This window comes from Leisingera sp. MMG026 (assembly GCF_021654205.1).
Lineage (GTDB): Bacteria > Pseudomonadota > Alphaproteobacteria > Rhodobacterales > Rhodobacteraceae > Leisingera.
In genome coordinates, this window is record NZ_JAKFZM010000003.1 from 110666 (window position 1) to 160304 (window position 49639).

Sequence of the window (49639 nt, forward strand, 5' to 3'; positions counted from 1 at the left end):
ATAATCTAAAAGTAATGCAGGCCGCTCTAACCCGATTCCCCTCCCCCCAGAAGAAGACCGGGATGTCCGGGATGTAGGGCTGCAAAAGACTGTGTCCAGCAGAGGAACCCCAAATGCCCCAGCTCAAAGCCACCTGCCACTGCGGCGCCGTTGAGATTGAAGCAGACTTTCCCGAGGGCCTCGCCTCGGCTGCGCGCTGCGACTGTTCGTTCTGCCGCCGCCGCGGGGCGGCTGCAGTCACCGCCATTGCCGCCAGCCTGAAGGTGCTGAAAGGGGCAGAAAACCTCACCCTCTACACCTGGGGCAGCCATACGGCGAAACACTATTTCTGCAAGACCTGCGGCATCTACACCCATCACCAGCGCCGCTCAGATCCCAAGGAATGCGGTGTCAATCTGGGCTGTATCAAGGGTGCCAATCCGCGGACGCATCCCGAGACCTATGGCGAGATCCCGTGGAACGACGGGATAAATCACCCGTCTGATCAGCGATAACTTTTGCCCGGCCGATAAGCAGGCGCAGTCCTCATCCAATCACATAAAACAAAAAACGCGGCGCAATGGCCGCGTTTCATATTCTCAGTCTTGCGGGCAATTCAGCCGCGGATCACCTTGGCGAAGCTATCAAAGATCGGCTCGTTCGAGCACACCACAGAACCAGAATCGATAATGCCCGCTTCGGGGTCGATTGCCTCGGCAAACCCGCCGGCTTCTTTCACGATGATGATGCCTGCGGCCAGATCCCAGGCGTTCAGGCGGCGTTCCCAGAAGCCCTCGTAACGGCCTGCGGCCACATAGGCCATGTCCAGCGCGGCAGAACCCCAGCGGCGCACACCGGCGCAGGCGGGCATCAAGCGGGCCAGATCCTGCAGCGTCAGCGGCAGATCGGCACGGCCGCCGAACGGCACGCCGGTGGCAAAAATCGATTCAATCATCCGGTGACGGCCCGAAACTCGGATACGGGTGTCATTCATCCAAGCACCGGCGCCCTTTTCGGCAAAGAACATCTCGTCCTTGGCAGCGTCATAAACGACGCCTGCAACGATCTTGCCCTTATGCTCCAGCGCGATCGAGATCGCCCAATGCGGCAGCCCGTGCAGGAAGTTGGTGGTGCCGTCCAGCGGATCGACGATCCAGCGGCGGGTCGGATCCTCGCCGTCTTCCTCACCGCCCTCTTCGGCCAGCCAGCCATAGGTCGGGCGCGCATTGCGCAGATCGTCCTTGATGATCTTTTCAGCGGCGATGTCGGCCTTGGAAACAAAATCGCCGGCACCTTTCATCGACACCTGCAGGTTCTCCACCTCGCGGAAGTCTTTCACCAGGGAACGGCCGGCCTTGCGGGCGGCCTTGATCATCACATTGAGGTTTGCGCTGCCAATCATGTCTGCAGAATCCTGTCACGTCGGGGAGATGCCGGTCAAACCGTGCCTATACGCCCCCTGCCCGCAGTTGCCAAGGGGCTTTGCCGCATTGAGGGTTACGGGCCTGACGCCCGGTTACAGCTGTCAGGGCGGTTGAATTCCTGTGTTGCGGCGCCCAAACTCCAACGCAATCAGATCAAGGAACATTCCCATGCCCGACCAGATGCAGCGCATCGTGCTGGCCAGCCGCCCCGAAGCCCAGGCCAGCGAAGACAATTTCCGCCTTGAGGCGGTGGACCTGCCCCAACCCGGCGAAGGTGAAGTGGTTGTAAAAGTTCATTATATGTCGCTGGACCCCTATATGCGCGGCCGCATGAACGCGGGCAAATCCTATGCTCCGCCGGTCGAAATCGGGGAAACCATGACCGCGGGCGGTGTTGGCGAAGTGATTGCCTCAAACAGTCCGGAGTTTGCTCCCGGCGACTTTGCCCTGGGTATGTTCGGCTGGGCCAGCCATGCCTGCGCCCGCGCCTCAGAGCTCCGCAAGTTGGACCCGCAGATGGCGCCGCTCACCACCGCGCTCGGCGCTCTCGGCATGCCGGGGTTTACCGCTTGGCATGGCTTGGACGCTTATGGCCGCCCGCAGGCAGGTGAAACCCTGGTGGTCGCGGCTGCAACCGGCCCGGTGGGGTCAATGGTCGGGCAGCTGGCGAAACAGGCAGGCCTGCGCGTGGTCGGTGTCGCGGGCGGCGCAGACAAATGCAATCTGGCGGTTGAGACCTTCGGCTTTGATGCCTGCCTGGACCACCGTGCCTATGCGGATGCCGGAGCGCTGAACGCGGCGCTGGCCGCTGAATGCCCCGATGGCATCGACATCTACTATGAGAACGTCGGCGGCAAAGTGCTGGAAGCGGTGCTGCCCTTGATGAACCCCCATGGCCGGATCCCGGTCTGCGGCATGATTGCCTGGTACAACAGCGCAGAAACCGATCTGACCGCCCCCGCCGTCTGGCGCACGGTCCTGACCCAGTTCCTGTCGGTGAACGGTTTCATCATCTTCAACCACTACGACCGCTATCCGGAGTTCCTGAAGCAGGTCGCGCCAAAGATCGCCAGCGGCGATATCAAATACCTGGAAGACATCGCCGAAGGGCTGGAAAACGCCCCCAAGACCTTTCTGTCGATGATGCAGGGCGGCAATACCGGCAAACAGATCGTCAAACTGGTCTAAGGCCGGGCGCAGCGCTGACGGTATCACGCAACCGCGCGGAGCGGGCACGGAAGCCGGAACGGCGCCCGGCCGCTCCGCGCCTTGTCAAACATGCTGCAGCTTGCGCGCCTCGACCTTGGCCAGCCGGATCAGCTCCTGCATGAAGGGTTTCCCGCGGTCCTCCGCCCGGATCGCCGCATACAGCCTGCGGGTGATCCCCGATTTGGTCAGCGGCCGGGTCACATAATCCGACGAGTACTTCACCTCCCGCACCACCCAGTCCGGCAGCACCGACACACCGCGGTTTGACGCCACCAGCAGCAGGATCACCGCTGTCAGCTCAACCTGGCGGATCGACGCAGGTTCCACTCCTGCAGGGATCAGCAGCTGGCTGAACACGTCCAGCCGGGTCTTGTCCACCGGGTAGGTGATCAGGTTCTGACCAATAAAATCCGCAGCCTCGACAAACGGTTTCTCCGCCAGGGGATGCTGGGCCGATGCAACAAACACAGCATTGTAATCAAACAGCTCAATAAACTCGACGCCGGCGATGTCCTCGGGATCGGAAGAGACCACCAGATCCACCTCCTCTTTCTGGAGCGCGGGCAAGGCATCAAAGGCCAGGCCGGGGCGGATATCCACATCCACATCGCCCCAGTTCTTGCGGAACCCCTCAAGCACCGGAAACAGCCATTCAAAACAGGCGTGGCATTCAATGGCGATGTGCATCCGCCCGGTATTGCCATCCCGCAAAGAGGAAAATTCCGCTTGTGCTGCCGCAAGTTGCGGCAAAACCTGCTCGGCCAGCCGCAACAGGCGCAGGCCCGCCGGTGACAGTTTCATCGGCTTGGACCGGCGGATAAACAGCTCCACCCCGGCCTGTTCCTCCAGCCCCTTCACCTGATGGCTCAATGCGCTTTGGGTGATGTTCAACTGATCCGCGGCGCGGGCCAGCCCGCCGGCCTCGTGGATGGCCTTGATGGTGCGGAGGTGACGGAACTCAATATGCATTCTTTAGTCGTGCTCATGTTGTTCTTGAGGATTATGAAATTGTCTCACAATGCTGCACATGCAACAAGAGCTGAAATCAACCTAGCGAGAGACCTGAGATGACGACGCCCAAGATTTCCTTTGAATTCTTCCCGCCGCAAAATCTCGAAGCCTCCTTCCGGCTTTGGGACACCGTGCAAGTCCTCGCCCCGATGGACCCGCGGTTTGTGTCCGTGACCTATGGCGCAGGCGGCACCACCCGCACCCTGACCCGCGACGCAGTGGCGACACTGCACAAATCCTCCGGTCTGAACGTGGCTGCGCATCTCACTTGCGTGAATGCTTCCAAGGCCGAAACGCTGGAGATCGCTGACCAGTTTGCAGAGGCCGGCGTGACCGAGATCGTCGCCCTGCGCGGCGATGCGCCCAAGGGCGAAGGCAAATTCACCCCGCATCCCGACGGTTTTGCCAATTCGGTGGAGCTGATCAAAGGGCTGGCGTTGCGCGGCAATTTCAACATCAAGGTCGGCGCCTACCCGGACCGCCACCCGGAAGCTGCGGATCAGGCAGCGGACGTGGAGTGGCTGAAGCGCAAGCTGGACGCCGGCGCGGATGAGGCGCTGACCCAGTTTTTCTTCGAGGCCGAGACCTTCTTCCGCTTCCGCGATGCCTGCGAAAAGGCCGGGATTGATGGCAGCAAACTGACCCCCGGCATCCTGCCGATCGAAAACTGGAAAGGCGCGCGCAACTTTGCCAAGCGCTGCGGCACCATCATCCCGGATTGGGTTGAGAACGCTTTTGAAAAGGCACTGCGCGATGACCGCGAGGAATTGCTGGCCACGGCGATTTGCACCGAACTGTGTTCGGACCTGCTGGAGGGCGGCGTCGACAAGCTGCATTTCTACACGCTGAACCGCCCTGAACTGACCCGGGATGTCTGCTTTGCCCTGGGCGTCATCCCCAAGGTCTCGCTTCAGAACGTGGCGTAAGCCTTGCGGGCTCCGGCGCGCGGTTTCAAATGGAGGGCACATCCCCCGCCAAGGACCCGCGCGCTATGTATTACGCTGAAAAACCCGCCGACCTGCTGACAGGGGAACAGATCACCCGGATATCCGGTCTGGACTTCATGCAAGGCATCCTGGACGGCCGCCTGCCCGGCCCGCCGATTGCCGAAACGCTGGGGTATCATTTGCACAGCGTCGAAGACGGCCGGATTGTGTTCCGCGGCACGCCGGAATTTCCCGTCTGCAACCCGATGGGCACCGTGCATGGCGGCTGGTACGGCACACTTTTGGACAGCGCCATGGCCTGTGCGGTGATGACCAAGGTGCCTGCCGGGTCGGTCTACACAACGCTGGAATACAAGATCAACATCCTGCGGGCGATCCCGCTGGGCACCGCCATCGACTGCAGCGGCAGTATCGACCACGTGGGGCGGTCCACCGGTGTGGCGCATGGCGAAATCCGGGGAATTGAAGACGGACGCCTCTATGCCACCGGCTCCACCACCTGCATTGTGATGAAGATCGCCACGTGATGAAGGTCGCCGCGGGCTGACCTTTTGGTGCAAACGCCTTCCGGGCTTGCCCGCCGCCTTCATCTGTCTATGCTCCAGCAGGACACACGCAGGACCGGAAAGAGGGCTGATCATGCCGCCAAACAGTCTCGGCCGGGCCGCCACAGCCCGCATTCAAATCCTTGCCCCTGCCAAGGAGCTGGATTTTCTGGATACCCAATCTGTTGTTCTGCCGACGCCTGTCACCCCGCTGGAGGCCTGGAACATCATGCACGCAAAGCCATTGCCGGGCATCAAGCTGGCCTTCCGGCTGCGCGACGCCATTTCCGCATGTTTCGGGGTTAAACGCATCGGCGGCATTTCCCGGACACCTAAAGAGGCAGTGCAAACGGGCGACAAGCTGGATTTCTTTCTGGTAGAGTCCCTGTCGGATGAAGTGATGACTCTCACGGTCCGGGATCGGCATTTGGATGTCATGACCTGCGTTTGCTCCAGCAGCGGTGTTCTGTCAGTGACGTCCTCCGTCAAAACACATAATCTGTTTGGCCGGGTTTACATGATCCCGGTCCGGCCGGCCCACAAACTGATTGTGTGGCTGTCACTGAAACGGCTGCGCCGGGAGTTTGACCGGCGGGCAGCTGCCGATTGACATCGCCGCCTGCGCCCGGTTTCATCCGCTAACGGTTTACGGGAGAACGTCAGGCCCGCCCTTCAGGTCTTGGAGAACCTGGTCAGCCAGCCGCCAGCCGACCCATCGGGGGTTTTGCCGGTGCTGACGCTGCTGTGCAACCGCTCACTGCCGTCCAGTCCAACCCGGCGGCGGCTGCGCAGCAGGAAAATCTTACCCCAGCCGCGCCAGGTGCCAACAGACGGCGCCTTGGGATCGACCGGAAACCGCATCCGCCAATCCAGCGGCAGCGGCAAGCCGCGGTCTTCGGCCTTTTCCAGCATCCACACCAAAGAGACGTTGGCCTTGGGCCGGGCTTCCTCATAGCCGCCAAGCTGGCCGCCGACGTCACCATGGGCGCCGCGGAACCAGACCTGCTCCACATGTCCGCCCCAGTCCTTGGGGCAATCCCACAACACTGGTTTGAAAACATCGCGTGTCTCGTCCAGCGCCAGCGCGTGGTAACCGCTTTTGACATGGTGGCCCAGGTGGTGGTTGTGGAAGTTGTGCCGGTTCTCCGCCCAGCGCCACAGCAGCGGCAGGCGCAGCCCCAAAGCCTTGACCGTGTCCCAGGCGCCGACCATTTCAATCTCGACTTCTTCGTGGCAATGCGCTGCCGTAAATGCACTCGACGTCTTGGACCGCCCGTTCAGACGGTAATGCCGGTAAGCGGTGCGGATATTGCGCACGGTCGCATGTTCTGCCTGCAGCAGGCCGATCCGGTCGATCACCCCCGCCAGCGAACGCACCGCATAGGCGCCGCGGGAATAGCCGAACAGATAAATCCGGTCGCCGGGCCGGTAGCGCGAAGCGAGATAGCCATAGGCCCGGCGGATCTGGCGGTTGATGCCGCGCCCCATCATCACATCGGGGGCGCTGCCCCAGCCTTTCCACTGAACGCCGGATTCATAAAAAACCGATACCTGCCCGCCCATTTCGCGGCACAGACGGAACAGCTGGCCGGCATGGGTTTCATGCCCCTCTTCCAGCGTCGACATGGTGCCGTCCAGGATGATCACATGGGCATGCGGCCCGCGCAGCTTGGTTTCGCCGGAGTGTTCCGAGCGCAGCGGCCGTCCAAGCCACCCTAGAACCTTCTTACTCAGCTGCCTCAGAAACATCCCTAAGCACTTCCCAAACTCTCAGCGGGGTGAACGGCATGTCCACTTGCCGCACGCCGCAGTCCCAGACCGCGTCCTGCACCGCATTTGCAACAGCGGCCAGCGCGCCAACGGTGCCTGCCTCGCCGCAGCCTTTCATCCCCATCGGGTTCTGTGTCGACGGCACAGGCTCGGAGGTAAAACCAATCATGGGGACGCCATTGGCCCGCGGCAAGGCATAGTCCATGAACGAAGCTGTGAGCAGTTGTCCGTCAGAATCATAGACAACATGTTCCAGCATGGCCTGTCCCAGCCCCTGCGCCACCCCGCCATGCACCTGCCCTTCGGCCAGCATCGGGTTGATCAAATTACCAAAATCGTCAACTACAGTGTAGCGCACGACGTCGGATTGCCCAGTCTCCGGATCAATAACAATTTCGGCAATATGTGCGCCGTTCGGAAACGAGCGCCCCGGCAGCCGGGCCCGCGCCGCGTGACGCTGCAGATCGAGCCGGCCTTGCGCGCGGGCCATCTCTGCCGCTTCCAGCATCGTGGGGGTCAGGTTCGATCCAGGCGCCCGGAAGGTTTCGCCGTCAAACCCGACCGCCTCTTCGTCCACACCCATCTCCTCCGCCAGGAAGGGAATGAAGGCGGCAATCATCGTATCCACTGCGGCCAGTGTGGCGTTCGCCTGTGTTGTCACAGACCGCGACCCGCCGGTGCCGCCGCCCGTGGCAATGCGGTCACTGTCGCCTTGGATGACATGGATGTTTTCCGCCGGGATACCGCTTTGGTCGGCCAGGAACTGGGCATAGACGGTTTCATGCCCCTGCCCGTTGCTTTGCGTGCCGACATAGATATTCACCCGGCCACCCTCCAGAAACTCCACTTCCGCGCCTTCTGAAGGATCGCCCAAAATGCTTTCGATATAGTAACAGACCCCAACGCCCCGGTACTTGCCGCGTTTACCATCTGCGGCGCGGCGGGTGGCGAATCCCTTCAGGTCCGCCTCTTCCGCAGCCCGGCTCAGAACTCTGTCGAAGTCGCCGACGTCATAGGTCTCTCCTGTCACGGTGCCATAGGGGAAGGCCGCCGGTTTGATAAAGTTGCGCCGCCGCAGCTCCAGCGGGTCCACACCCAGCTCGCGCGCGGCGCGGTCCATCGCCCGCTCCAGCACATAGATCGCCTCGGGCCGCCCGGCGCCGCGATAGGCATCCACTTGCGTCGTGTTGGTATAGATCCCCTCCACCTGCAGCCAGGCGGTCTGGATGTCATAGACGCCCGCCAGCACCCGGCTGAACAACTGGGTCTGGATCGGCTGACCGAAATGCGAATTGTAAGCGCCAAGATTGCAACGGGTGCTGACCCTGTAGGCGGTGATTTTCAGATCCGCGTCAAAGGCCAGTTCCGCCAGCGAGGTCAGATCGCGGCCGCCGTTGTCGCTCAGCATCGACTCGGTCCGGTCGGCGATCCAGAACACCGGGCGGTCCAGCGCGCGGGCGGCCTGGGCGACAACGAAATATTCCGGGTAGGGAAAAGCCTTCATGCCAAAGCCGCCGCCCACATCCGGGATCGTGACTTTGACGTCGGCCTCATCCAGACGCATCTTGGCCGCCAGCTGGGATTTGATCGCCCAGACCCCCTGCCCGCCAAAGGTGAAATGCAGCCGCCCGCCATGCCATTCGGCAAAGCAGCCGCGCGGCTCCATCGAGTTGACTATGATCCGGTTGTCATCGACCTGCAGCGCAACGGTATGCGCCGCGGTGCGGAAAGCCTCGGCCGTTGCGGCCTCATCCCCCAGGCCCCAGTCAAAGGCCGTGTTGTCCGGCACCTCCGAATGCAGCGTCTGACCGCCCGGCAAGACGTCCATCTTCGCAGGCAGATCGTCGATATCAAGCTCAATCAGCTCACCGGCATCACGGGCCTGGTCCAGCGTCCCGGCAATGACCACCGCCACCGGTTCCCCCACATAGCGCACCCGGTCCCGTGCCAGCATCGGCCGTTCCGGCGCGGCGCCGGCGGTGCCATCCCGGTTCTTCACTGTGGTGCCATCCATCGACACATCAAGGCCGGCGGCTTCAAGATCCGCCAGGGTGATCACCGCGTGAACGCCTTCACCTGCGCGGGCGTCCTCAACGTTCAGCGCCGTGATCACGCCATGCGCCACCGGGCTGCGCAATACCCAGGCGCGCAGGGCACCCGCTGGGGCCGCATCCTCGATGTACTGCCCCTGACCGGTCAGAAAACGCAGGTCCTCGACCCGTTTCACCGGTTGGCTTTTACCGAATTTGTCCATGCTTGCCCCCTTGTTCGCGCTGGCTGGCGTTCCGGGGGCGAGACTAACCTCAGCGGGCGGCTTGTCCAGACAGCTCGATCACCGTCGCCACGTCAGACAGGCCATAGCCGTTGAATTGCGTGCTCATGGCGGAAGAATAGGCGCCCAGCCCCGGGAACAGCACATAGTCGCCGGTTGCGGCATCACAGGGCAGCGGCAGCCCGTCCGGCAAACGGTCCAGACTGTCACAGGTGGGCCCGAACACCACACGCGGCTTGCGCGCGCCCGTGCGATGGGCGCCATCCCCCCCGACAACTTCCACCCGGCCCGGCAGCCCCATGTCGCGGATATCCACCAACCCGCCATAGATGCCGTCATTCAGGAACACTACCTCACCGCCTTTGCGCATCCCCTTTATACGGGCCGCCAGGGTGAAGCTTTCGGAGACCATCGCCCGGCCCGGCTCGCAGATCAGCGTGGGCTTGTCTGTGCCAAATGCCGTGTCCGCGGCTTTGGAAATGGCGGCAAAGACCTTCTCCAGATCCGGCGCCACACCATCCCGGTTGGCCGCAAAGCCGCCGCCCGCATTGAGACGGGCGATCTTCACCCCTGCCGCGTCCACAATCCGCTTGGCAGCGTGAACATATTCCACCCATGCGCTTTCATCCTCGCACTGGGTGCCCGGATGGAAACACAGCGCAGGTGTCCACCCCTCCGCCGCCACCTGTTTCAGCAGTTCTATCGCTTCTTCCGGGGCTGCGCCGAACTTGCTGCCAAAATCATAGGCCGCACCGGCCACCGGCAAGGCAAAGCGCACCGCAATCTCGCAAGAGCGCGGCACTGCGGCCAGTTTCTCCAACTCGCTCAGCTCATCCACCGACCAGCTGGCGACACCATGTTCGATGCCCGCCGCGACTTCGGCAGTGGAGCGCATCGGGTTGTTGTAATGCATCACCGCATCTGGGCTGGCAGCACGCACTGCAGCCATTTCCGCAGGCGAAGCGACATCAAATGCAGTGATCCCCGCCGCCACCAGATTGGACAGCACGGCAGGGTGCGGGTTGGCCTTCACCGCATAGGTCACCAGCCCTGGAAACCCTTCACGGAACCGCCGTGCCACCTCGTGCAATACCCGCGGCGAGAAATACAGGATCGGGTGATCCGGTGCGCTGCGCGCCAGGTGGGATTCAGGGGAAAGCCAAAGCGGTGGAATTTGCTGCATCAGGAAAAGCCTCGTTTATTTTGCATATTTTCCGACAAATTCCCGTCGATTCCGCTCGTCACTTTTTCTATAGTGACGAGAATTGACGTCATATCGTAGGAACAACATGCAAACCGACGATACCGATCAGCGTCTTGTCACCCTGTTGCGGGAAAACGCCCGCCGTCCAGTGGCGGAACTTGCCCGGCATCTGGGGCTGGCCCGCACCACGGTACAGGCGCGGATAGAACGGCTGGAAACAACCGGTGTGATCACGGGCTATACGCTTAAATCCTCCGCCGCCTCCCGCCCGCCGCTGCAAGCCACGGTGCTGATGTCGATTGAGCCGCGCTCGGGCCCGGAAGTTCTTGCCCGCCTGCGCAGCCTGCCTGGGGTTGAGGTTGTACACACAACCTCAGGACGGTTTGATCTGCTGGCTCAGGTGGTGGCGCAAAGCACGACCGAGCTTGACAACACTATCGACCACATCGCCGAGGCCCGTGGTGTGCGCTCCTCTGAGAGCCTGATCCATCTGGCAACAAAACTGGACCGGACCGGGCAGTAAAGGTCAGCCGGTCCTCACATACTCCAGCAGCCAGTCCCGGAACAGCCGTGCTGCCGGGCGCAGGGCGCCGCGGTCGGGATAGATCAGGTGATAAGCCTCCTGCCCCGGCACCGCGACCTCCGGCAGGCAGCGCACCAGCCCGCTTGCGCTGACCGCCGCGTCCGACGCAGGTGCGCGCGCCAGCGCAATCCCCATACCCTGCGCTGAGAGTTCTGCCGCCATCAGGGAGTTGTCGGCAAAGAAAAAACGCGCCTGCCCGTGCGAGAGCCGCAAGGCCTCAAACAGCTGCACCCAGCTGGCCCGATGGGTCGAGACTTCAATCAGCGGAAAGCGGAACAGATCCTGCGGTGTCCGGATCTGGGCCGCAATCTCTGGCGGAGCCACCGGATACAGCACCTCCCGCAGCAGCTCGTCCCCTTCGGTGCCAAACAGTGACGGGTTGCCGAATACGATCTGCAAATCGGTGAACCGGTTGGCAAAATCCGCCGCCATATTGCCGGTGCTGAGCGCCAGGTTGATTTGGCTGTGCACCGCCTGGAACTGCGGCAGCCCCCGCGCCAGCACCCCATGGGCAAACAGCAGCACCGACTGCACAAACAGCCGCTGTTCCCGGCTTTCGCCGAACAGCCCAGTGGTTGCGGTCTCCAGCATCAGCAGCGACTGCTGCACCGAGGGCAGATAGGCCCGCCCGGCCTCAGTCAATGTCACCGCATGGGCATGGCGGTGAAACAGCGGCGTGCCCAGCTGTGTCTCCAGAGCTTTCACTTGCTGGCTCACGGCGGCTGCCGACATGTTAAGCTGCGCCGCTGCGCGGGCAAAGCTTTCAGTGCGCGCCGCCGCCTCAAACACGCGCAGCCAGTTGAGGGAAGGAATCCGGGTCGTCATACGCCAAGGCTAAGCAGAACTTAGCCTGACCGGCAAGACATACCGTGCTGGGATTGCCTCGGCCCGGACTAGGGTTCTCAGCAGCGAACAACCGCGGCTACGGCCGCTCCTCCAAAAACCACATGAAAGACGAGACATGACACGTCCCGCCAGCACACCGCGCCCCAAACGCAAGATATGGAATTTCACCCCCCAGCTGCCGATCCAGACCTCCCCCTATTGGGACTGGCCACTACGGCCGATGGCCTCGATCAGATATCTGCTGCAAAGCTGGAACCCGCTGGCACTGCGGGCATTTCTTCTTGTCCTTGCCATTGTCACCTGGAATTTCTTCACCCCGTCACTGGACCGGATTGCCACGCTCAGCTGGGACTGGGTGTTTGAGATCTGGCTGCGCAACTTCTGCATTCTGATGGTTGTGGCCGGCGGGCTGCACTTGGCGTTGTGGAGGTTCCGCACGCAAAACGACGACTACCGCTATGACATGCGCCCGATGATGAAAGGCGCCAAGGTGTTCACCTTCAAGAACCAGGTCTGGGACAACATGTTCTGGACCCTTGGCCCGGCGCTTGCCTTCTGGACCTTCTGGGAGAGCTTCATCCTTTATGCCTATGCAAACGGCTGGATCACGATGATCACACTGGAAAGCAACCCCGTCACCATGATCTTGATGACCATCTTCATCCCGGTCTGGGCAGGCTTCCACTTTTACTGGCTGCACCGGCTGCTGCACGTGGGCGTGCTTTATACCAAGGTGCACGCATGGCATCACCGAAACATCAATACCGGCCCGTGGTCCGGCCTGGCAATGCACCCGGTGGAAAGCTTCTTTCTGATGTTCGATACCATGATTTTCTTCCTGCTGCCCTCGCACCCGGTTCTGGCGGTCTTCCTGCTGTTCCACCATGGCATCGGCGCGCCAACCTCGCACGCCGGGTTTGAGCATGTGAAATTCGGCAACAAGGCCAAGTTCCTGGTTGGCGATTTCTTCCACCAGCTGCACCACCGGTTCTTCGACTGCAACTACGGCACCTGGGAGACGCCCTGGGACGAGTGGTTCAACACTTTCCACGATGGCACCGATGCAGGCAACGAAATGGTCAAGGAACGCCGCCGCAAGATCTGGGCGTCAGAGTAACTGCGCACCACAGCACGCACAGTCGGGCACCCGGAATTCAAAACGGGCGGCCCGGCTTCCCTATTTGAAGACCGGGAAAAACGAGGAAGGGTATCTACACCTTCGGCCGCCGCCCGGCGCACCGCAAAGACATCGTCAAGGGTCTGATCGGCCTGAGGAAAACCGGTGTACGTTTGACCATGTGCAACCCGGCCAACGAGACCGGAAACCAGGCCTGCGTAAATGCGCGCATCGCTCTCCAGACTCTGTGGGACGTGCATCCGGATATGGCGCGCGCAACCGCACCGGGCCGCTTTGCCGGCACCGCGATGAATTAGAGGCAATTCATCACCAAGAATAAGATTATGCGCCACGCCATCACTTGCATGGAAATCGGCTCCGGCATGTATTTCACCAACCGCTCATAGGGCGTGGTCGAAATGGTCGCCAAGAGAGGCATCCCGGTGCAGGTGATATGGGTCTGATGCCGTCGCTCAGCCATTGGTGCGGCGGCCTGGGCCGGCCGCATAAGCAGATGTACCGGGAGAGGGTAGAAGCGTTGCAGGAATTCCAATCGGAAGTCCGCGCCAGAAAGTTCCCTTATAAGGCGCAGGCGATCTTCATGCACGAAGGCGAGCTCGAGAAACTGCTCGAAGCACTGGACAAGCTGTAAATTGGATAAGCTGTAACCGGAGCAAAGCTGAGCGCGCCCAAGGCGCGCGCGCTGGCTTTAGCGCCTCCGGCGCGGAATTTGGGTATTTGAGACCAGAAAGAAGCAGCAAGCGAAGCGCCCTTGCCCGCTGGCCGTCCGTCCGCCAAGGGATAATCCTGCCAGGAGCGAGGGCAGCTTCTTCCTGGTGCGGTCATCGGCTCCCCAGCCTGTACCGCATAAGAAGAGTGCCGTGATTCCAGTTAACGAAATCTTACCGCTTCTTTCTGGTCTTAAATACCCAATGGCGCTCTGCCAGCCGCAGACGGGACACTTGCGGGAAAATCCGCCTTCCCCTTCCTGCCTCCATTGGGTAATTGATCGGCCACTTGCATGAGGGATCACAGCGATGGCGATGGAAAAGACGTTCAACGCGGCGGAAGCCGAAAGCCGCCTTTACAAGGCCTGGGAAGAAGCGGGCTGTTTCAAGGCCGGCGCCAATGCCAAGCCGGAGGCCTCCGCCTATTGCATCATGATCCCGCCGCCGAATGTGACCGGTGTTCTGCATATGGGCCATGCCTTCAACAACACCCTGCAGGATATCCTGATCCGCTGGAAGCGTATGCAGGGGTTCGACACTCTCTGGCAGCCCGGCACCGACCATGCGGGTATCGCCACCCAAATGGTTGTTGAGCGGGAACTGGCCAAGACCCAGCAGCCCTCCCGCCGCGAACTGGGCCGCGAGAAATTCCTGGAGAAAGTCTGGGAGTGGAAAGAGAAATCCGGCGGCACCATTGTTGAGCAGCTGAAACGCCTCGGCGCGTCCTGCGATTTCTCCCGCACCGCCTTCACCATGGCGGGGGCGCATGGCGACACCCGCACCGGCCACGAGAACTCCCCCAACTTCCACGACGCCGTGATCAAGGTCTTTGTGGAGATGTACAACAAGGGGCTGATCTACCGCGGCAAGCGGCTGGTCAACTGGGACCCGCATTTCGAGACTGCAATCTCTGACCTTGAAGTCGAGAACCTGGAAGTCGCGGGCCATATGTGGCACTTCAAATACCTGCTCGCAAATGGTGCGACATATGAGTATTTGGAGAAAGATGAAGACGGCAATGTGACCTTCCGCGAGGAACGCAATTACATCTCCATCGCCACCACCCGGCCCGAGACCATGCTGGGCGACGGCGCGGTGGCCGTGCATCCCTCAGACGAACGTTACGCGCCAATCGTTGGCATGCTGTGTGAAATCCCGGTCGGCCCCAAGGGACAGCGCCGCCTGATCCCGATCATTACGGACGAATACCCGGACAAGGACTTTGGCTCGGGTGCGGTGAAGATCACCGGCGCGCATGACTTTAACGACTATCAGGTTGCCAAGCGCGCACGGATTCCGATGTACCGCCTGATGGATATGCGCGGCCAGATGCGGGCTGACGGCGAAAGCTATGACGCTGCCGCCACCCTCGCCATGGCCGTGGCCAAGGGTGAGAAGACACTGTCCGAAAATGAAGCCGACGCCATCAACCTGGTGCCGGACGACCTGCGCGGTCTGGACCGGTTCGAAGCCCGCAAACTAGTGGTGGAGCAAATCACCAGCGAAGGCTTGGCGGTGACGCAGACCATCACCAAGACCGATCCCGAGACCGGCGAAGACGTTCAGGCGCAGGAACCCTACGTCGAGAGCAAACCGATCATGCAACCCTTCGGCGACCGCTCCAAGGTTGTGATTGAGCCGATGCTGACCGATCAGTGGTTCGTGGACGCGGAAAAGGTTGTCGGCCCAGCACTGGATGCGGTGCGCAATGGTGACGTAAAGATCCTGCCGGAAAGCGGCGAGAAGACCTATTACCACTGGCTGGAGAACATCGAGCCCTGGTGCATCTCGCGCCAGCTGTGGTGGGGCCATCAAATCCCGGTTTGGTACGGGCCTAGCGTTGAAATCTTGGACGAACCCTACCTCGTCAAAAAGTATCCTGAGCCTTCGCTGGAGACCGACGAAGGGCCAATCCATTGGCCAGGTAGGAAAGACTTCGACGAAGAAGAGTACGAGACCCGCTGGCGGTACAACTTCGACAACCCGGTCGCGTTTTGTGCAGCAAGCGAAGAAGAGCTTTTTGAGCGTGCCTACGCATACTATGGGGAGCAACATGCCAAGTTGGCCGAAATCGGGGACAAGCTGTACTTGCACGGCTTCGTTTTGGACACCGATAGCGCCTCCACCGCACGCCCGATGCCTATGGTCCCACTAAAACGCGACCCCGATGTGCTTGACACCTGGTTCTCCTCCGGTCTCTGGCCGATTGGCACTCTGGGCTGGCCGGAAGACACCGCCGAGATGCAGAAATACTTCCCGACCTCGACGCTGGTCACCGGTCAGGACATTCTGTTCTTCTGGGTTGCCCGGATGATGATGATGCAACTGGCGGTCGTCGACCAGATCCCTTTCGACACTGTCTACCTGCACGGGCTGGTGCGCGACGCCAAGGGCAAGAAGATGTCGAAATCCACTGGCAACGTGGTCGATCCACTGGAGATCATTGACGAGTTCGGCGCCGACGCGCTGCGCTTCTCCTCTGCCGCGATGGCGGCGCTTGGCGGCGTGCTGAAGCTGGATATGGAACGCCTCAAGGGCTACCGGAACTTTGGCACCAAGCTGTGGAATGCGGTGAACTTTGCCCATTTCAACAACGTCTATGATGAAAACACCCCGGCCTATGACTGCCCGGATGCCAAGGCAGCCGTAAACCAGTGGATCATTGGTGAGACCGCCAAGGTGCGGGTCGAAGTGGACGCAGCGCTGGAGGCCTACCGTTTCAACGACGCGGCCAATGCGCTTTATGCCTTTACCTGGGGCAAGGTCTGCGACTGGTACATTGAGCTGTCGAAACCGCTATTCACCTCCGAGGATGAGGCGGTGATCACTGAGACCCGTCAGACGCTGGGCTGGGTGCTGGATCAGTGCATGATCCTGCTGCACCCGATCATGCCCTTCATCACCGAGGAGCTGTGGGGCAACACCGCCAAGCGCGAAAACATGCTGGTGCATGAAGACTGGCCAACCTATGGCACCGAGCTGGTCAATGCCGATGCGGATGCCGAAATGAACTGGGTGATCACCGCGATTGAGAACATCCGCTCCACCCGCGCGCAAATGCATGTGCCCGCTGGCGCCAAGATTCCGATGGTGGTGACCGAATTCTCCGATCAGGCGCGTTCCGCCTGGGAGAAGAACGAGGCGATGATCCAGAAACTGGCCCGCATCACATCGTTGGAGCAGGTGGAGAGCTTCCCCAAGGGCTGCGCGTCTGTTGCTGCCCCCGGCGCCGCCTTTGGCCTGCCGCTGGCGGATGTGATCGACGTCGATGCCGAAAAGGCGCGGCTGGAGAAAACCCTGGGCAAGCTCGCCAAGGAATTGGGAGGGCTGCGCGGGCGGCTGAACAACCCGAAGTTCGCGGCCTCGGCCCCGGAAGATGTGGTTGCCGAAGCCCGCGAGAACCTCCGCCTGCGCGAGGAAGAGGAAGCCAAGATCAAAGAAGCCCTGGCGCGCCTGGCGGAGATCGGCTGAACCGGCTGTTAAGCATGTTTCAAACGCCCGCCCTCTCCGGCGGGCGTTTTGCATTCCGCGGCAAGCCCTTGAACCAGGCGCACTTTCGGCGGAACGGGGAAATTCTTAACAACCGCCCCATTGTCATTGCCGCGCTTTTGTATCAGCCTGCACTCAACCATAAAAAGAAGGGAGGCTGCAGCCCATGCCCAAAGGATACTGGGTGGCCCATGTGGATGTGCAGGACATGGAGCGCTATGAGAACTATAAGACTGCAGCCAGGCCGGTGCTGGCCGAGTTCGGTGCAAAGTTCCTGATACGCGGCGGCGAGCGCGAGGTGCGCGAAGGCGCGTTCCGATCGCGCACTGTTGTCCTTGAATTCAAGGATTTCGAAACTGCAAAAGCCTGCTATGATTCCATGGCTTATCAGGACGCCAAGGCCTTTCGCGATCTGGTCTCGTCGGGTGATATGCAAATCATAGAAGGGTACGGCGATTAACCCGCCCGCCCAGCCGCTTTGACCGAGGTCTGCTGATGCCCCTGCTTAAGAAATTCTTCCAAGCGTTCCGCCCGACTGAGCGCCCGGGATTGCCGGACCCGGATGCCGAATTGGCACTGGGTGCCCTGCTGGTGCGGGTGGCGCAGTCCGACCGCGATTATCAGCTGGAGGAAATCAGCCTGATCGACCGGATCCTTGCCCGGCTCTACCAGCACAACGCAATCGAGGCCGCCAAGGTGCGCGCCACCTGCGAAAAGCTGCATGCCGCGGCGCCGGAAACCGACACCTTCGGGCGGCTGATCCGCGAGACCACCGGGCTGGAGGAACGGCTCGCCGCGATGGACGCGCTGTGGGAAGTGGTGCTGGCCGACGGCAACGAGCACGCGGGCGAAGTCACCATCGTCGAAGAAGCCCGCAAAGCGATGGGGCTGTCTTATGCCGACAGCCAGAAAGCCCGCGCCCGCGCGGTCGGGAAATTCAGCGGCAAAGTGGAGGAAACCTGATGTTCAAGGAACTCCTGCAGCGATTGCTGGACCCTGCGCCCGCGCCGCTGGATGATGAGGGCGCGCGGCTTGCCCTGACCGCCTTGCTGGTTCGGATTGCCCGCTCGGACCACAATTATTCCGAGGTGGAAAAGGACCGGATCGACCGGATCCTGTGCACCCGCTACCGCCTGGACACCGGCGGGGCTCTGATACTGCGCGAACAGGCTGAAGCGATGGAGGCCGAGGCGCCTGACACTGTGCGCTTCACCCGCGCGATCAAGGACGCCGTGGCTTATGAGGACCGCACGGGTGTGATTGAAGCGCTGTGGCAGGTGGCCCTGGCCGATGGCCACCGCGATGCAAATGAAGATGCTCTGCTGCGGCTGTCCGCCAGTCTGCTGGGAGTTTCGGATGTAGACAGCGCAATGGCGCGCAAACGGGCAGAGGCTGGTTTATGATTGCTCATCTTGGAATGTACGACCGTCCGGAAACGGCTGCGGCCAACGACCGGTTCTGGGCATTGATCCGCGCGCAACTGGGCCACGGGCCGGAACAGCTGACCCGTGGCGCCGATTTCTGGGAGGTCTGGAAATCGCCGGAGCTGCTGCTGTCACAGACCTGCGGCTGCCCGTACCGCACCCGGCTATATGGCGAGGTGGAGCTGGCGGGCACCCCGGACTACGGCCTGCCGGGCTGTCGGCCAGGCTATTACAACAGCGTCTTTATTGCCCGCAGCACGGACGCGGGTCGGCCGCTGTCTGCCTTTTCCGGGCGCCGCTTTGCTTTTAATGAAGGGCTGTCGCAATCCGGCTGGGCCGCACCGATGGTTCATCTGCACGACCGCAGCATCCTGCCAGGTGCGCTGCTGGAGACCGGCGGCCACAGCCTGTCGGCGCAAGCCGTTGCCGAGGGCCGGGCCGATTTTGCGGCCCTGGACGCGCTGACCTGGGAATTGGTCAAGACGCACGACGTGTTCGCCGAAGGGCTGACCGAAATTGAACGCACTGAGCCAACCCCGACCCTGCCCTACATCACCGCCCTGAACCAGGACCCGCAGGCGCTGTTTACTGCCATCGAAGCTGCAATCCGCGCGCTGGACGAAGACACCAAGACACTGTTGCATCTGAAAGGGCTGGTGCAGTTTGCTCCCAGCGACTACCTGGCGGTGCCGACACCGCCCGGCCCCGTGCTGACCGAACAGCGCATCCGTGCTGCGTAACTGACGCAGCGCCCGCTTCCGAAATGGCGGCTCATCCGGTCATTTCGGCGCCTGCGGCGTCGGCTTGTGCGGTTTGAACGTTGCATTCGGTCTTTTTTTCGGTCCAATAAGAACGAATTTCCACTTACAGGGACAAAGACACCTTGACCGATACTTCGCCCGTTCTGCAAATCCGCGGCCTGCATAAATCCTATGGCGAGCTGGAAGTGATCAAAGGCGTTGATATCACCGCCCACAAAGGCGACGTGGTCTCGCTGATCGGGTCTTCGGGATCAGGCAAGTCTACCCTGCTGCGCTGCTGCAACCTGCTGGAAGACAGCCAGCAAGGCGAAATCCGGTTCAAAGATGAGCCGATCACCTGGTCCGGCCAGGGATTGAACCGCCGCCCGGCGGACGCCAAACAGGTCCTGCGCATCCGAACCAATCTGTCGATGGTGTTCCAGCAATTCAACCTTTGGGCCCATATGACCATCCTGCAGAATGTGATGGAGGCACCGGTCACAGTGCTGGGCCGCGACCGTTCTGAGGTCGAAGAAAAAGCCCGCCACTATCTGGCCAAGGTCGGCATCGGCGACAAATGCGATGTCTACCCGGCGCAGCTGTCGGGCGGCCAGCAGCAGCGCGCTGCCATCGCCCGGGGCCTGTGCATGGAACCCGAAGCACTGCTGTTCGACGAGCCCACCTCTGCGCTCGATCCCGAGCTGGAGCAGGAAGTCGTCAAGGTGATCAAGGACCTCGCCGCCGAGGGCCGCACCATGCTGATCGTGACCCATGACATGAACATGGCGGCGGATGTTTCCAGCCACATCGTGTTCCTGCACCAGGGGCTGATCGAAGAAGAAGGTTCGCCGGACGAATTGTTCGGCAACACCCGCTCACCGCGGCTGAGGGCGTTCCTGTCCTCGACCCGGCACGGCCAATAAGCAATAACAAACAGACCCAAAAACCAAACAGAACGGGAGTAAATACATGAAATCACTGATCCTTGGCACCGCCGCCCTGGCGCTGACCGCAGGCATGGGCCTGGCGGACACCGTGCGCCTGGGCACCGAGGGCGCCTATGCACCGTGGAACTTCGTCAATGACGCGGGCGAGATCGACGGCTTTGAGCGCGAGCTGGGCGATGAGCTGTGCAAGCGTGCCGAACTGACCTGCGAATGGGTCAAAAACGACTGGGATTCGATCATTCCGAACCTGGTTTCCGGCAACTACGACACCATCATCGCCGGTATGTCGATCACCGACGAGCGCGACGAAGTCATTGATTTCACCCAGCCCTACACGCCGCCGGATCCGTCCGCTTATGTGGCCCAGTCGGCAGACGTTGACCTGACAAGCGGCGTGATTGCGGCCCAGGCGACCACCATTCAGGCCGCCTTTGTTGCCGAGCAGGGCTGGACCCTGGTTGAATTCGCCACCCCGGAAGAAACCGTCGCAGCCGTGCGCAACGGTGAAGCAGACGCAGTACTGGCGGACAAAAGCTTCCTCGACACGGTTGTGGGCGACGATCTGGTGATGCTGGAGAAATCCGAAGCACTGGGCGGCGGCGTTGGCATGGGCTTCCGTGAATCCGACGCCGAGCTGCGCGGCACCTTCGACGCGGCGATCCAGACCATGAAAGACGACGGCACGCTGAACGAACTGATCGCCAAATGGGAAGTTTCCTCCCAGTGGTAATCTGATCCTGTTACAGGATCTGCAGGCCCGCCGCCGCGGCGCGCGGGCCTCATTCATTCTCATCCGGTGCCGCGCGCCGGGCGTGAACAGAGAAAGACAGGCCCACTTATGTTTTCCTATTGCACGGACCCATCGACGCTTGAGGGGTTGAGCTGGCTCAGCTGCTACCTGACCACCGGCAAGCATTTGAACCTATATATCTCGGTCTTTGTGGTCCTGACCCTGCTGGCCATTACCGCCCCGGTTGCGCTGATGTTCGGATTTGGCGCTGCCAGTGCCGCCCGCTCCAAATTCCTGCCGCTGCGCTGGTTCGGCATGGGCTATACCAGCATTGTACGCGGCGTGCCCGATATTGCCTTCTTCCTGTTCTTCGTTATCGCGCTGGATCAGGCGTTCGAGTGGATGCGCCACAAGGTGAAATGCCCGGAGTGGGACGAACCGGTCCGGCAGGGTATCGACTTTGTGGTCTGCGACGCGGCGAAACTGCCGCTGTCCACCGCACCGCAATGGGTGCATGAAACCTACGGCTTCTTCCTGGCGGTTCTGACCTTCTCGATCGTGTTTGGCGCCTTTGCCGCCAACGTCCTGTTTGGCGCCATGCGCGCCGTGCCACGGGCGCAGATCGAAACCGCCGAGGCCTATGGCATGACCAGCCGACAGGCCTTCTGGCGCATTCTGGTGCCGCAGATGTGGGTCTATGCGCTGCCGGGCCTGTCGAACCTGTGGATGGTGCTGATCAAGGCCACGCCGCTTTTGTTCCTGCTGGGGGTCGAGGACATCGTTTATTGGGCGCGGGAGCTGGGCGGCACCAAGACCGCCAGGTTCACCGACTACCCGCATCCGAACTGGCATGTCTGGTATTTCGCCGCGCTGCTGGTGTTCTACCTGTGCTTTACCAAACTGTCCGAAGTCGCCCTGGACCGGATCATGAAGCGTCTGACCAAGGGCCAGGCAACCGCAGCAGGCGAAGCACAAAGAAAGGCCGCGGCATGAGTTGCGTTGAAACCATCCAGGCCTATGCCTTCCGTTCCCTGGGCTTTGGCGAACGGTTGCTGCCCAAGGGCGAATACACCCTGTGCGAGCACTTCACCCTGATCGGCTCCGGCATGATCTGGAATATCTATTTCGGCATCATTGCCCTGATGACCGGCTTCTTCCTGGCGGTGGCCCTGGCAGTTGGAAAATCCAGCCCCAACCCGCTGTTCCGCAAGCCGGCCGAGTGGTTCATCTTCGTGTTCCGCGGCAGCCCGCTGTTCATCCAGTTCTTCTTTGCCTACGCCTGCTTTCTCAGCCTTAAAAGCGTTTCCAGCTTCTTTGATCCGTTCACCTCGGCCTGGCTGGGCGCGCTGGTTGTGCTGTTCTTCAACACCGCGGCTTATTCGGGCGAGATCTTCTATGGCGCGCTTTTGTCGATACCCAAGGGCGATATCGAGGCTGCGGACGCCTATGGCATGACCGGCTGGACCCGGTTCCGCCGCATCACCTTCCCGACCATGATGCGGCTGGCCTGGCCTGCCTACACCAACGAGGCGATCTTCCTGTTCCACGCCACCACGCTGGTGTTCTTTTCGGGCTTTCCGGCCTGGCAGCAAAAGGGCGATGCGCTGTACTACGCCAGCTATTTCGCGGACAAGACCTTTAACCCCTTTGTCCCCTACCCGATCCTGGCCTTCTACTTCATTCTGCTGACACTGGTTGTTATCTCGGTGTTCGGTTTTGTGAACAAACAGCTGAACCGGCATCTGCCGCAAGAGCGTCGCAGCCGCACCAGGCTGAAGATCAACCTGATCCGCTGATTGCAGAATGGCTCCTTCGGGAGCCATTTTTTTGGGGAACGCTGGATCATACGGGGCGCACTCGGTGCCACGCACCGCAGGGTTTTCTCCTGCAAGACGGGGGCCGCCGGCGGAGCGCCTCAAACTTTTGATCAAATTATCTTGGCGAATGCAATTCTCTGCGCTAGGGTTGGCGCAACGCATTCATGGAGCCCCCTATGGACCTGTCCGGACTGAAGACCATACGCATTGCCGCCTGTGACATGAACGGCCAGATGCGCGGTAAGCGCCTGCCTGCGGGCATGGCCGCCAAGCTGGACAGCGGCGCGGCACGGATGCCGATCTCCACCCTCAATGTCGATCTCTGGGGCCGCGATGTGGAAGACAATCCGCTGGTGTTTGAAACCGGCGACGCCGACGGGGTGATGCTGCCGACTGAACGCGGCGCCGTTCCGATGCCCTGGCTCAAAAGCGCTTCGGCGCTGGTGCCGATGGCGATGTACTGGGAAGATGGCACTGCCTTCCTTGGCGATCCCCGGCATGTGCTGGCTGATGTGCTGTCGCGCTATGCGGCACGCGGCTGGAGCGTTGTGGCCGCCACTGAGATGGAGTTCAGCCTGCTGGATGACAGCGGCCCCCGCCCTGCCCCGCCAATCGACCCGCAGACCGGCCGTGAGCTGGATCAGCAGTCGGTGCTGTCGGTGGCAGAGCTGGACGCATTCGACGACTTCTTCACGGATCTTTATGACGGCGCTGAGGCCATGGGCATTCCTGCCCAATCGGCAATTTCCGAGGCGGGCCTGGGCCAGTTTGAGATCAACCTGAACCATCAGGAGGCGATGCGGGCCGCCGATGATGCCTGGCTGTTCAAGGCCTTGGTAAAAGGGCTTGCACGCAAACACGGCTTTGCCGCGACCTTCATGGCGAAGCCTTATGCTGAAGAAGCCGGCAATGGTATGCATGTGCATTTCTCGGTCGAGGATCAGGACGGCAGCAACGTCTTTGACGACGGCGGCGAAAAGGGGTCGGACCTGCTGATGCACGCGGTGGCGGGCTGTCTGGCGGCGATGCCCGCCAGCTCGTTGATCTTTGCCCCGCACGGTAATTCATATGACCGGCTGGTGCCTGGCGCCCATGCGCCCGTCAGCGCTGCCTGGGCCTACGAGAACCGCACCGCCGCCATCCGCATCCCCGGCGGCAGCCACAAGGCACGCCGTATCGAACACCGCGTCGCCGGCGGCGACATCAACCCTTATCTGATGCTCGCAACCGTGCTTGGCTCTGCCCTGGCCGGGATCGAAGATCAGATGCAGCCGCCCGCTCCGTCCGAGGGCAACATCTACGAGATCCAGGGCCTGCCGCAGCTGGCCGCCGACTGGGAGACCGCGATCAACTGGTTTGAGACCGACCCGCTGATCGCCCGTGTGCTGCCGGAACTTGCCATCCGGAACCTGGTGATGACCAAACGGCAAGAGCTGACAGGCTTTGCCGAGCGCCCCCGGGAGAGCCATTGGCTGTCCTGGCTGGAAGCGGTATAGAGCCGCCTTGCCAGCTTCAGCCCCCTCAGCTAGGCTCAATTTGATCAAATCTGGTGACTTATGAAAATCGGTATCCTGCAAACCGGCCACTCCCCCGAAGATCTGTTCGGCCCTTTCGGAGATTACGACGGCATGTTCCGCGACATGCTGGACGGCAACGGCTTTGAATTTCGAACCTGGGCCGTGGTGGACGGGGTGCTGCCGGACAGCGCCGATGAGGCCGACGCCTGGCTGATCACCGGCTCCAAGCATGGCGCCTATGAAGACCACGCCTGGATCCCGCCGCTGGAGGATCTGATCCGCGAGATCAACGCCAGGAAACAGCCGCTGGCCGGCATCTGTTTCGGCCATCAGATCATTGCTCAGGCGCTTGGCGGCAAGGTCAGGAAGTTCGAGGGCGGCTGGGCCGTGGGCCGTGTCACCTATCAGGTGGACGGCAAGGACCTGACCCTCAATGCCTGGCATCAGGATCAGGTGGTGGAACGGCCCCAAGGGGCCCGCGTGCTGGGCGGCAACGGCTTTTGCCAGAACGGTATCCTGGCCTATGGCGACCACATCATCTCCTGGCAGCCCCACCCCGAATTTCCCAGCGCCTTTGTCGGCGGCCTGATTGAAAAACGCGGCCGCGGCGTGGTGCCGGACGACCTGCTGGACCGTGCAGCCGCCGAGCTGGACGCCCCCGTGGACAACCAAGAAATCGCAACCCTCCTCGCAGAATTTTACAGGAAAGAGAGGACGTAATGTCAGCCTGGCTCGACGCCCTTCCCGAAGCAGCAAAAACCTATCTGGAGGGCCGTCGTCTCGACGAAGTTGAATGCGTTATCTCGGACCTTCCCGGTATCGCCCGTGGCAAGGCGGTACCGGCATCGAAATTCGCAAAAACCGACTATTTCCACCTGCCCGACAGCATCTTCTACCAGACCATCACCGGCGACTGGGCTGATGCCGCGGACGAGGACGGCTGGATCGAAAAGGATATGACGCTGAAGCCGGACATGTCCACGGCCACGGCGGCGCCCTGGACCGGCGACTGGACGCTGCAGGTGATCCACGACGCCTATGACCGGCACGACAAACCAATCCCCTACAGCCCCCGCAACGTGCTGAAGCGGGTGGTGCAGCTTTATCACGACAAGGGCTGGAAGCCGGTAGTGGCGCCGGAAATGGAGTTTTTCCTGGTTGCCCGCAACATTGATCCTGCGCATGAGATCAAGCCGATGATGGGCCGCTCCGGCCGCCCGGCGGCGGCGCGCCAGGCCTATTCGATGACTGCGGTGGATGAATTCGGTCCGGTGATCGACGATATCTATGATTTCGCCGAGGCCCAGGGTTTTGAAATCGACGGCATCACCCAGGAAGGCGGCGCCGGCCAGCTGGAGATCAACCTGCTGCACGGCGACCCGGTCAAACTGGCAGATGAAGTCTTCTACTTCAAACGGCTGATCCGCGAAGCGGCGCTGCGCCACGACTGTTTTGCCACTTTCATGGCCAAGCCAATCGAAGATGAACCGGGCTCAGCCATGCATATCCACCATTCGGTTCTGGATATGGAAACCGGCGAGAACATCTTCTCCGGCCCGCAGGGCGGCGAGACGGACGCGTTTTACAACTACATTGCCGGGTTCCAGAACCACCTGCCCGCGGGTCTGGCAGTGATGGCGCCATATGTGAACTCCTACCGCCGGTATGTGAAGGACCACGCGGCCCCGATCAACCTGGAATGGGCGCGTGACAACCGCACAACCGGCATCCGGATCCCGCTGTCCGGCCCAGCGGCGCGGCGGGTGGAAAACCGCATCGCCGGTATGGACTGCAATCCGTACCTGGGCATCGCCCTGTCGCTGGCCTGCGGCTATCTTGGCCTGATCAACGAGGAGCGCCCGCGCAAGCAGTTCAAGGGCGACGCCTATGAGGGCGAAGGCGATATCCCGCAAGTAATGGGTCAGGCGCTGGATCTTTTTGACGAGGCCACTGAATTGCATGAGGTTCTGGGCCCGGAATTCGCCCGCGTTTACTCCATCGTGAAACGCGCGGAATATGACGAATTCCTTCAGGTGATCTCTCCCTGGGAGCGCGAACATCTGCTGATGAACGTGTAAACCTCCGGCGCTGCGCCCCGGTGCAGCGCCAATGCAATTGAGTATTTTTAGAAAGATGAAGTGCAGGCTGTCCCGGCGGATGACTGCGCCGGAAAGAGGTGTGCTATGGGCATGAACTTGCTCTATTCCAATGACCGGAAGGGCGAGTATCCAAACAGCTGGTACGCGGCAACAGCCGCGCCTATGGATCGCTTCGCGGCTCTTGATGGCGACGTGACGGCCGATGTCTGCATCGTCGGCGGCGGCTATACCGGCCTGTCCGCTGCGCTGCATCTGGCCGAGGCCGGGCAGCGTGTTGTGCTGCTGGAAGCGCACCGCGTGGGCTTTGGTGCCTCGGGCCGCAATGGTGGCCAGCTTGGCAGCGGCCAGCGGATGGAACAGGACGGCCTGGAAGCGCTGATGGGCAAGGCCGACGCGCTAAAACTCTGGCAGCTGGGTGAAGATGCCAAGGATCTGGTGAAAGCGTTGATTTCCCGGCACAGCATCGACTGCCATCTGACCCCCGGCATTGCCCATGCCTGTTTCTCCAAAGGCGAAGCAGCCCATGAACACGCCTATGCTGAACATCTGCAAAACCGCTACGGCTACGATCAGATCGAGCCGCTGGATGAGGCTGGATTGCACGCCATCTGCCCCTCGCCTGCCTATCAGGGCGGATCGCTGGACATGGGTGCCGCCCATTTGCACCCGCTGAACTATGCCCTGGGCCTGGCCCGGGCGGCCGCTGATGCGGGGGCCCAGATCTGTGAGCAAAGCGAGGTTCTGGACACCCAGGAAGGCGCGCAGGTCCGGGTGCGGACTGCAGGCGGGACGGTAACGGCCAGTCACTTGATCCTGGCCTGCAACGGCTATCTTGGCGGGCTGAATCATCAGGTCGCCGCGCGGGTGATGCCGATCAACAATTTCATCGTGGCAACCGAACCGCTGGGAGAAGACGCGGCCCGGGTGCTCGCCCGCGATGTTGCCGTGGCGGACAGCAAATTCGTGGTCAACTACTTTCGTCTCAGCCATGACAAGCGGCTGCTGTTCGGCGGCGGCGAAAGCTATGGCTACCGCTTTCCTGCCGATATTGAGGCCACGGTGCGCAAACCGATGCAGCAGATTTTCCCGCATACCAAGGACGTCCGGGTCGACTATGCCTGGGGCGGCACCTTGGGCATCACCATGAAGCGGATGCCCTATCTGGCGCGGCTGGCGCCCAATGTGCTGACTGCCTCCGGTTACTCCGGCCATGGTGTCGGCACCGCCACCCATGCAGGCCAGTTGATGGCGCAGGCGATACAGGGACAGGCAGAAGGGTTCGACACCCTGGCCCGCGTCCCCGCCCCGCGCTTCCCGGGCGGGCCGCGGATGCGCTCGCCGCTCTTGGTGCTGGCAATGACTTGGTTTGCCTTGCGCGACCGGCTGGGGGTCTGACCCCAGGCCGGTTTCCGCGCAACTCCGCAACATTTCTGTGAAATTTCGCCTGCGCCTGCATTTTCCGCCGCGTCGCCTCTTGGCATTTCCGGCATCTAGTTTTACATTTCCTGAAGCAACAATTCAGGATTTTGAAATATGGCTCTGCCGCCCAACGTTCATGACGCTGAACCCATTCCCGCAGCCGCCCTTGAGGCAATCGAGGCCCTGATGCAGTCGGGCGACCTGTTCCGCTACACCGCGCCGGAAAACGCTCCGGTCACGCTGCTGGAACAGGAATATGCGGACCTTTTGGGCAGCAAATATGCGCTGGCAGTCTCCTCCTGCTCCGCCGCCTTGTTCCTGTCATTGAAAGCGCTTGGCCTGCCGCGCGACGCGCGCGTGCTGATCCCCGCTTTCACCTTTGCCGCCGTGCCGTCCTCGGTTGTGCACGCCGACTGCGTGCCGGTGCTGTGCGAAGTGGGCGAGAATTACCGCATCGACATGGCAGATTTCGAGGCCAAGCTGGACAGCGTGCAGGCGGTGATCATCAGCCACATGCGCGGCCATACCTCAGACATGGATGCGATCATGGCGCTGTGCGATGCCCGCGGCATCCCGGTGGTCGAGGACGCGGCCCATTCGCTGGGCACCACCTGGAACGGCCGGAATATCGGCACTATCGGCAAGGTTGGCTGCTTCTCCTTCCAGTCCTACAAGATGGTTAACGCCGGCGAAGGCGGTACCCTGGTCACCGATGACGCCGATCTGATTGCCCGCGCCGTGATCATGTCCGGCGCCTATGAACACAATTGGAAAAAGCACAAGGGCCCGCATGGGGAAAACACCCCGGATCTGGAGCAGGCCTTTGCCAAGTGGCAGAACCAGCTGCCGCTGTATAACTTGCGGATGAGCAACCTGTCCGCCGTCGTGATCCGCCCGCAGCTGCCGGAACTGGCGCGCCGGGTGCGCGACGGGCTGGCCAACCATGACTATGTGGCCGAACGGCTGAATGCCTCCCCTTTCTTTGACGTGCCCGCACCGCTGGCCCCTGAACGCCGCGCGCCGGATTCGATCCAGTTCAATCTGGCAGGCCTCAGCGAGGCGCAGACCCGCGCCTTTGCCAGCGCGGCAGAAACCAAGGGCGTCAAGGTGCAGGTCTTCGGCCTCTCTACCAACAACGCCCGCGCCTTCTGGAACTGGCAGTTCCTGCGCGATCAGCCCGATCTGCCGCAAACCCGCGCCATGCTGATGAAGGCCTGCGACGTGCGCCTGCCGGTGCGCCTGACCCATGCCGAATTGGATGTGATTGCAGACATTCTGCTGTCCGCGGTTGAGGAGACCATGGCCAAGGCCGCAGCCTGAACGCCACAGGTGATTTAAAGAAGATACTGCCCCGGCATTATGCCGGGGTTTTCCTGATTGCAATCCTGGCTTGCGCCGTACAGTTTGCCGCCATGACCCCGCTTCCCGAATTCGAACGGCGCCCGGCCACAGCCCTGGTTGCGATGGCCAATGCGCTCAGCATGGGCGATCCCGTCAGCGAAGACGCGCTGACGCAAGTCATCCGCGCGGTTTCCACCAGCAGCAGTGAACGGGCTGCGCTTTTGGCCGCCATCGGGGCCGCGAACGACCCGGAAACCGGCCTTACCGTGGCGGATCTGCTGACTGCCTTCGCCACACGGGCCGGAGATGCAGAAGCCCAGGCGCAGGATGCCGATCAGGTGATCGGACAATGGTCGCAACGCCTGGCAGCCGGCGCGCTTCTGGCCAGCTTCGGCGCCGCCATTGCCGGCACAGTAACGGGCGGGCTGGCCTTTGGCCTGACCCTTTTATCTTTTTCAGGTTTCATCTTCGCCACCGCATCCCGCCTCGGCGGTAGGGCGCGGCGGCGGATCAAAACGCAAGAACGAGAAGCCGCGGAAACACTGGCCCGCCATGTGCTGGAAGCCGCAAAGAACACGGGCAGTGCAAAGTGATATGGAAATTTCAGCACTCCATGCCTATATTGGTCCTGAAACCGGAGAACAGCATGTTTGAAGCCATGGGAATGGAAACAGTCATCGTCAGCGCAATTGCCGGGGCCTGCACCCTGTCTTTTGCTGCAAGCGCCTATCTGTTTCATCGCTCCAAACCGCAACCGGAAACCAGCGATTTGGACGAAATCGTCAAGAATGCGCCGTACCACCGGCTGCACAATGTCCTGAAAATCAAACCGGGCGCCTGACCGCCGATCCCGGCGTCCGGCCCCCCGCGCAGCGCACGGGCGCTGCAAATCTTGCGCAGAAACCGTATAAAAAGCGAATGACACCGCACCGCGGTGCCACGCCCAACTGTAAGGAACAGTCGCAGACTGTTTGCGAACAGGCGGGAGCCCCTGTTGATCAGTCCCCCGCTGCCGCCAATCGCCTCACTTCATCCTGGACAGTTTTTCCTGCAGCTCAGCCAGCTGCTTCTTGATGTCGTCCAGGTCCTCGCCGCCTTCGGATTTCTCTTCCCCGGGTGCGCCGCCGGTCCAGCCGGCCCCGCCAAGGCCGCCGGTCATTGCCTTCAGAAACGCTTCCTGCTGCGCCTTCATCGCCTCAAACCCCGGCATCTTGGCCATCGGATTCATCGCGCTCATGTTTTCCATCATCTTGGACTGGCTTTCGCGCAGCATATCAAAGGAAGACTGCAGAAACTGCGGCATTACCCCGCCGCCGGGCACCATGTAACTGCGCACCAGGTCGTTCAGAACATTCACCGGCAGTACATTCTCGCCGCGGCTTTCATGCTCTGCAATGATCTGCAGCAGGTACTGCCGTGTCAGGTCATCGCCCGTTTTCAGGTCGACGATCTGCACTTCCCGCCCTTCCCGGATGAACCCCGCGATATCTTCCAGCGTGACGTAATCGCTGGTCTCGGTGTTATAAAGCCTGCGGCTCGCGTACCGCTTGATCAGCAAGGGTTTGTCCTGCTCTGCCATGTCTTCCCTCCCCGGTCATGACGCATTGCAGCAAAGCCTATGCCAGCGCAGAACAAAAGGGAAGCCTTCGCATGTTTTCCGCAACATTTGTTCCGGACAGCCCTGTTGCACCGCCGTTGCAGCCCCTGCAGGTTCAACTGCGGTGATTCACCCGGCGATGGTCTATCACCCGGATGGCGGCGTGTTTTTCGCTACTTGGAGGCTGCCCGTCATAGAATACCGTTTGAGATCCGGGGCAGTATCGCAACCCGCAGGCCCTTGGTCGAACGTGCGGATCCTGCCCGCGCCTACCGTCTGCTGATGGAGCGCCCCAAGCTAAAAGGCCACTTCAATGCCAGAGCGGAAACCGGCGTGCCAATGGCAAAGATCACCCGCGGGATTGCCCGGCGCCAGGACCATGACTCCAGCTGTGATGTGCGCAGCCTCAGCCACGTGCTGATCAAATACGGCGATTGGGCCGAGGGGCCGGCATTGGATCAGCAGATGGGGTCTGCAAAACTGCGCCAAATGACCGGCTGGGAGCCGCAATACACCAGTTTCCGCAATGCGCAGTTTTGACCTCAAGGTAGCTTTCCATGAACAAAAATCGAACATTTTGCAATTGAGGTGCAGCAAACAGGGCTTGATGTGATATAATTCAGGCAGAGTCTTTTCGAGTCTGTGGTAGCGGGAATGATGGCTGACCAAGGGGACAGACAAAGACAAGCTGCTGTTTTAATCGCTGATGTGGCTGGGTTTTCCGCACTGGTTGAGACCGGGGAGGCGGAAGCGGTCGCTGCCGTTCGCACTCTTGCGGACGATATCGTCGTGCCAGCCGCACAGCAGTATTCAGGCCGGCTTGTCAAATCACAGGGCGACGGCTTTCTGCTGGAGTTCCAAACTTCCGTGCAAGCGGTGAAAGCCGCCTTGCTGATTGCCAAGCGGACCGCTGCCGCGGCGGCCAGCCATCCTCCGCCGCATCTGCACCTGAGAATGGGAATTCACACAGGAACCGTCATTGCTGCCGGGGACGATCTGTTCGGCAATTGCGTCAATATCGCCGCCCGCCTCGAAAGCCTTGCAGGACCTGGTGAAATCTGTGTTTCCGGCACGGTTCAAGAACAGGTCCGCGGCAGGATCAATGCAGCCTTTGACGACCTCGGCCTGCAGGTTATCCGCAACATCTCAGACCCGGTGCGGATCTTCCGCATAGCCGAAAACCCGATGCCGCGCTTTGAAGCCGAAGGCCCTGCCTACGAAGTGTCCGTGGCCGTTCTGCCTTTCCTGAACAAATCCCCCGCTGCACCCGGTGCAGACAGTCTGGGCGAAACCCTGACCGAAGACGTGACCATTGGCCTTTCCCGGTTCCGTGAGCTGCGTGTCATTTCCCGCACCACTGCACTCCGCTTTGCCGGCAGCGCATCTGAAACATCCCTGGCTGCAGTGGAATTGGGCGTCCGTTACCTGGTTGAGGGCACGGTGCGGCAACGGTCCGGACAATTGCGTGTCGCTGTTTCGCTGGCAGATGGCTACAGCGGTACAACGCTGCTTAGTGAACAATACGATCTGGAAAATCAGGCCGGGTTCAGCCTTCAGGACGCTTTGGCACGGCAAATCACCCAAACCCTGGCCGGACAGTTGCAGGCCACCGCAAAACGGATATCAGCCGAAGTTCTGGCCAGCGGCGGCCCTTGGACATCCAAGGAACTGGTCCTGCAAGCCAAAGCTCTGATCCTCGACACCCGGGACACACTGTATCAATGCCGGGAATTGTACCGGAATGCCTGTGACAGCGATCCTGGGAACCCGTCGGCCTATTCCGGATTGGCGCTCACATTTCTGGTCGAATGGATGAGCGGCTGGGGCCTGTCCCCTGAAGCCACCCTGGATCAGGCCTTCCCGTATCTGCGCCGCGCCGCCCGTATCGACCCGCTGGACAGCGCCGTGCAGCGCCGCCTGGCCGTCATGCATCTGTTCAAGGGCGAATTTTCTCTGGCAGAAGACCATTTCCAGCGCGCCCTTGCCCTGAACCCGAACGACACTGACGCTATGGCTTTCCGCGGCCTGTCTTATGTATACCGGGGCCAGCCCGAAATGGCCCTTGCCGAATTGGATCAAGCCTCTGGCCGCAACCCGTTCCATCCAACCTACTTCCACTGGTTCAGGGGGCTGGCGCTGTATATGTGCCGGGAGTACCGCCCTGGCATATCAGAAGTGAACAAGGCTGTCGGGCTGTTTCCCGGCTTTCCGGCCCCGCACCGCCATCTGGCTGCCTGCTATGCACAACTGGGAGACAGGGCTGCGGCAGCACGGGAATGCGGGCGCATCCTTGGCCTGGAGCCGGAGTTTTCGCTCGCCCGCATAAGCAAGACCATGCCCTTTGTCAGAGCAGCAGATCTTGAGCACTACTGCGACGGTCTGCGGCGGGCCGGATTGCCGGACTGACCCCTGAACGGCAAAAGGGCAGGCCTTGCGGCCCGCCCTTTCTCACAGTCCGGCTCCGTCAGGGAGGAGAGCCAGGGCCGGTCTGTGGTCGATCTTACTTTGCAGTAGCCGAAGCTTTTTTCGCAGCAGAGGTCACTTCGTCGGTGGCCTTTTTCACAGCTGCGGTGGCTTCTTCGCCCATGTCTTTGCCGGCAGCCATCACCAGTTCAACGGTTTCCATCTGGACCTTCTTGGCGATCTCAGCAAAGGCAGCCATGTTTTCAGCAGCCACTTCAGCAGAAGCGGAGGCGAAATCGGTTGCGGCTTTGGCATAGTCGGCCGGGTCGGCTTTGACTTTGGACACATCGCCCAGCTTGGAGATGGTTTCTTTGGTCCACTTGTTCGAGAGCTCAGCGGATTTGCCGGCAGCGTCCAGCGCAACGGCGGACAGCTTCTCGTTCAGGGCTGCGGTGTTTTTGAATACGTCTTCCATCGCTTTGGTGTCGACCGGGAATGCGCCCATGAAGTCTTTCATCATCGCGGTGAAGTCTTGGGTCTTTGCCATAGTTCTAATTCCTCAGAAAGCTGCAGCAGGACCATCCTGCGCTCTTAGCATGAGAGGAATATGCGTGCCGCACTGCAGCATTTCAAGGTTTTTGATGCTGCAGTGCAGAAAAAAATCGCAAATCCCGTCAAATCAACGGTTTGCCTTGACCTTCACATAAGACCCAGGGGCCGGCATCAAAGACGGATACCCCGAATCTCCCACGTCGCGGGCGGGAACCTGCTTGCCGGACCGCTTTTTCAGCCACTCATTCCAGCGCGGCCACCAGGAGCCTTCGTGGTATTCCGCCCCTGCCATCCAGGCTTCGCTATCGCCTTTCAGATCAGCGTTGGTGTAGTGACCGTATTTCTTTTTGCTGGGCGGGTTGACGATACCCGCGATATGGCCGGACTCCGACACGATGAAGTTTTTGCTGCGCGATCCCATTTGCTGCACGCCGCGGTAACAGTCTTTCCAGCGGGCGATATGGTCGGTCTCGCAGGTGATCGACATCAGCGGCACATCCACATCCTTGATATGCAGCTTGTGCCCCATCAGCTCGAACCCCTCGCCAACGAATTCATTGTTCTGGCAAAGGCCCCGCAGATACTGCACCGCCATCCGGCCCGGCAGGTTGGCGCCATCGCCGTTCCAATAGAGCAGATCAAAGGCCGGCGGGGTCTCGCCCATCATGTAGCTTTTGACAGCGGGGCCATAGATCAGATCCTTGGAGCGCAGGAACGACATGGTGCGTGCAATCACCCAGGAGCGCAGCAGCCCCTCCTCTTCCACCTGCGCCTCGATCCCGTCAACAAAGTCATTCTGCAGGAACGGCGTGAATTCGCCCTGATCACCAAAATCGGTAAGCGTGGTAAAGAAAGTCGCCGATTTCACCGAAGTGTCGCCGCGCTGCTTCAGCAGCGACAAGGTCAGGCTCAGCGTGCTGCCGGCGATGCAATAGCCCACGGCGTTCACCTGCTTGACCTTGCAGATCTCCTTGGCGGTCTCAATCGCGGTCAGGATGCCTTCTTGGATGTAATCCTCCATCCCCACCTCGGCATGGCTGGCATCCGCGTTGACCCACGAGACGACAAACAGGGTATAGCCCTGCTCGGTCACCCATTTGATCATGCTGTTCTGTGCCTTCAGATCCAGGATGTAGAACTTATTGATCCAGGGCGGGAACAGGACAATCGGGATCTCATGCACGGATTCCGTCGCGGGTTTGTACTGGATCAGCTCCATCATCCGGTTGCGGTAAACCACATCGCCGGGCGTGGTGGCGATATTGCCGCCCAGCTCAAAGGCGCTTTCATCCGCCAGCCGCACCACCAACTCGCCATTGTTGGCTTCCAGATCGGTGACCAGGTTCTCCAGCCCGTCGATCAGCGACTGGCCTTCGGTCGCAACAGCCTTTTCCAGCGCATCCGGGTTGGTGGGCAGAAAATTGGTCGGCGACATCATCTCGATGATCTGGTCGGCAAAATACGTCAGCCGCTGCTTGTCCTTGCCGTCCAATTCGTCTGCATCCTGCACCGCGTTGCGGATCGCATCGGCGTTGGTCATGTATTGCTGTTTCACAAAGTGGAAATACGGGCTGCTCTCCCACAGCGGATTCGAAAACCGGCGGTCCCTGGCGCCGCCGTCATCCGTGCTTTGCGATTGACCCGCCAAGGCCTTCTGCGCTTCGGCGAAATTCAGCACCGATTTGCTCCAGTATGCCACCTGCTGTTCCAGGATCTTGGCAGGGTTCTGCATCGCTTCGGTCCAATACGCAGTTGCTGCACGCGCATAAAGCTCTTGATTCGGACCGTCCAAAGCGGCGTTATGCGGGGTCTTCCGGGACATGACATCGGCCAGACGCTTAGTCAGCTCCTCAACACGGCTCATGTTTTCCTTAAGCTTTTCAATGCTCTCAGAATTGGGTGCTGCGGATAATTCGTCACTAGTTGTCATATAAAAGAATCCCTCATAGGCTTTCTGCTATGCAGAATACTCTTCTGCATTTTTCAGGGCAAAGCGGCGATTGGTCCAATGTTCCGGATTTGACGATCCGATGACGCAGGGGCAGAACCCGAAGGAGACACGCATGCGATACATGATGACCTACGATCTGATGGAGACCGTCCGGAACACCAACCAATGGTTGGGCGCAACCGCCCTTTCCATGGCATCTTACCCGGTCTTTTCCGCCTTGCCAAACCCTGCGCTCAGCTGGATGGCCGCCTGGGGTGAAGTGACGGAACGTACTTACCAGCGGATGGTGGTGAAACCGGACTGGGGTATCCGCACTTTCACCTGCGAAGACGGCAAGGACCATCTGGTGGACATAACCACTGTTGTCGAACGCCCGTTCGGAGATCTGATCCATTTTAAGGTCAACGGACGCGAGGAACAGCCGCGCAAGGTGCTGCTGGTTGCGCCGATGTCCGGTCATTATGCCACTCTCCTGCGGTCCACCGTCCAAAGCTTGATCGTCAATTGCGAAGTCTATGTGACGGACTGGCACAATGCCCGCGATATACCTGTTTCCGCAGGAAAATTCGACGTCGAGGATTACACGCTCTACCTCGTCGACTTCATGCGCGAATTGGGCCCCGACACCCATGTTGTCGCGGTTTGCCAGCCAGTGCCGCTGACCCTGGCCGCGACCGCTTATCTGGCCGAACAGGACCCCAAGGCGCAGCCGTCGTCCCTGACCCTGATCGGCGGCCCGGTGGACCCGGACGCCACCCCGACCGAGGTCACTGACTTTGGCCGGCGCGTCACCATGGGCCAGCTGGAGGAAACCATGATCCAGCGTGTCGGCTACAAAAACAAAGGTGTCGGGCGCAAGGTCTATCCGGGCCTGCTGCAGCTGTCCTCCTTCATGTCGATGAACGGCGAGCGCCACTCCAAGGCATTCATGGACCAGATCCACCGTGTTTCCCGCGGCGAGGCTTCGGATCACGATGCCCACAACCGTTTCTACGACGAATATCTTGCCGTCATGGACATGACAGCCGAGTTCTACCTGTCCACCGTCGAGCGTGTCTTCAAAAGACGCGAGATCGCCCGCAACGAATTTGTGGTCAACGGCCACAAGGTCGATATCGGCAAGATCACCAATGTTGCGGTGAAAACTGTCGAAGGCGCCAAGGATGATATCTCTGCCCCCGGCCAATGTGTCGCGGCGCTGGATCTTTGCACCGGACTGCCTGAAAGCATGAAGGCCAGCCACCTGGAGCCGGGTGCCGGCCACTATGGCATCTTTGCCGGCCGCAGCTGGCGCGACAATATCCGTCCGCTGGTGATTGATTTCATGAACGCAAACAGCCGCAAGAAACCAGGCCGCAAACCGGCCAACAAGAACACGGCTGCCTGACGGCATGGGCGGCGGGCTGGCGTTTTCCTGCAACTGCGGGACCTTGCGTGGTGAAGTTTCCGCGCAAGGCATCAAGGGCGGCACCCGTGTTGTCTGCTACTGTGCCGATTGCCGCGCCAATGAGCTGTACCACGGCCAGCCCGACCCGGCGCCGGATCCGGTGGACCTGTTTCAGCTGGCACCGGACAGCATCACCATCACCCAAGGCGCGGCGCATCTGAAAGCGCTGCGCCTTGGCCCCCGCGGCCCGCTGCGCTGGTACGCCGCCTGCTGCGGCACGCCTTTTGCCAACACGCTGGCCAAACCCACGCTGCCCTTTGCCGGGATGCGCTCGGACTTATTCGAGGACAAATCCGCACTTGGCAAAATCCGCGCCAAGGCTTTCCTCCCAGTCACAGGCAAACAGTCCCGGACCAAGGGCGGCGGTGTCATGGCCTGGGGCATCCTCAGCCGGATGATCACATCGCGGCTGTCCGGCAAGTGGCGGGAAACGCCGTTCTTTAATGCCGAAACAGGCAAGCCGGCAGCTGAACCCGAATTGCTCAGCAAAGACCAGCGCGCAAAACTCTCCCCTTAAGAAACAGGCACCGCCAGCCAGTGCAGCAGCGCCCGGTTCACAGCATCCGGCTGTTCCAGCACCGGCATATGCCCGGCTTCGGGGATCACCTGCAGCTGCGCATCCGGGATCAGCTGCGCCAGCAACTGGTGTTTGGCAACCGGGGTGATCGTGTCATGCTCTCCCCCCAAAACCAGAGTGGGAACATGCGCCCGCCGCAGCGTTGCCTGCTGATCCGGCCGCCGTTGCAGCGCGCGGGCCTGCGCCACATACATTTCCGGCCCCAGCTCCATCCCCATGCGGCAGAACAGATTGTGGACCTCCAGCCGTCCCGGCCCCGGCGCCAGCGCCTCCATCGGCAGGGTGTCGCGCAGCACATCCTCCAGCCGTCCGGTCCGGGCTGCTATGATATGCGGTTCCCGGTCGGCAGCCTGCTCCGGCGTCTCTGCCAGCGGGCTGGCCCCCATGATGCACAACCGGCTGATCCGTTCCGGTGCGCGGCGCAGCAGCTCCATCGCCAGGAGTCCGCCCATCGACACACCCGCCAGAGAAAACCGCGGCGGCAGGTGTGCCAGCATCCGGACAGCGATCTTTTCCACCGTGTCGCCGCCCGCCAGCGGCAGCACCATCACCGGCATACTGCCGGAAAAACTCCGGACCTGAGCGTCAAAAATCCGGCCGTCGCACATCATCCCCGGCAGCAGAACCAATGGTTCGCGGCACGGTTGCTGGTCATAAGGCATATCCTGCCCTCGCGGTTTGCCTTCCACCCGATATTTCAACTCTGCGAAGATCCGCCCCCTGGATCAAGAAAAACCTCCCGGCAGCAGGGATTTAGAAAGCTGCTGCCGCCGCGGTGCCACGTCTAGTAGCCATTCCAGCAAAAAGCGCCATTCCCGGCCAGTTCTGAAAACGGGTTGAACGCGATTTCCCAAATGTGCCCGTCCGGGCTGCGGAAATAGCCGTGATGCCCGCCCCAGAACACATCCTGCGCAGGTTTCAGAACCTCTGCGCCAGCCGCCTCCGCTGCCGCCAGCAGCACAGCCACGTCCTCCTTGCTGCGGGTATTGTGGCTCAGCGTCACCGCACCGGTGCCCAGCTCCGCTTCCGGCAGGCCTATCTCAGCTGCCAGCGCTGCCAGCGGATAAAGCCCCAAGGTCTGAGAGATCAGATCAAAGGCAATCACCCCGTCCGGGCTTTCAGCACGCTGCCAGCCCAATGCTTCGTAAAAGGCAGCAGCGCTTTCCATGTCCGGCACACCCAGCGTAATCAGGCTTACTCTCTGTTCCATAAATCAACCCATTGCTCTTTCAATCATTCTGCTATGCCCGCTGCACCAGCCGTCAGGCCGCTCCAGCGCGCGCCCGAACCGCCGCATCAGGTGCCGCCCAGAACGTCCAGCACCGCGTCTTCCATCATCTTCAGGCAAACCTCGTCCGAAAACCGGTGGTCGGCATCTTTCACCAGGTTAAGCCGCATATCCGGACAGGCCGCGTGATCCATCAGCCGCAGCGCGGTTTCCGTCGATACAGCCGTATCCGCGGTCCCCTGCAGGCAGCGGACTTTGAAGGGCAGGAACAGCGGCGTGCGCAGGACCAGCCGTTTGCGCCCGTCTTCGATCATCCGCTTGGAGATATGATAGGGTTCCATGTAATCACTGGGCAGCTCCACATAGCCTTGGGTCTCCAGCTCAGCCTTCTGCGTATCCGAGAAATTGGCCCAATACCCGTCCTCGGTGAAATCCGGTGCCGCAGCGATGGTCACCAAACCTTTGATCCGTTCCGGCATTTCCCGCGCCAGCAGCAGCGCCTGCCAGCCGCCCATCGACGAGCCCACCGGCACGATGTCCCCTTCGGTCAGCTGCGCCACCGCCTCCAGCGTGTCCTCATGCCAGTCGCCGATGCAGCCTTCCTCAAACGTGCCCGAGCTTTCGCCGTGGCCGGAGTAATCGAACCGCAGAAAGGCCAGCCCGCGCGCCTTGGCCCAGGCTTCCAGATGCACCGCCTTGGTGCCCTCCATATCGGATTTCAGGCCGCCCAGGAACACCACGCACGGCCCCTGCCCCTCATTCTTGTGATAGGCAATCCGGCGGCCCTGGGCGGTCTCGAGAAAAGATGTGGCGGGCATGTCGTTGGTCTCCTGTCCTTTTCCCTAAGATGTGGCATGGCAGCGCCTGCCTCGCAAGCGCCGGCACTCCCCGCTTGCAAGCCCCCCGCCTGCCTCCTTATGGTCCGCAAAAATTTTCAAGGGACCTTGGGCATGTTCAGACTCATTAAGGGCATTGCGATCGCCACCGCCATTCTTGCCGTGGCCCTGGCCACCGCCTGGGCCGCCCTGGCGCTCTGGTACCGGCTGCCCTTTGGCGCAGTGCCGCGCGGCCTGCTGGCAGGCGGGTTTGCCTTCCTGGGCCTCACTGTTATTGCCGGTCTGTTCCGCAGACGTGCCTTGCGCGCGCTGACCACATTCACTCTGGCGCTGGCCGCGGTGATCCTGTGGTGGTCCACCCTCACACCGCCGGACGCGCGCAACTGGTCCCCTGATGTGGCCCGCCAGGTCACCGGCCAGGTTGCGGGCGACACTCTCACGCTCACGGATGTACGCAATTTTTCCTGGCAAACCCCTGAAGACTATAGCGAAAGCTGGGAGACCCGCAGCTATGACCTGACCACGCTCGAAACGGTGGATCTGTTCATGTCCTATTGGGCCGGCCCGCAAATGGCGCATATGATCGTCAGCTTCGGATTTGAGAACGGCGATCATATCGCCTGGTCGGTCGAAGTGCGGCGCCAGGCAGGTGGCGGCTTCTCCCCCATTGCCGACCTGTTTAAATCCAACACCCTGGTGATCCTGGCCGCCGATGAACGCGACGTGGTGGGAACCCGCACCAACGCCCGCGGCGAAAACGTGCAGCTGTTCCGCATTAACGTCAGCCCCGAGACCGCCCGCGCCTTGCTGATGCAATATGTCGACGCCGCCAACAGCCTTGCCGCCCGGCCAGAGTGGTACAACTCGCTCACCACCAATTGCACCACTGTGGTGATGACAATGATCCGGGCATTCGCTGACGAAGTGCCGCTGGACTGGCGGGTGCTGGCCAATGGCTATCTGCCGGAATATGCATGGGAACAGCGCGTGCTGGACCAGACCCGTACGGTCGGCGAACTGCGCGCCTTGGGCAGCATCACCCCGATCGCCCAGGCCCACGGCGTGACCCCGGACTTCTCCGAGGTGATCCGCGAAGGCATCCCCGCTTTTGTATCGAACTGATCCAGCTTCTTTCTGGTCCAAAACACCCCGGGGAGCGCGAGGGGCCGGCCCCTCGCATCTTTTCTGTATTCAGGCGGGTTCAGCACCCGCCAGCCGGCACAGTCACAAAACGCCGGCAGCCGGGCTGCTGACGATTTTCTGAGTGCTCAATCGCCCCAGCAAATCCTGTATCCGGGTCAAGGCCTCGCCAGTAAGCCGCGCCTTCTCCCGGCTCGGCCCGCCTTCGACATGCGCGCAATGCTCGTAAGACAGACGGCGCTGCGACAGGATCTCCCTGGACTGGCACAGCGCGGTTTCAATCAGGTCCACATCTTCAACCGTCAGGTCAAAGTTCGGGTTCGGGCGGGTCATCGGAACACTCCTGGTATGTCCATTGGGCCTAAGGTTTCGGCCACACTGCCCCGAACCCGGATTCGCAGCAACAGTTTTTTTTGTTATTTTTCAAAAGCTTACCAGTATACACATATGTGCAATCGCATGCACAGGCACACAATCGGATTTTCCGGCGCAATAACAACTGCCTGCAAAGCCGACTTGACTTGCCCCCGCATTGGCCGCAAAACGCGCAGACGAAACACATACCCGCAACCGGGCGTTCTGTGGGCGCCAAACCGACGAGGAGCAGCCAGATCATGGCCCAAATCTCTCTCACCTTTCCCGATGGCAATGCACGATCCTATGACGCAGGCGTGACCCCTGCGCAGGTGGCTTCCAGCATTTCCACCTCGCTGGCCAAAAAGGCCATCTCCGCCACTGTCAACGATCAGCACTGGGACCTGCAGTGGCCGATCGACACCGACGCCGCCATTGCCATCCACACCATGAAGGACGAGGTTCAGGCCAATGAGCTGATCCGCCACGACCTGGCGCATGTCATGGCGCGCGCGGTGCAGGAAATCTGGCCCGATACCAAGGTCACCATCGGCCCGGTGATCGACAACGGCTGGTACTACGACTTTGACCGCGCCGAGCCCTTCACCCCCGAAAACCTCAGCGCCATCGAGAAAAAGATGAAGGAAATCATCAACAAGCGTGATGAAGTCCGGACCGAAGTGTGGGAACGCGACCGCGCGATCCAGCATTATACCGACGACAACGAACCCTATAAGGTCGAGCTGATCGAAAGCATCCCAGGCGATGAGCCGCTGCGGATGTACTGGCACGGCGGCTGGCAGGACCTCTGCCGCGGCCCGCACCTGCAGCACACCGGCCAGCTGCCGGGCGACGCGTTCAAGCTGATGAGCATCGCAGGCGCCTACTGGCGCGGCGACAGCTCCCGCGCGATGCTGCAGCGGATTTACGGCGTCGCGTTCACCGGCAAGGAAAAGCTCAAGGCCCACCTCACCATGCTGGAAGAGGCTGCCAAACGCGACCACCGCAAGCTGGGCCGCGAGATGGACCTCTTTCACATGCAGGAAGAGGCACCGGGCCAGATCTTCTGGCACCCGAACGGCTGGACCATCTACACCCTGTTGCAGGACTACATGCGCCGCCAGCAGCGCAAGGGCGGCTATGTCGAGGTGAACACCCCGCAAGTGGTTGACCGCAAGCTGTGGGAACGCTCGGGCCACTGGGACAAATACCAGGAAAACATGTTCATCGTCGAAGTGGACGAGGAACACGCCCGTGAAAAGGCAGTGAACGCGCTGAAGCCGATGAATTGCCCCTGCCACGTGGAAATCTTCAAGCAGGGCCTGAAGTCCTACCGCGACCTGCCGCTGCGCATGGCTGAGTTTGGCTCCTGCAACCGCTATGAGCCCTCGGGCGCGCTGCACGGCATCATGCGGGTGCGCGGCTTCACCCAGGATGACGCGCATATCTTCTGCTCGGAAGATCAGATCGAATCCGAAACTGCCACCTTCATCGACTTCCTGTCGACCATCTACAAGGATCTCGGATTCGAGAAGTTCTCGGTCAAATTCTCCGACCGCCCGGACACCCGCGCCGGTTCCGACGAGGTCTGGGACAAGGCCGAGGCGGCGCTTCTGTCCGCGACCCGCGCCGCCGGGATCGAACCGGAACTTAACCCGGGCGAAGGCGCCTTCTACGGCCCCAAGCTGGAGTTTGTGCTGACTGATGCCATCGGCCGTGACTGGCAGTGCGGCACCCATCAGGTGGACTTCGTTCTGCCCGAACGCCTGGACGCCACCTATGTCGGCGCCGACGGCGCCAAGCACCGCCCGGTCATGCTGCACCGCGCCACCCTGGGGTCTTTTGAGCGTTTCATCGGCATCCTGATCGAGGAACACGCAGGCAAGCTGCCGTTCTGGCTGGCCCCGCGCCAGGTGGTGGTCGCCTCGATCACCTCGGAGGCCGACGACTATGTGCATGAGGTCGTCGCCGATCTGAAGAAGGCAGGCGTGCGCGCCGAGGCGGACATCCGCAACGAAAAGATCAACTACAAGGTCCGCGAACATTCTGTGGGCAAGGTTCCGGTGATTCTCGCCGTCGGCCACCGCGAAGTCGAGGAACGCACCGTCTCGGTGCGCCGTCTTGGCGAAAAGCAGACCAGAGTAGACAGCCTCGAAAATGTTACAAAGGCACTGGCCGTGGAGGCGACCCCGCCGGACCTTCTGTAACATTTCCCGAAAAGAACAGCATCAGCGGCCCCCAATCGGGGGCCGTTTTGTTTCAAACGCAGGCAAAAAGGCTTGAAATCAGCTCTTTACCCGGCGTTCCGCTCTCACATACGCTGACGCAGGCGTGAGACACGGCCTCGTGACTTAAATTCCTGAAAACCTCAGGTTAGTGTTTGCCTGTCATCACGACACCGCATGTTAAACCGAAAGGAATTCACGAGATGTCGAACACCGCAAAATCCCTGGCCGTTGTAGGCGCCGTTGCTGCCGCTCTGACCGCCGCTTCGACCATCCCCGCTGCCGCCGCCACCAAGGAAAAGTGCTACGGCGTTTCACTGGCCGGCCAGAATGATTGCGCCGCCGGCCCCGGCACCACCTGCGCGGGCACCTCGACCACCGACTATCAGGGCAACGCCTGGACGCTGGTTGACGCGGGCACTTGCGAAGGCCTGGAACTGCCGGCAACTGCAGACGGCTCCGCACGCAAGGGCTCGCTGGAACCGCTGGAGCGCGACCTGCCGGCATAACGGCCGCTTGAATTCGGGGGCGGGAGTGTGAATTCCCGCCCTTTTTGCACCCGGAAACAGGACTTCCCATGCTTGACGCTGCTGCACACAACAGGCTGCCCGCCGCCCCCGGCGTTGGCTACAAGCCGCAGCATTTCGCCCAGATCACAACAGATCCGGGCGCAGTCAAATGGCTGGAAATCCACGCGGAAAACTACATGGGGGACGGCGGCCGCCCGATTGCGCAGCTGCGCCACCTATCGGAACATTTTGCCATGTCAGTGCATGGCGTCGGTCTTTCCATCGGCGGCGAAGGACCGCTGGACGCAGACCATCTGGCCCGGCTCAAATATCTGGTGTCCTGGCTGAACCCCGCCAGCTTCTCCGAGCATCTGGCATGGTCCACACACGACAGCCATTTCTACAATGACCTGCTGCCGCTGCCCTATATGGACGCCAGCCTGCAGCGGATCTGCGATCACATCGGCCAAGTGCAGGACACCATCGGGCGGCGGATGTTGCTGGAAAACCCCTCCAGCTATCTCGCCTTTACTGAGAGCACCTGGTCCGAGCCGGAGTTTCTGGCCGAGATCTCCCGCCGCACCGGCTGCGGGCTGCTTTTGGATGTGAACAATGTCTTTGTCTCGGCCACCAATCTCGACTTTTCGCCGCAGGGCTATATCGACGCCTTCCCGCTGGACAAGGTGGGTGAAATCCACCTCGGCGGCCATGACGAGGATCAGGACGAGCACGGCCATCCTCTGCTGATTGACAGCCATTGCGCCGAGGTAGTGGACCCGGTCTGGGCGCTCCTCGACTACACCCTCGCCAAATCCGGCCCCAAACCGGTGCTGATCGAATGGGACAACGATGTGCCGGACTGGCCGGTGCTGGCAGCCGAGGCCGCCCGCGCCGCAACCGCGCTGGAGCGCATCCCGGCATGAGTGTTTCCCAGGCAGATTTCACCCGCGCCATGATGGATGCGGGCCAGCAGGTGCCGGAAGGGCTGGTGGACCATCAGGCCCAGCCTGCCGGGCGCCGTTTCAGCGTTTACCGAAACAATATTGCTGTCTCACTGACCGAAGCCATGCACAGCGCCTTCCCGGTGATTGCCAAGCTTTTGGGCAAACAGAACATGGACGGGCTGGCCGGTATCTACCTGCGCCAGCATCCGCCGTCTTCGCCGCTGATGATGTTCTATGGCGACCATTTCCCCGCCTTCCTGGAGGGCATGGAGCAACTCAAGCACCTTGGTTATCTGGGTGATGTGGCCCGATTGGAACTGGCCCTGCGCCGCGCCTACCACGCCGCGGATGCCGTGCCCATTCCACCCGAGGACCTTGGCGCCTTGACGCCCGAGGACCTGATGAACACGCGCGTGGCCCTGGCCCCCGCGGTGCAGCTTCTGCGCTCGCCCTGGCCCATTCATGGCCTCTGGCAATACAATACCGAAGACGGCGCCCCCAAGCCGCAAGCCCAGGCGCAGGATGTGCTGATCACCCGCCCTGAATTTGATCCCATTCCCCAGCTCCTGCCGCCTGCGGGCGCACACTGGATCCGCGCCCTGACGGGGGGCGCCAGCATCGGCGAAGCCTTGGAACAGGCCGCCGCCGAAGACGAAACATTCGACCTGGGTGCCACGCTGACCCTGCTGTTGCAGGGCGGCGCCATCACAGGACTGGACAGCAAAGGGTAAGACCATGCACGCACTTGTCTCCATTCACAACGCAGTTTTCGACCTGGTGGAAAAGGCCGGCGACTGGCTGATGCCGCTCGCGGCGCGTTTTGTCTTCGCCTCCACATTGCTGCTGTATTACTGGAATTCCGGCCTGACCAAACTGGGTGACGGCATCCTTGGCCTGTTCAGCCCCTCGATCGGTGCCTACAGCCAGATCTTTCCGAAACAGCTGGAGGCTGCGGGCTATGACGTCTCGCAATTCGGCCTGTTCCAGAAGCTGGTGGTGCTTGCAGGCACCTATGCCGAGTTCATCCTGCCGCTGATGATCGTGATAGGCCTGGCCACGCGCCTGGCGTCTTTCGGCATGATCGGTTTTATCATCGTTCAGTCCTTGACCGACATCGTCGGCCACGGCGCCACCGACGACAAGACACTTGGCGCCCTTTTCGACCGCTTCCCGGATGCCGTGATCCTGGACCAGCGGCTGTTCTGGATCTTCGTGCTGACCTATCTGGTGGTCAAAGGCGCAGGCGCCCTGTCGGTGGATGCGCTGCTGCGCCGCCGGATGGAACCCGCAATCGCCTGACCCCGCCCTGACAGGAAAAAGGCGCCCTGCCCCCGGCAGCGGCGCCCTTTTTCATTTGACAGCAGCGCACCTTAGAAATGCGCCTTGGGTTCATCCGGCTTCCCGGCTGCCAGTGCCATCAACCCGGCCGCCGCAGCAAAGCTAAGCGGGAAAATAGTAAAAACGTTGAGGCCGAACCCAGCATACATTCCCGCAGCTGATCCCAGCAGCAGGACTCCGCCCCACAATGCCCGCGCCCGCGCCATCGCACCGCCGGCAATCGCCAGAAGCGGCGACAGCACCGCCAGCAGCCGCAGCTGCTCCACGTTAACAACTTGTTCAGCCAGCCCTTCGATCTCGCCGAAATGCTCCACCGCCGCAGTGTAGCCATAACCAAAAAAACCCACGATCATGCCGAAAACACCGGCGATGATCCCCAATACCAGGGCTGCGTTGCGCATGTTGCCTCTCCCTTAACTGACGATAACGACATAGGCAGCGGTTTAAGATCCGCCAAGAGCCGCTTGCACGTTCTGATCCCAGCCCAGGAATAATTCCCCGTCCCGGTCGATCAGCGGCCGCTTCATCAATGCAGGATGTTCACGCAACAGGGCCAGCGGTTCGCTAGCCCGATCCTGCTCGCTCAAACCACGCCACGTGGCAGACCGCGTATTGACCAGTTTCGCACCAAATTCTGCATAAGCCGCCTCCAGCAGACCTTCTGGCATGCCGCTTGTGCGGATATCGATCAGAGTTGAGTTTTCAATACTCTTCAAAGCCTTACGGCAGGTATCGCAGTTTTTCAGCCCGTAGATTTTCATATATCCTCCATCCTCCCCGGGAGCCTCACACAATTTATGGTAGAATGCGCCGGTTTCTCTTGATTTTCGAGCAGCCCGTGTAAAACTTAAAGTTGTCCGGTCTTGCCTCACTCGCCTCAGACAACGGGACGGGCCGGATGTCTTGGGAAGCCTCAAGGCGACGTGCAAAGTAGAAGGAGACGCGGGAAATGCCAAGTGGCACCGTGAAGTGGTTCAACACCACCAAAGGGTATGGGTTTATTGAACCTGATCAAGGCGGCAAGGATGTGTTTGTGCACATCTCCGCGGTGGAACGGTCAGGCATGGCCGGCCTCGCGGACAATATGAAGGTCGGCTACGAGCTGTCCGAAGGCCGCGATGGCCGCCAAATGGCCGCAGAGCTGAAAGAGCTTTGACCGATTAATCTGCACTGCGCCCGGGATCAGACTGGGCGCAGGCAAAGGCAGCCCGTCAGGCCCGCCGCAGATACTCAGCCATCACACAGGCCGGATCGCTGCCGCGCAGAACCGTTTCTCCGGCCTTGGCCCATTCGTCTGCCTGAAACTCCGGAAAAAAGGCATCTGCATCCTTGATGGTCAGATCCACTTCGGTGACAAGCAGCCGGTCGGCCATCTTCAGCATGCCGCGGTAAATACCTTCGCCGCCAATGCCATAGACCCGGCGGTAGCCCTGCGCATAGGCCTCCTGCACCGCCGCCCCGATCGACGGCAGCACAATCTCTGCCGCCTGCGGGTTGGACGACACCACCAGATTAAGCCGGTTCTTCAGCGGTTTCACCGGCAGGCTGTCCCAGGTATTGCGGCCCATAATGATGGCGCCGCCCAGGGTCTCGCGCTGAAACGCTTTCAGATCCTCAGGCGCAAACCACGGGATATCATTGTCCTTGCCAATGGCCCCGTTGCGCGCCCGCGCAGCGATCAGAGTAATCATAAGTGTCTTCCTTGCTGTTCAGAGTGCAACCGGTGCCTTGACGTCCGGACCGGGATCATAGTTCAGAATTCACCGGCGGTGAAATCGAAGAATGCGCCGGCCTGCCGCTTGACCGGCAAATGATGCATATTCTGAACGGTTTTCCGGTCTCCCTCGAATTGGCTATTACCGCCATGGCCCCATACCCGCCTGCGCTGGTCCGCTCTTCCTCTGAAGGATGCCTGCCACGGCCCGCACCCTGTCTGTCGGCCCTTCCAGCGCCCTGGCCGCCTGGTTCTGATCAAACCGGGCTTTTGCGTGTATGCGTTTCATAGCCGCCGGTTTGTGCACGAGCAAGCGCGGTTGGCGAGGGAAAGGGCGGATTGGCTGGGGCGGCCTGTGCTGGATTGCTGCCGGTTGATGCCGGTTCGGCGGAATGCATCCGGGGCCGGGCGGCCGCAGCTGCACAACAGATTCAAGTTGGCGGGGAGGCCGGATGCTGACGCAGTTTCACGCTCCTTTATACAAGCAGCCTGCATCCCGCATAAAAACCGTCACCTGGATCCGAAGCTGGAACCGGGCATTGCCACCAAGTTTGTGCTGCTGGCAGATGCCAAGGTTACCGGGCCTAATACCAGGATCCTCCAGCTGAGCGCACCGTCTCCGTCGTATTGGTTTGCAAATTTAACCGACACCTGCGGCGCCAGCATTCCCAAAGCCGCGGCGGAAACCTCGGACAGGTATTTTGAGGCGGCACGGTCATCCGGCTGAATTTTGCCAACACCGCCAACCGGCCGTCATTGCGCAGGTCATTCAGGCGATGCGTTCTGAAACCAGTTTGATTGCCGGGCTGAACGGCTAGGACAAGGGCACCTCCCGGAGCAGCGATGCAACACGCGCTGCCGGCCTGCAATTGCATCAGAAATCCTGGACCGGCAATCCTAACGGGATCTGCACGATGCAGTATTTTGTCCCGGACCTGCCCGCCCGGATTTTCCTTCCAAGGAGCCGCCGGCTTGCTTGGTTGTTTTCTCCGCCGCACCTGTCATAGGGCAACCCTGCCAGCGCGATGCTGCGGCCACGGGCAACACCTGCCATCAAGGCCGAGTTTGCCGAGCGGCTGGGGCTGGATCAGCCGATGCCGGTGCCGATCGTGAAGTATCCGGGGGGCAGTGGCCCAGGGCAACCTTGGCACCGATCTGCACAGCCGCCGCCCTGTCAGCGAAGTGCTGATGGCGCATCTTCCGCATACCGTGCAGCTGATCACGGCAGCGATGCCGCTGGCGGCAGGCCTGGGTATTCCTCTGGGCTGCCTGGCGGCGGTGCGCCGCAACCGGCTGTTTGACCGGCTGATCGGATTGCTGTCGGTCAGCGTCATCGCGATGCCTTCGGTGATCATCGCAATCTACGGCATGCTGCTGTTCTCCGCCCGGCTGGGCTGGCTGCCGGCCATCGGTGCCGACGAGGGCAGCTTCGGCTCCACACTGCATCATCTGATCATGCCCGCCATTGCTGTCGGCATCGGCTGGGTCGGCTATCTGGCGCGGCTGGTGCGCGCCTCGATGATCGAGGTTCTGTCGGCAAATTACATCCGCAACGCCCGCTCCTTTGGCCTGACCGAGCCGCGCATTATCTACCGCTATGCGCTGCGGGTGGCGGTGGCGCCGACGATCACCGTGCTGGGGGTCGGGGTCGGCTACATGCTGGGCA

At 61.1% G+C, this 49639-nt stretch carries 52 protein-coding genes; 36 read left to right on the forward strand and 16 right to left on the reverse strand.

Translation table 11 applies throughout. From position 1 onward, the window contains the following. Positions 1-113: 113 nt before the first annotated feature. Entirely contained in the window at positions 114-494 is a 381-nt protein-coding gene (locus tag L1069_RS02770; protein WP_237454708.1) for a GFA family protein, read from the forward strand. A gap of 101 nt (positions 495-595) precedes the next feature. Here the strand turns inward: L1069_RS02770 and L1069_RS02775 are convergent, their stop codons facing one another. Further along, positions 596-1381, reverse strand: coding sequence for an inositol monophosphatase family protein (locus L1069_RS02775; RefSeq protein ID WP_129371244.1), 786 nt, complete (start codon positions 1379-1381; stop codon positions 596-598). A 190-nt stretch (positions 1382-1571) separates the two neighbouring features. Here L1069_RS02775 and L1069_RS02780 point away from each other — a divergent pair, with 190 nt between their 5' ends. Then, positions 1572-2591, forward strand: coding sequence for an NADP-dependent oxidoreductase (locus L1069_RS02780; RefSeq protein ID WP_237454709.1), 1020 nt, complete (start codon positions 1572-1574; stop codon positions 2589-2591). Between the two features lie 84 nt (positions 2592-2675). Here L1069_RS02780 and L1069_RS02785 read toward each other — a convergent pair whose 3' ends face one another. Continuing rightward, positions 2676-3581 carry a LysR family transcriptional regulator gene (locus L1069_RS02785; protein ID WP_237454710.1) on the reverse strand — a complete coding sequence of 302 codons (906 nt, stop codon included), beginning with the start codon at positions 3579-3581 and terminating at the stop codon, positions 2676-2678. A gap of 98 nt (positions 3582-3679) precedes the next feature. On the opposite strand from L1069_RS02785, the gene metF reads away from it, so the two are divergent. The 3 genes from metF (at position 3680) to L1069_RS02800 (ending at position 5725) form a co-directional block, all read left to right on the forward strand. Then, positions 3680-4549, forward strand: a complete 870-nt coding sequence (gene metF, locus L1069_RS02790; RefSeq protein WP_237454711.1) for a methylenetetrahydrofolate reductase [NAD(P)H] — start codon at positions 3680-3682, stop codon at positions 4547-4549. Between the two features lie 65 nt (positions 4550-4614). Then, positions 4615-5097, forward strand: coding sequence for a PaaI family thioesterase (locus L1069_RS02795; protein ID WP_237454712.1), 483 nt, complete (start codon positions 4615-4617; stop codon positions 5095-5097). Positions 5098-5209: 112 nt separating this feature from the next. Continuing rightward, positions 5210-5725: a DUF2867 domain-containing protein gene (locus L1069_RS02800; protein WP_237454713.1), complete on the forward strand. Its 516-nt coding sequence runs from the start codon at positions 5210-5212 to the stop codon at positions 5723-5725. 62 nt (positions 5726-5787) lie between these two features. On the opposite strand, the gene L1069_RS02805 is transcribed toward L1069_RS02800, so the two are convergent. The 3 genes from L1069_RS02805 to L1069_RS02815 are packed head-to-tail and all read right to left on the reverse strand — an operon-like array spanning position 5788 to position 10340. After that, positions 5788-6864, reverse strand: coding sequence for a DUF2235 domain-containing protein (locus L1069_RS02805; RefSeq protein ID WP_129371250.1), 1077 nt, complete (start codon positions 6862-6864; stop codon positions 5788-5790). Beyond that, a complete protein-coding gene (locus tag L1069_RS02810) occupies positions 6842-9139 on the reverse strand; it encodes a xanthine dehydrogenase family protein molybdopterin-binding subunit (protein ID WP_237454714.1) in 2298 nt (765 codons plus the stop codon). Before L1069_RS02810 ends, L1069_RS02805 begins: the two co-directional genes overlap by 23 nt. Positions 9140-9188: 49 nt before the next feature. Next, on the reverse strand, positions 9189-10340 hold the full coding sequence (locus tag L1069_RS02815; protein ID WP_237454715.1) for a type III PLP-dependent enzyme: 1152 nt from the start codon (positions 10338-10340) through the stop codon (positions 9189-9191). A gap of 106 nt (positions 10341-10446) precedes the next feature. On the opposite strand from L1069_RS02815, the gene L1069_RS02820 reads away from it, so the two are divergent. Beyond that, positions 10447-10884, forward strand: a complete 438-nt coding sequence (locus L1069_RS02820; protein WP_027259373.1) for an Lrp/AsnC family transcriptional regulator — start codon at positions 10447-10449, stop codon at positions 10882-10884. Between the two features lie 3 nt (positions 10885-10887). Here L1069_RS02820 and L1069_RS02825 read toward each other — a convergent pair whose 3' ends face one another. After that, a complete protein-coding gene (locus L1069_RS02825) occupies positions 10888-11769 on the reverse strand; it encodes a LysR family transcriptional regulator (protein ID WP_237454716.1) in 882 nt (293 codons plus the stop codon). A gap of 136 nt (positions 11770-11905) precedes the next feature. Here L1069_RS02825 and L1069_RS02830 point away from each other — a divergent pair, with 136 nt between their 5' ends. The 18 genes from L1069_RS02830 (at position 11906) to L1069_RS02915 (ending at position 29999) form a co-directional block, all read left to right on the forward strand. Further along, positions 11906-12907 (forward strand): sterol desaturase family protein, encoded by a 1002-nt coding sequence (locus L1069_RS02830; protein WP_129371254.1) that lies wholly within the window; start codon positions 11906-11908, stop codon positions 12905-12907. A gap of 454 nt (positions 12908-13361) precedes the next feature. Next, a complete protein-coding gene (locus tag L1069_RS02835) occupies positions 13362-13559 on the forward strand; it encodes a hypothetical protein (protein ID WP_237454717.1) in 198 nt (65 codons plus the stop codon). Between the two features lie 385 nt (positions 13560-13944). Continuing rightward, entirely contained in the window at positions 13945-17106 is a 3162-nt protein-coding gene (locus L1069_RS02840) for a valine--tRNA ligase (protein ID WP_237454718.1), read from the forward strand. A gap of 184 nt (positions 17107-17290) precedes the next feature. Continuing rightward, positions 17291-17584: a DUF1330 domain-containing protein gene (locus L1069_RS02845; RefSeq protein ID WP_129371257.1), complete on the forward strand. Its 294-nt coding sequence runs from the start codon at positions 17291-17293 to the stop codon at positions 17582-17584. Between the two features lie 41 nt (positions 17585-17625). Then, the gene (locus tag L1069_RS02850; protein WP_237454741.1) at positions 17626-18087 is read left to right on the forward strand and encodes a TerB family tellurite resistance protein; all 462 of its coding nucleotides are present in this window, start codon (positions 17626-17628) and stop codon (positions 18085-18087) included. Next, positions 18087-18527, forward strand: a complete 441-nt coding sequence (locus tag L1069_RS02855; protein ID WP_129371258.1) for a TerB family tellurite resistance protein — start codon at positions 18087-18089, stop codon at positions 18525-18527. Before L1069_RS02850 ends, L1069_RS02855 begins: the two co-directional genes overlap by 1 nt. Then, on the forward strand, positions 18524-19288 hold the full coding sequence (locus L1069_RS02860; RefSeq protein WP_237454719.1) for a PhnD/SsuA/transferrin family substrate-binding protein: 765 nt from the start codon (positions 18524-18526) through the stop codon (positions 19286-19288). Before L1069_RS02855 ends, L1069_RS02860 begins: the two co-directional genes overlap by 4 nt. Before the next feature lie 143 nt (positions 19289-19431). Further along, positions 19432-20211, forward strand: coding sequence for an ATP-binding cassette domain-containing protein (locus L1069_RS02865; RefSeq protein WP_129371260.1), 780 nt, complete (start codon positions 19432-19434; stop codon positions 20209-20211). Positions 20212-20257: 46 nt separating this feature from the next. After that, on the forward strand, positions 20258-20965 hold the full coding sequence (locus tag L1069_RS02870; RefSeq protein ID WP_129371261.1) for a transporter substrate-binding domain-containing protein: 708 nt from the start codon (positions 20258-20260) through the stop codon (positions 20963-20965). 108 nt (positions 20966-21073) lie between these two features. Beyond that, on the forward strand, positions 21074-21958 hold the full coding sequence (locus tag L1069_RS02875; protein ID WP_129371262.1) for an ABC transporter permease subunit: 885 nt from the start codon (positions 21074-21076) through the stop codon (positions 21956-21958). Continuing rightward, complete coding sequence (locus L1069_RS02880) at positions 21955-22761, forward strand: ABC transporter permease subunit (protein ID WP_129371263.1); 807 nt, start codon at positions 21955-21957, stop codon at positions 22759-22761. Before L1069_RS02875 ends, L1069_RS02880 begins: the two co-directional genes overlap by 4 nt. 197 nt (positions 22762-22958) lie before the next feature. Further along, on the forward strand, positions 22959-24278 hold the full coding sequence (locus tag L1069_RS02885; protein ID WP_237454720.1) for a glutamine synthetase family protein: 1320 nt from the start codon (positions 22959-22961) through the stop codon (positions 24276-24278). 60 nt (positions 24279-24338) lie between these two features. Continuing rightward, positions 24339-25019: a type 1 glutamine amidotransferase gene (locus L1069_RS02890; protein WP_237454721.1), complete on the forward strand. Its 681-nt coding sequence runs from the start codon at positions 24339-24341 to the stop codon at positions 25017-25019. Then, complete coding sequence (locus L1069_RS02895; RefSeq protein ID WP_129371266.1) at positions 25019-26377, forward strand: glutamine synthetase family protein; 1359 nt, start codon at positions 25019-25021, stop codon at positions 26375-26377. The genes L1069_RS02890 and L1069_RS02895 overlap by 1 nt, the downstream gene beginning before the upstream one ends. Positions 26378-26482: 105 nt before the next feature. Then, complete coding sequence (locus tag L1069_RS02900) at positions 26483-27793, forward strand: FAD-binding oxidoreductase (protein WP_237454722.1); 1311 nt, start codon at positions 26483-26485, stop codon at positions 27791-27793. A 138-nt stretch (positions 27794-27931) separates the two neighbouring features. Next, positions 27932-29137, forward strand: a complete 1206-nt coding sequence (locus L1069_RS02905; protein WP_237454723.1) for an aminotransferase class I/II-fold pyridoxal phosphate-dependent enzyme — start codon at positions 27932-27934, stop codon at positions 29135-29137. A 92-nt stretch (positions 29138-29229) separates the two neighbouring features. Next, positions 29230-29751, forward strand: a complete 522-nt coding sequence (locus tag L1069_RS02910) for a hypothetical protein (RefSeq protein ID WP_134830115.1) — start codon at positions 29230-29232, stop codon at positions 29749-29751. A 53-nt stretch (positions 29752-29804) separates the two neighbouring features. Next, positions 29805-29999: a hypothetical protein gene (locus L1069_RS02915; RefSeq protein WP_237454724.1), complete on the forward strand. Its 195-nt coding sequence runs from the start codon at positions 29805-29807 to the stop codon at positions 29997-29999. Between the two features lie 183 nt (positions 30000-30182). Here the strand turns inward: L1069_RS02915 and phaR are convergent, their stop codons facing one another. Further along, positions 30183-30737, reverse strand: a complete 555-nt coding sequence (phaR, locus tag L1069_RS02920) for a polyhydroxyalkanoate synthesis repressor PhaR (RefSeq protein WP_129371271.1) — start codon at positions 30735-30737, stop codon at positions 30183-30185. Between the two features lie 258 nt (positions 30738-30995). Between phaR and L1069_RS02925 the strand changes: the two genes are divergently transcribed. Together L1069_RS02925 and L1069_RS02930 are read left to right on the forward strand one after the other, a co-directional pair. Then, entirely contained in the window at positions 30996-31295 is a 300-nt protein-coding gene (locus L1069_RS02925; protein WP_237454725.1) for a hypothetical protein, read from the forward strand. Positions 31296-31409: 114 nt separating this feature from the next. Then, the gene (locus L1069_RS02930) at positions 31410-33161 is read left to right on the forward strand and encodes an adenylate/guanylate cyclase domain-containing protein (protein WP_237454726.1); all 1752 of its coding nucleotides are present in this window, start codon (positions 31410-31412) and stop codon (positions 33159-33161) included. 94 nt (positions 33162-33255) lie between these two features. Here L1069_RS02930 and L1069_RS02935 read toward each other — a convergent pair whose 3' ends face one another. Further along, positions 33256-33705, reverse strand: a complete 450-nt coding sequence (locus L1069_RS02935) for a phasin family protein (protein WP_129371274.1) — start codon at positions 33703-33705, stop codon at positions 33256-33258. A gap of 132 nt (positions 33706-33837) precedes the next feature. After that, positions 33838-35640 carry a class I poly(R)-hydroxyalkanoic acid synthase gene (gene phaC, locus L1069_RS02940; RefSeq protein ID WP_237454727.1) on the reverse strand — a complete coding sequence of 601 codons (1803 nt, stop codon included), beginning with the start codon at positions 35638-35640 and terminating at the stop codon, positions 33838-33840. A gap of 133 nt (positions 35641-35773) precedes the next feature. Here phaC and phaZ point away from each other — a divergent pair, with 133 nt between their 5' ends. Beyond that, complete coding sequence (gene phaZ, locus L1069_RS02945) at positions 35774-37048, forward strand: polyhydroxyalkanoate depolymerase (RefSeq protein ID WP_134830119.1); 1275 nt, start codon at positions 35774-35776, stop codon at positions 37046-37048. Positions 37049-37052: 4 nt separating this feature from the next. Continuing rightward, on the forward strand, positions 37053-37625 hold the full coding sequence (locus L1069_RS02950; RefSeq protein WP_129371277.1) for a DUF6151 family protein: 573 nt from the start codon (positions 37053-37055) through the stop codon (positions 37623-37625). Here L1069_RS02950 and L1069_RS02955 read toward each other — a convergent pair. The 3 genes from L1069_RS02955 to L1069_RS02965 all read right to left on the reverse strand — a co-directional run bounded on the left by L1069_RS02955 (position 37622) and on the right by L1069_RS02965 (position 39731). Then, positions 37622-38347, reverse strand: a complete 726-nt coding sequence (locus L1069_RS02955; protein ID WP_129371278.1) for an alpha/beta fold hydrolase — start codon at positions 38345-38347, stop codon at positions 37622-37624. The genes L1069_RS02950 and L1069_RS02955 overlap by 4 nt on opposite strands. Before the next feature lie 122 nt (positions 38348-38469). After that, positions 38470-38895, reverse strand: coding sequence for a VOC family protein (locus tag L1069_RS02960; protein ID WP_237454728.1), 426 nt, complete (start codon positions 38893-38895; stop codon positions 38470-38472). Positions 38896-38981: 86 nt separating this feature from the next. After that, positions 38982-39731, reverse strand: a complete 750-nt coding sequence (locus L1069_RS02965) for an alpha/beta hydrolase (RefSeq protein ID WP_237454729.1) — start codon at positions 39729-39731, stop codon at positions 38982-38984. A gap of 132 nt (positions 39732-39863) precedes the next feature. Between L1069_RS02965 and L1069_RS02970 the strand changes: the two genes are divergently transcribed. Next, a complete protein-coding gene (locus L1069_RS02970; RefSeq protein WP_237454730.1) occupies positions 39864-40871 on the forward strand; it encodes a DUF4105 domain-containing protein in 1008 nt (335 codons plus the stop codon). Between the two features lie 102 nt (positions 40872-40973). On the opposite strand, the gene L1069_RS02975 is transcribed toward L1069_RS02970, so the two are convergent. Continuing rightward, the gene (locus tag L1069_RS02975; RefSeq protein WP_134830123.1) at positions 40974-41222 is read right to left on the reverse strand and encodes a hypothetical protein; all 249 of its coding nucleotides are present in this window, start codon (positions 41220-41222) and stop codon (positions 40974-40976) included. A gap of 281 nt (positions 41223-41503) precedes the next feature. Between L1069_RS02975 and thrS the strand changes: the two genes are divergently transcribed. The 5 genes from thrS to L1069_RS03000 all read left to right on the forward strand — a co-directional run bounded on the left by thrS (position 41504) and on the right by L1069_RS03000 (position 46220). Continuing rightward, positions 41504-43450 carry a threonine--tRNA ligase gene (gene thrS / locus L1069_RS02980; protein WP_237454731.1) on the forward strand — a complete coding sequence of 649 codons (1947 nt, stop codon included), beginning with the start codon at positions 41504-41506 and terminating at the stop codon, positions 43448-43450. Positions 43451-43671: 221 nt separating this feature from the next. Beyond that, positions 43672-43977, forward strand: coding sequence for a DUF2282 domain-containing protein (locus L1069_RS02985; RefSeq protein ID WP_237454732.1), 306 nt, complete (start codon positions 43672-43674; stop codon positions 43975-43977). 68 nt (positions 43978-44045) lie between these two features. Beyond that, complete coding sequence (locus L1069_RS02990) at positions 44046-44900, forward strand: DUF692 domain-containing protein (protein WP_237454733.1); 855 nt, start codon at positions 44046-44048, stop codon at positions 44898-44900. Then, a complete protein-coding gene (locus L1069_RS02995; protein WP_237454734.1) occupies positions 44897-45652 on the forward strand; it encodes a DNA-binding domain-containing protein in 756 nt (251 codons plus the stop codon). The genes L1069_RS02990 and L1069_RS02995 overlap by 4 nt, the downstream gene beginning before the upstream one ends. Positions 45653-45656: 4 nt before the next feature. Beyond that, the gene (locus L1069_RS03000) at positions 45657-46220 is read left to right on the forward strand and encodes a DoxX family protein (RefSeq protein ID WP_134830125.1); all 564 of its coding nucleotides are present in this window, start codon (positions 45657-45659) and stop codon (positions 46218-46220) included. 71 nt (positions 46221-46291) lie between these two features. Here L1069_RS03000 and L1069_RS03005 read toward each other — a convergent pair whose 3' ends face one another. After that, positions 46292-46660: a hypothetical protein gene (locus L1069_RS03005; RefSeq protein ID WP_129371288.1), complete on the reverse strand. Its 369-nt coding sequence runs from the start codon at positions 46658-46660 to the stop codon at positions 46292-46294. Positions 46661-46702: 42 nt separating this feature from the next. Further along, entirely contained in the window at positions 46703-47020 is a 318-nt protein-coding gene (locus tag L1069_RS03010; RefSeq protein WP_237454735.1) for an ArsC/Spx/MgsR family protein, read from the reverse strand. A 188-nt stretch (positions 47021-47208) separates the two neighbouring features. Between L1069_RS03010 and L1069_RS03015 the strand changes: the two genes are divergently transcribed. Then, positions 47209-47415, forward strand: coding sequence for a cold-shock protein (locus L1069_RS03015; RefSeq protein ID WP_027259410.1), 207 nt, complete (start codon positions 47209-47211; stop codon positions 47413-47415). A gap of 55 nt (positions 47416-47470) precedes the next feature. On the opposite strand, the gene L1069_RS03020 is transcribed toward L1069_RS03015, so the two are convergent. Then, positions 47471-47950 (reverse strand): dihydrofolate reductase, encoded by a 480-nt coding sequence (locus tag L1069_RS03020; RefSeq protein ID WP_237454736.1) that lies wholly within the window; start codon positions 47948-47950, stop codon positions 47471-47473. A 1151-nt stretch (positions 47951-49101) separates the two neighbouring features. Between L1069_RS03020 and L1069_RS03025 the strand changes: the two genes are divergently transcribed. Next, the coding region (locus tag L1069_RS03025; protein ID WP_237454737.1) for an ABC transporter permease subunit at positions 49102-49639 on the forward strand (538 nt) is incomplete at its 3' end.

What these genes read in the sequence shown, in the direction of transcription:
- L1069_RS02770 (WP_237454708.1), top strand. Translation starts at nt 114, where the DNA reads ATGCCCCAGCTCAAAGCCACCTGCCACTGCGGCGCCGTTGAGATTGAA.
- L1069_RS02775 (WP_129371244.1), bottom strand. Translation starts at nt 1,381, where the DNA reads ATGATTGGCAGCGCAAACCTCAATGTGATGATCAAGGCCGCCCGCAAG.
- L1069_RS02780 (WP_237454709.1), top strand. Translation starts at nt 1,572, where the DNA reads ATGCCCGACCAGATGCAGCGCATCGTGCTGGCCAGCCGCCCCGAAGCC.
- L1069_RS02785 (WP_237454710.1), bottom strand. Translation starts at nt 3,581, where the DNA reads ATGCATATTGAGTTCCGTCACCTCCGCACCATCAAGGCCATCCACGAG.
- metF (WP_237454711.1), top strand. Translation starts at nt 3,680, where the DNA reads ATGACGACGCCCAAGATTTCCTTTGAATTCTTCCCGCCGCAAAATCTC.
- L1069_RS02795 (WP_237454712.1), top strand. Translation starts at nt 4,615, where the DNA reads ATGTATTACGCTGAAAAACCCGCCGACCTGCTGACAGGGGAACAGATC.
- L1069_RS02800 (WP_237454713.1), top strand. Translation starts at nt 5,210, where the DNA reads ATGCCGCCAAACAGTCTCGGCCGGGCCGCCACAGCCCGCATTCAAATC.
- L1069_RS02805 (WP_129371250.1), bottom strand. Translation starts at nt 6,864, where the DNA reads ATGTTTCTGAGGCAGCTGAGTAAGAAGGTTCTAGGGTGGCTTGGACGG.
- L1069_RS02810 (WP_237454714.1), bottom strand. Translation starts at nt 9,139, where the DNA reads ATGGACAAATTCGGTAAAAGCCAACCGGTGAAACGGGTCGAGGACCTG.
- L1069_RS02815 (WP_237454715.1), bottom strand. Translation starts at nt 10,340, where the DNA reads ATGCAGCAAATTCCACCGCTTTGGCTTTCCCCTGAATCCCACCTGGCG.
- L1069_RS02820 (WP_027259373.1), top strand. Translation starts at nt 10,447, where the DNA reads ATGCAAACCGACGATACCGATCAGCGTCTTGTCACCCTGTTGCGGGAA.
- L1069_RS02825 (WP_237454716.1), bottom strand. Translation starts at nt 11,769, where the DNA reads ATGACGACCCGGATTCCTTCCCTCAACTGGCTGCGCGTGTTTGAGGCG.
- L1069_RS02830 (WP_129371254.1), top strand. Translation starts at nt 11,906, where the DNA reads ATGACACGTCCCGCCAGCACACCGCGCCCCAAACGCAAGATATGGAAT.
- L1069_RS02835 (WP_237454717.1), top strand. Translation starts at nt 13,362, where the DNA reads ATGGGTCTGATGCCGTCGCTCAGCCATTGGTGCGGCGGCCTGGGCCGG.
- L1069_RS02840 (WP_237454718.1), top strand. Translation starts at nt 13,945, where the DNA reads ATGGCGATGGAAAAGACGTTCAACGCGGCGGAAGCCGAAAGCCGCCTT.
- L1069_RS02845 (WP_129371257.1), top strand. Translation starts at nt 17,291, where the DNA reads ATGCCCAAAGGATACTGGGTGGCCCATGTGGATGTGCAGGACATGGAG.
- L1069_RS02855 (WP_129371258.1), top strand. Translation starts at nt 18,087, where the DNA reads ATGTTCAAGGAACTCCTGCAGCGATTGCTGGACCCTGCGCCCGCGCCG.
- L1069_RS02860 (WP_237454719.1), top strand. Translation starts at nt 18,524, where the DNA reads ATGATTGCTCATCTTGGAATGTACGACCGTCCGGAAACGGCTGCGGCC.
- L1069_RS02870 (WP_129371261.1), top strand. Translation starts at nt 20,258, where the DNA reads ATGAAATCACTGATCCTTGGCACCGCCGCCCTGGCGCTGACCGCAGGC.
- L1069_RS02875 (WP_129371262.1), top strand. Translation starts at nt 21,074, where the DNA reads ATGTTTTCCTATTGCACGGACCCATCGACGCTTGAGGGGTTGAGCTGG.
- L1069_RS02880 (WP_129371263.1), top strand. Translation starts at nt 21,955, where the DNA reads ATGAGTTGCGTTGAAACCATCCAGGCCTATGCCTTCCGTTCCCTGGGC.
- L1069_RS02885 (WP_237454720.1), top strand. Translation starts at nt 22,959, where the DNA reads ATGGACCTGTCCGGACTGAAGACCATACGCATTGCCGCCTGTGACATG.
- L1069_RS02890 (WP_237454721.1), top strand. Translation starts at nt 24,339, where the DNA reads ATGAAAATCGGTATCCTGCAAACCGGCCACTCCCCCGAAGATCTGTTC.
- L1069_RS02895 (WP_129371266.1), top strand. Translation starts at nt 25,019, where the DNA reads ATGTCAGCCTGGCTCGACGCCCTTCCCGAAGCAGCAAAAACCTATCTG.
- L1069_RS02900 (WP_237454722.1), top strand. Translation starts at nt 26,483, where the DNA reads ATGGGCATGAACTTGCTCTATTCCAATGACCGGAAGGGCGAGTATCCA.
- L1069_RS02905 (WP_237454723.1), top strand. Translation starts at nt 27,932, where the DNA reads ATGGCTCTGCCGCCCAACGTTCATGACGCTGAACCCATTCCCGCAGCC.
- L1069_RS02910 (WP_134830115.1), top strand. Translation starts at nt 29,230, where the DNA reads ATGACCCCGCTTCCCGAATTCGAACGGCGCCCGGCCACAGCCCTGGTT.
- L1069_RS02915 (WP_237454724.1), top strand. Translation starts at nt 29,805, where the DNA reads ATGTTTGAAGCCATGGGAATGGAAACAGTCATCGTCAGCGCAATTGCC.
- phaR (WP_129371271.1), bottom strand. Translation starts at nt 30,737, where the DNA reads ATGGCAGAGCAGGACAAACCCTTGCTGATCAAGCGGTACGCGAGCCGC.
- L1069_RS02930 (WP_237454726.1), top strand. Translation starts at nt 31,410, where the DNA reads ATGATGGCTGACCAAGGGGACAGACAAAGACAAGCTGCTGTTTTAATC.
- L1069_RS02935 (WP_129371274.1), bottom strand. Translation starts at nt 33,705, where the DNA reads ATGGCAAAGACCCAAGACTTCACCGCGATGATGAAAGACTTCATGGGC.
- phaC (WP_237454727.1), bottom strand. Translation starts at nt 35,640, where the DNA reads ATGACAACTAGTGACGAATTATCCGCAGCACCCAATTCTGAGAGCATT.
- phaZ (WP_134830119.1), top strand. Translation starts at nt 35,774, where the DNA reads ATGCGATACATGATGACCTACGATCTGATGGAGACCGTCCGGAACACC.
- L1069_RS02950 (WP_129371277.1), top strand. Translation starts at nt 37,053, where the DNA reads ATGGGCGGCGGGCTGGCGTTTTCCTGCAACTGCGGGACCTTGCGTGGT.
- L1069_RS02955 (WP_129371278.1), bottom strand. Translation starts at nt 38,347, where the DNA reads ATGCCTTATGACCAGCAACCGTGCCGCGAACCATTGGTTCTGCTGCCG.
- L1069_RS02960 (WP_237454728.1), bottom strand. Translation starts at nt 38,895, where the DNA reads ATGGAACAGAGAGTAAGCCTGATTACGCTGGGTGTGCCGGACATGGAA.
- L1069_RS02965 (WP_237454729.1), bottom strand. Translation starts at nt 39,731, where the DNA reads ATGCCCGCCACATCTTTTCTCGAGACCGCCCAGGGCCGCCGGATTGCC.
- L1069_RS02970 (WP_237454730.1), top strand. Translation starts at nt 39,864, where the DNA reads ATGTTCAGACTCATTAAGGGCATTGCGATCGCCACCGCCATTCTTGCC.
- L1069_RS02975 (WP_134830123.1), bottom strand. Translation starts at nt 41,222, where the DNA reads ATGACCCGCCCGAACCCGAACTTTGACCTGACGGTTGAAGATGTGGAC.
- thrS (WP_237454731.1), top strand. Translation starts at nt 41,504, where the DNA reads ATGGCCCAAATCTCTCTCACCTTTCCCGATGGCAATGCACGATCCTAT.
- L1069_RS02985 (WP_237454732.1), top strand. Translation starts at nt 43,672, where the DNA reads ATGTCGAACACCGCAAAATCCCTGGCCGTTGTAGGCGCCGTTGCTGCC.
- L1069_RS02990 (WP_237454733.1), top strand. Translation starts at nt 44,046, where the DNA reads ATGCTTGACGCTGCTGCACACAACAGGCTGCCCGCCGCCCCCGGCGTT.
- L1069_RS02995 (WP_237454734.1), top strand. Translation starts at nt 44,897, where the DNA reads ATGAGTGTTTCCCAGGCAGATTTCACCCGCGCCATGATGGATGCGGGC.
- L1069_RS03000 (WP_134830125.1), top strand. Translation starts at nt 45,657, where the DNA reads ATGCACGCACTTGTCTCCATTCACAACGCAGTTTTCGACCTGGTGGAA.
- L1069_RS03005 (WP_129371288.1), bottom strand. Translation starts at nt 46,660, where the DNA reads ATGCGCAACGCAGCCCTGGTATTGGGGATCATCGCCGGTGTTTTCGGC.
- L1069_RS03010 (WP_237454735.1), bottom strand. Translation starts at nt 47,020, where the DNA reads ATGAAAATCTACGGGCTGAAAAACTGCGATACCTGCCGTAAGGCTTTG.
- L1069_RS03015 (WP_027259410.1), top strand. Translation starts at nt 47,209, where the DNA reads ATGCCAAGTGGCACCGTGAAGTGGTTCAACACCACCAAAGGGTATGGG.
- L1069_RS03020 (WP_237454736.1), bottom strand. Translation starts at nt 47,950, where the DNA reads ATGATTACTCTGATCGCTGCGCGGGCGCGCAACGGGGCCATTGGCAAG.